General features: G+C 58.9%; 48 protein-coding genes and 1 pseudogene (1 of these 49 only partly in view). 8 read left to right on the top strand and 41 right to left on the bottom strand.

Annotated features, from left to right (window positions below):
* Positions 1-542: 542 nt before the first annotated feature.
* The 5 genes from AC3WL8_RS22370 to AC3WL8_RS22350 all read right to left on the bottom strand — a co-directional run bounded on the left by AC3WL8_RS22370 (position 543) and on the right by AC3WL8_RS22350 (position 6,258).
* On the bottom strand, positions 543-1,787 hold the full coding sequence (locus tag AC3WL8_RS22370) for a CaiB/BaiF CoA transferase family protein (protein WP_492378865.1): 1,245 nt from the start codon (positions 1,785-1,787) through the stop codon (positions 543-545).
* Positions 1,788-1,987: 200 nt separating this feature from the next.
* The gene (locus AC3WL8_RS22365) at positions 1,988-2,443 is read right to left on the bottom strand and encodes a MaoC family dehydratase (RefSeq protein WP_492378864.1); all 456 of its coding nucleotides are present in this window, start codon (positions 2,441-2,443) and stop codon (positions 1,988-1,990) included.
* A gap of 21 nt (positions 2,444-2,464) precedes the next feature.
* A complete protein-coding gene (locus AC3WL8_RS22360; protein WP_492378863.1) occupies positions 2,465-3,352 on the bottom strand; it encodes an HpcH/HpaI aldolase/citrate lyase family protein in 888 nt (295 codons plus the stop codon).
* A 111-nt stretch (positions 3,353-3,463) separates the two neighbouring features.
* Positions 3,464-4,252: an enoyl-CoA hydratase-related protein gene (locus tag AC3WL8_RS22355; RefSeq protein WP_492378862.1), complete on the bottom strand. Its 789-nt coding sequence runs from the start codon at positions 4,250-4,252 to the stop codon at positions 3,464-3,466.
* Positions 4,252-6,258 (bottom strand): AMP-binding protein, encoded by a 2,007-nt coding sequence (locus tag AC3WL8_RS22350; protein WP_492378861.1) that lies wholly within the window; start codon positions 6,256-6,258, stop codon positions 4,252-4,254. Before AC3WL8_RS22350 ends, AC3WL8_RS22355 begins: the two co-directional genes overlap by 1 nt.
* A gap of 127 nt (positions 6,259-6,385) precedes the next feature.
* On the opposite strand from AC3WL8_RS22350, the gene AC3WL8_RS22345 reads away from it, so the two are divergent.
* A protein-coding gene (locus AC3WL8_RS22345) for an IS5 family transposase (RefSeq protein WP_492378860.1) occupies positions 6,386-7,203 on the top strand; the annotation gives its coding sequence in 2 pieces (ribosomal slippage) (positions 6,386-6,734 and positions 6,734-7,203; 819 coding nt in all).
* An 82-nt stretch (positions 7,204-7,285) separates the two neighbouring features.
* On the opposite strand, the gene AC3WL8_RS22340 is transcribed toward AC3WL8_RS22345, so the two are convergent.
* Positions 7,286-8,701, bottom strand: a complete 1,416-nt coding sequence (locus AC3WL8_RS22340) for a CaiB/BaiF CoA transferase family protein (RefSeq protein ID WP_492378859.1) — start codon at positions 8,699-8,701, stop codon at positions 7,286-7,288.
* 1,060 nt (positions 8,702-9,761) lie between these two features.
* Here AC3WL8_RS22340 and AC3WL8_RS22335 point away from each other — a divergent pair.
* Complete coding sequence (locus AC3WL8_RS22335) at positions 9,762-10,691, top strand: LysR family transcriptional regulator (protein WP_492378858.1); 930 nt, start codon at positions 9,762-9,764, stop codon at positions 10,689-10,691.
* A gap of 181 nt (positions 10,692-10,872) precedes the next feature.
* Here the strand turns inward: AC3WL8_RS22335 and AC3WL8_RS22330 are convergent, their stop codons facing one another.
* The 13 genes from AC3WL8_RS22330 to AC3WL8_RS22270 form a co-directional block, all read right to left on the bottom strand.
* On the bottom strand, positions 10,873-11,661 hold the full coding sequence (locus AC3WL8_RS22330; RefSeq protein WP_492378857.1) for an enoyl-CoA hydratase: 789 nt from the start codon (positions 11,659-11,661) through the stop codon (positions 10,873-10,875).
* 46 nt (positions 11,662-11,707) lie between these two features.
* Positions 11,708-12,682 carry a Bug family tripartite tricarboxylate transporter substrate binding protein gene (locus AC3WL8_RS22325; protein WP_492378856.1) on the bottom strand — a complete coding sequence of 325 codons (975 nt, stop codon included), beginning with the start codon at positions 12,680-12,682 and terminating at the stop codon, positions 11,708-11,710.
* 307 nt (positions 12,683-12,989) lie between these two features.
* A complete protein-coding gene (locus AC3WL8_RS22320) occupies positions 12,990-13,682 on the bottom strand; it encodes an SDR family NAD(P)-dependent oxidoreductase (RefSeq protein ID WP_492378855.1) in 693 nt (230 codons plus the stop codon).
* A 36-nt stretch (positions 13,683-13,718) separates the two neighbouring features.
* On the bottom strand, positions 13,719-14,306 hold the full coding sequence (leuD, locus tag AC3WL8_RS22315) for a 3-isopropylmalate dehydratase small subunit (RefSeq protein ID WP_492378854.1): 588 nt from the start codon (positions 14,304-14,306) through the stop codon (positions 13,719-13,721).
* Between the two features lie 2 nt (positions 14,307-14,308).
* Positions 14,309-15,724, bottom strand: a complete 1,416-nt coding sequence (gene leuC, locus AC3WL8_RS22310; protein ID WP_492378874.1) for a 3-isopropylmalate dehydratase large subunit — start codon at positions 15,722-15,724, stop codon at positions 14,309-14,311.
* Positions 15,725-15,905: 181 nt separating this feature from the next.
* Positions 15,906-17,588 carry an N-acyl-D-amino-acid deacylase family protein gene (locus AC3WL8_RS22305; protein WP_492378853.1) on the bottom strand — a complete coding sequence of 561 codons (1,683 nt, stop codon included), beginning with the start codon at positions 17,586-17,588 and terminating at the stop codon, positions 15,906-15,908.
* 438 nt (positions 17,589-18,026) lie between these two features.
* Positions 18,027-19,541: an MFS transporter gene (locus AC3WL8_RS22300; protein ID WP_492378852.1), complete on the bottom strand. Its 1,515-nt coding sequence runs from the start codon at positions 19,539-19,541 to the stop codon at positions 18,027-18,029.
* Positions 19,542-19,983: 442 nt separating this feature from the next.
* Positions 19,984-20,919 (bottom strand): LysR substrate-binding domain-containing protein, encoded by a 936-nt coding sequence (locus AC3WL8_RS22295; protein WP_492378851.1) that lies wholly within the window; start codon positions 20,917-20,919, stop codon positions 19,984-19,986.
* Between the two features lie 106 nt (positions 20,920-21,025).
* Positions 21,026-22,132 (bottom strand): reverse transcriptase domain-containing protein, encoded by a 1,107-nt coding sequence (locus tag AC3WL8_RS22290; protein WP_492378850.1) that lies wholly within the window; start codon positions 22,130-22,132, stop codon positions 21,026-21,028.
* A 217-nt stretch (positions 22,133-22,349) separates the two neighbouring features.
* Positions 22,350-23,438 carry a porin gene (locus AC3WL8_RS22285; RefSeq protein WP_492378873.1) on the bottom strand — a complete coding sequence of 363 codons (1,089 nt, stop codon included), beginning with the start codon at positions 23,436-23,438 and terminating at the stop codon, positions 22,350-22,352.
* Between the two features lie 312 nt (positions 23,439-23,750).
* Positions 23,751-25,079, bottom strand: coding sequence for an MFS transporter (locus AC3WL8_RS22280; protein ID WP_492378849.1), 1,329 nt, complete (start codon positions 25,077-25,079; stop codon positions 23,751-23,753).
* A 465-nt stretch (positions 25,080-25,544) separates the two neighbouring features.
* The gene (locus AC3WL8_RS22275; RefSeq protein WP_492378848.1) at positions 25,545-26,294 is read right to left on the bottom strand and encodes a dienelactone hydrolase family protein; all 750 of its coding nucleotides are present in this window, start codon (positions 26,292-26,294) and stop codon (positions 25,545-25,547) included.
* A 375-nt stretch (positions 26,295-26,669) separates the two neighbouring features.
* Positions 26,670-27,698: an XdhC family protein gene (locus AC3WL8_RS22270; RefSeq protein ID WP_492378847.1), complete on the bottom strand. Its 1,029-nt coding sequence runs from the start codon at positions 27,696-27,698 to the stop codon at positions 26,670-26,672.
* A 311-nt stretch (positions 27,699-28,009) separates the two neighbouring features.
* Between AC3WL8_RS22270 and AC3WL8_RS22265 the strand changes: the two genes are divergently transcribed.
* From AC3WL8_RS22265 to AC3WL8_RS22250, 4 genes are read left to right on the top strand one after another with little or no spacing between them, the layout of a single operon-like run.
* Positions 28,010-30,442 carry a xanthine dehydrogenase family protein molybdopterin-binding subunit gene (locus AC3WL8_RS22265; RefSeq protein ID WP_492378846.1) on the top strand — a complete coding sequence of 811 codons (2,433 nt, stop codon included), beginning with the start codon at positions 28,010-28,012 and terminating at the stop codon, positions 30,440-30,442.
* Positions 30,439-30,936, top strand: coding sequence for a (2Fe-2S)-binding protein (locus tag AC3WL8_RS22260; protein ID WP_492378845.1), 498 nt, complete (start codon positions 30,439-30,441; stop codon positions 30,934-30,936). Before AC3WL8_RS22265 ends, AC3WL8_RS22260 begins: the two co-directional genes overlap by 4 nt.
* A gap of 23 nt (positions 30,937-30,959) precedes the next feature.
* Positions 30,960-31,769, top strand: a complete 810-nt coding sequence (locus tag AC3WL8_RS22255; RefSeq protein ID WP_492378844.1) for an FAD binding domain-containing protein — start codon at positions 30,960-30,962, stop codon at positions 31,767-31,769.
* Between the two features lie 59 nt (positions 31,770-31,828).
* Complete coding sequence (locus tag AC3WL8_RS22250) at positions 31,829-32,809, top strand: amidohydrolase family protein (protein WP_492378843.1); 981 nt, start codon at positions 31,829-31,831, stop codon at positions 32,807-32,809.
* 146 nt (positions 32,810-32,955) lie between these two features.
* Here AC3WL8_RS22250 and AC3WL8_RS22245 read toward each other — a convergent pair.
* Both AC3WL8_RS22245 and AC3WL8_RS22240 read right to left on the bottom strand, forming a co-directional pair.
* Positions 32,956-33,931 (bottom strand): IS5 family transposase gene (locus tag AC3WL8_RS22245; RefSeq protein ID WP_492378842.1). Its coding sequence is split into 2 segments (ribosomal slippage): positions 32,956-33,813 and positions 33,815-33,931, totalling 975 coding nucleotides; the frame shifts between segments, so codons are not numbered across the junction.
* A gap of 306 nt (positions 33,932-34,237) precedes the next feature.
* Positions 34,238-35,116, bottom strand: a complete 879-nt coding sequence (locus tag AC3WL8_RS22240) for an SDR family NAD(P)-dependent oxidoreductase (protein ID WP_492378841.1) — start codon at positions 35,114-35,116, stop codon at positions 34,238-34,240.
* A 189-nt stretch (positions 35,117-35,305) separates the two neighbouring features.
* Between AC3WL8_RS22240 and AC3WL8_RS22235 the strand changes: the two genes are divergently transcribed.
* Positions 35,306-36,262 (top strand): LysR family transcriptional regulator, encoded by a 957-nt coding sequence (locus AC3WL8_RS22235; RefSeq protein ID WP_492378840.1) that lies wholly within the window; start codon positions 35,306-35,308, stop codon positions 36,260-36,262.
* Positions 36,263-36,315: 53 nt separating this feature from the next.
* Here the strand turns inward: AC3WL8_RS22235 and AC3WL8_RS22230 are convergent.
* From AC3WL8_RS22230 to AC3WL8_RS22165, 14 genes and pseudogenes are all read right to left on the bottom strand, one after another.
* Positions 36,316-36,534: pseudogene (locus AC3WL8_RS22230) on the bottom strand (DUF1016 N-terminal domain-containing protein); the annotation flags it as partial.
* Positions 36,535-36,580: 46 nt separating this feature from the next.
* A complete protein-coding gene (locus AC3WL8_RS22225; RefSeq protein ID WP_492378839.1) occupies positions 36,581-38,974 on the bottom strand; it encodes a xanthine dehydrogenase family protein molybdopterin-binding subunit in 2,394 nt (797 codons plus the stop codon).
* Between the two features lie 4 nt (positions 38,975-38,978).
* Positions 38,979-39,467, bottom strand: coding sequence for a (2Fe-2S)-binding protein (locus AC3WL8_RS22220; protein ID WP_492378838.1), 489 nt, complete (start codon positions 39,465-39,467; stop codon positions 38,979-38,981).
* Entirely contained in the window at positions 39,464-40,330 is an 867-nt protein-coding gene (locus tag AC3WL8_RS22215) for an FAD binding domain-containing protein (RefSeq protein WP_492378837.1), read from the bottom strand. The genes AC3WL8_RS22220 and AC3WL8_RS22215 overlap by 4 nt, the downstream gene beginning before the upstream one ends.
* Positions 40,327-40,890, bottom strand: coding sequence for an SRPBCC family protein (locus AC3WL8_RS22210; protein ID WP_492378836.1), 564 nt, complete (start codon positions 40,888-40,890; stop codon positions 40,327-40,329). The genes AC3WL8_RS22215 and AC3WL8_RS22210 overlap by 4 nt, the downstream gene beginning before the upstream one ends.
* A gap of 982 nt (positions 40,891-41,872) precedes the next feature.
* Entirely contained in the window at positions 41,873-42,676 is an 804-nt protein-coding gene (locus AC3WL8_RS22205) for an IclR family transcriptional regulator (protein WP_492378835.1), read from the bottom strand.
* Complete coding sequence (locus AC3WL8_RS22200) at positions 42,673-43,422, bottom strand: IclR family transcriptional regulator (protein ID WP_492378834.1); 750 nt, start codon at positions 43,420-43,422, stop codon at positions 42,673-42,675. The genes AC3WL8_RS22205 and AC3WL8_RS22200 overlap by 4 nt, the downstream gene beginning before the upstream one ends.
* Positions 43,423-44,421: 999 nt before the next feature.
* Positions 44,422-45,180, bottom strand: a complete 759-nt coding sequence (locus tag AC3WL8_RS22195; protein ID WP_492378833.1) for an SDR family NAD(P)-dependent oxidoreductase — start codon at positions 45,178-45,180, stop codon at positions 44,422-44,424.
* A 112-nt stretch (positions 45,181-45,292) separates the two neighbouring features.
* Entirely contained in the window at positions 45,293-46,012 is a 720-nt protein-coding gene (locus tag AC3WL8_RS22190; RefSeq protein WP_492378832.1) for an ABC transporter ATP-binding protein, read from the bottom strand.
* Entirely contained in the window at positions 46,002-46,751 is a 750-nt protein-coding gene (locus tag AC3WL8_RS22185; RefSeq protein ID WP_492378831.1) for an ABC transporter ATP-binding protein, read from the bottom strand. Before AC3WL8_RS22185 ends, AC3WL8_RS22190 begins: the two co-directional genes overlap by 11 nt.
* Positions 46,752-46,753: 2 nt before the next feature.
* On the bottom strand, positions 46,754-47,668 hold the full coding sequence (locus AC3WL8_RS22180) for a branched-chain amino acid ABC transporter permease (protein WP_492378830.1): 915 nt from the start codon (positions 47,666-47,668) through the stop codon (positions 46,754-46,756).
* Positions 47,661-48,536: a branched-chain amino acid ABC transporter permease gene (locus tag AC3WL8_RS22175; protein WP_492378829.1), complete on the bottom strand. Its 876-nt coding sequence runs from the start codon at positions 48,534-48,536 to the stop codon at positions 47,661-47,663. Before AC3WL8_RS22175 ends, AC3WL8_RS22180 begins: the two co-directional genes overlap by 8 nt.
* 4 nt (positions 48,537-48,540) lie before the next feature.
* A complete protein-coding gene (locus AC3WL8_RS22170; RefSeq protein ID WP_492378828.1) occupies positions 48,541-49,710 on the bottom strand; it encodes an ABC transporter substrate-binding protein in 1,170 nt (389 codons plus the stop codon).
* Positions 49,711-50,936: 1,226 nt separating this feature from the next.
* Positions 50,937-51,116 (bottom strand): transposase, encoded by a 180-nt coding sequence (locus AC3WL8_RS22165; RefSeq protein ID WP_492378827.1) that lies wholly within the window; start codon positions 51,114-51,116, stop codon positions 50,937-50,939.
* On the opposite strand from AC3WL8_RS22165, the gene AC3WL8_RS22160 reads away from it, so the two are divergent.
* The gene (locus AC3WL8_RS22160; protein WP_492378826.1) at positions 51,058-52,146 is read left to right on the top strand and encodes a LysR substrate-binding domain-containing protein; all 1,089 of its coding nucleotides are present in this window, start codon (positions 51,058-51,060) and stop codon (positions 52,144-52,146) included. The two genes, AC3WL8_RS22165 and AC3WL8_RS22160, sit on opposite strands and share 59 nt — an antisense overlap.
* Before the next feature lie 27 nt (positions 52,147-52,173).
* Here the strand turns inward: AC3WL8_RS22160 and AC3WL8_RS22155 are convergent, their stop codons facing one another.
* The 6 genes from AC3WL8_RS22155 to tcpA form a co-directional block, all read right to left on the bottom strand.
* On the bottom strand, positions 52,174-52,398 hold the full coding sequence (locus AC3WL8_RS22155; protein WP_492378825.1) for a DUF2798 domain-containing protein: 225 nt from the start codon (positions 52,396-52,398) through the stop codon (positions 52,174-52,176).
* 68 nt (positions 52,399-52,466) lie between these two features.
* Positions 52,467-53,534, bottom strand: coding sequence for a maleylacetate reductase (locus tag AC3WL8_RS22150; RefSeq protein ID WP_492378824.1), 1,068 nt, complete (start codon positions 53,532-53,534; stop codon positions 52,467-52,469).
* Between the two features lie 39 nt (positions 53,535-53,573).
* Positions 53,574-54,554 carry a SphA family protein gene (locus tag AC3WL8_RS22145; RefSeq protein WP_492378823.1) on the bottom strand — a complete coding sequence of 327 codons (981 nt, stop codon included), beginning with the start codon at positions 54,552-54,554 and terminating at the stop codon, positions 53,574-53,576.
* A gap of 97 nt (positions 54,555-54,651) precedes the next feature.
* Positions 54,652-55,482, bottom strand: coding sequence for a 6-chlorohydroxyquinol 1,2-dioxygenase (gene tcpC, locus AC3WL8_RS22140; protein ID WP_492378822.1), 831 nt, complete (start codon positions 55,480-55,482; stop codon positions 54,652-54,654).
* Positions 55,483-55,499: 17 nt separating this feature from the next.
* On the bottom strand, positions 55,500-56,090 hold the full coding sequence (locus AC3WL8_RS22135; RefSeq protein WP_492378821.1) for a malonic semialdehyde reductase: 591 nt from the start codon (positions 56,088-56,090) through the stop codon (positions 55,500-55,502).
* 62 nt (positions 56,091-56,152) lie between these two features.
* On the bottom strand, positions 56,153-57,671 hold the 3' portion of the coding sequence (tcpA, locus tag AC3WL8_RS22130) for a 3,5,6-trichloro-2-pyridinol monooxygenase TcpA (protein ID WP_013958823.1). It continues 35 nt past the right edge of the window; only the last 1,519 of its 1,554 coding nucleotides appear in the window; its start codon lies beyond the right edge, outside the window; it ends in the stop codon at positions 56,153-56,155.

Genomic DNA, 57,671 nt, shown 5'->3' with positions numbered 1-57,671 from the left:
ATGAGACCAACTCCTAGCCTTTTGAAACAGGCTTCATCTAGCGTCATGACGCCGGGAAAAAGCTGGAGCGAATCATCAAGCTGGTAACCCGCAAGAATGCCCGGACGCCCTGCTTTCACCAGTGGTAGCGCGGTCGACGCACCGTAATACTCGATCTCGACCTGTCCCCTTGCACACCATCTGTGCCGGCGATTTGTACGAGACGTGGTACAAGAGGATGACCGCCATGCTGTTCATCAACACTAGGTTCTACCAGCATCGACAGCAATGCTACCTGGGCCCTCAAGCCAAGCAGAAGTTTGCCAAGGTGGCTGATCTGTCGAGCAAGATGGAGACCAGCTGTGAGACGTGGTGCCATTTCCGGGCGAACCATAGCTCACCCTCCCTGGCCGCTGCGTTGCGGCTGCAATTAAGCCTTGAACCGTCGTCGCCGCGGACTCTACGCATCGGAATGAGGTACACCGTGAAGCGGTCCCATAATTACTTCCCGTGACCTCATTCTGTTATCCTGGCCACTGCGACATTTAGCAAATGCACGCCAATCAGACGATCCCCATTTTCTGCAAGTCCTCAATTTGCCGCGGGCTGAGATTCAGTAGGCCGCCATAGATTTCCTCATTGGCACTGCCCAACGCCATCGCAGGTTGGTCGAACTGCGAGGGGGTCGCCGAGAACCGGATGGGCAGGCCCATACCGACCGCGTTGACGGGGCCAAGCGTCGGATGAACCAAGTCCATCAGCGCACCGCTGTCATGCAAACGTCGGTCGTGTAGCACCTCGGTTGGCTTTCGCACCGGGGCGCATGGCACGCCCCGCTGATCGAGAAGTTTACACACCACTTCGGCGGTGGTGTGCTGGCTGGTCCATGCCGCGATGATGGCGTTAAGCTCGCCGGCGTTGCGCATACGTGGACCCCGCGTGCTGAAACGCGGGTCGTCCTGTAACTCCGGCTGGCCTATGACCTCGAGCAGCCCACGCATCCAGTCTGGATGGAAGGCGACAATCGCCACGTGGCCGTCCCGGGTGGGGTACACCCCGAATGGCGCCAGCCTGTCATGGTAATTGCCCGTACGGCTCGGGTAACCTTCACGACCCATCACGTCGAAGTGCTCCTCGGCCACCCATGACGCCAGGCAGTCGAGCATTGACACTTGCACGTGCTGGCCCTCGCTGGTTCGACCGCGGTGGATCAGCGCGGCCAGAATACCGTTGACGGCATACATCGGTGCGAGCAGATCGGCGATCGGCAAGCCACAGCGCGTCGGCGGTCCGTCTGCGTAGCCAGTCACCTCCATCAGGCCGCTGAGTGCCTGGACAATGATGTCCATACCCTTGAGCCCCGGGAATGCACTCGGTTCGCCCATCGCCTTCACCGAAGCATAAACTATGCGCGGGTTACGTCGGCGCACCTTTTCGTAGTTCACACCGAGCTTTGCGGTGGTGCCTTCGCTAAAGTTCTCCAGCACAACGTCGGATTGCTCCGCCAGCTGCATGAACAGCTCACGGCCTTGCTCTGACTTCAGGTCCAGCGTGACGCTTTTTTTGTTTCGTCCACGGTTCAGGATCGTCAAAGAGACTTCTCCCTCCGCGCGCTCTCCGAAGTGAACCCCGTCGCTGCCGACGAACGGCGGATTGGTCCGAGCGATATCGCCGCCGCCGGGCGCCTCCACTCGGATTACTTCCGCGCCCATGCCGCCCAGCATTAGAGAACCGTACGGCCCTGCCAGCGCCACTGTCAGGTCCAGTACCCGGATTCCTTCCAGCGGTCGCGCTTGTTTCGCTGCCACTCCTACCTCCTTTGTATTGCCCCGGCGAACTGTGCCGTCATCCTCTACTCTTTGCTCGCCAGGCCTTTCAGCAAGCCTTCGGCAGTCCGAAGACCTTGCGTGTCGCGTCGCAGAGCTTAAAAAGTCCCGTTCGCGTTACTGCTGCGTTGCGTAAGAGGCGGAAGGATCTTCTGCCCACGCTATTTCTCCTTGATATGCCTTTACTGCTTCGGACGGAGCATCATCAGCCCGGTACGCACTGCCACGCAGACCTCCTCATCCCGCTGGTTCAGGCCAACGTGCCGGAAGGTCACGATTCCTGAATCGGTGCGGCTTTTTGACAGCCGGGCGCTCAGGATTTCCGTGCGCACGCGGATGGTGTCGCCATGGAAAGTCGGTTTAGGAAACTTGATTTCCTGGAAACCGAGGTTGCCCAGAGTGGTCCCGAGCGTGGTCTCGTAAACCGTTACGCCAGCCACCAGCGCCAGCAGGAACATACTGTTGACCAAGCGCTGTCCATAAATCGAGTCCTTGCAATACTCCGCATCGATATGCAGCGGCGCGCAGTTGTAGGTCAGCGCGGAAAACAGCACATTGTCAGTTTCCGTAACCGTGCGGCGGATCGCATGTTCCACCACCAAACCTTCACGGCAATCTTCGAAATAGAGTCCGGCCATTTTCTTGTCTCCTTAAAGCAGTCAGGCGTTGAATGATCTGGCGAGTTCGACGATCTCGCGTGCGGTCTTGACGTGAGCGATGTCGATGTGCTCGCCGTCATAGATGGTGGAAGCACGGCCGTTGGCCTGCGCCTGTTCCAGCGCGGCGATCATGCCTTCGTAGTAAGACACTTCTTCCGGCGACGGGCTGTAGACTTCGTTGACCGTTGCGACGTTCGATGGGTGAAGAACCAGTTCGCCAACCATGCCCAGACCACGATCTTGCAATGAAGACTTTCTCAGCCCATCAAGGTCATGCACTTGCTGCCACAGGCCGCCAATCGGCTGCTTACCCGCAGCGCGTGCCGCCATTACCGCGCGCGACTTCAAATAGAGGGTTTCACGGCCATCAGGCGTCCATACGTAGCCGAGTGCGCGCGCTACATCCGCGTTCTTTGCCGTAGCACCGACAATTGCAACGACACGCTCTCGCGTGGCAATCTCATAGGCGAGTTCGAGCGAACGCGCAGTTTCCAGCAGCGGGATTACACGCGTCGACCCTACCGCCGTGCCGTTGCGATACTCGGCTTCAGCCAGCATCATCGACACGCAATCGATATCCTCCGGCCCACCCGGCTTGGAGATCACAATGCCCTCCAAATGCGGCCCAACAACGGCCAGGATATCGTCCAAATCATAGAGGTGCGGGCTGCGGTTGATTCGTACGAAGACCCGTTGCTTCTGCTGTGCCAGCCAGGCCAGCTTTGAGCGCACGACGCCGCGCGCCTCGACTTTGAGATTTGCCGGGACGCTGTCTTCAAGGTCCAGGATTAACGCGTCGGCATTAGCCTTGATCGATTTTTCGATCCAGTCTGGCTTGTTGCCCGGCACGAACAGCATAGATCGAATTGGCTTCATGGGGTTACTCATGTTGGTCTCCGTGATAGATATAGATCTCAAGCCTTGTGCACCTGCTCGCCGCGCCGATTGCCGGACCCGGTTCCGCATTGCTGCCAGTCGGCTCGACAGGTCATCAATCCTTCATTTCATGTGCCGCCGGAAGTCAGGGGGACGCTTCTCAAGGAAAGCGCGCACGCCCTCGCGCGATTCTTCGGTGTCGTACAGATAGGACAACGTTTGCATGCCCATCCAACTGATCCCGCGGATGCTTTCTGTGTCCGCATTGAATGAGCGCTTGGCAATTGCTATCGCAGAGGGGCTGTGCTCCAGAATCCTTTTGCACCATTCCGCGACCTCGGTGTCCAACTCAGCGTCCGGTACCACGGCATTAACCAATCCCATCGCCATGGCTTCGCGCGCGCTATAACGCTTGCACAGGTACCAGATCTCACGCGCCTTTTTCTCGCCGACGATACGTGCGAGGTACGCCGTGCCAAAGCCGGGATCCACTGACCCGACGCGCGGCCCCACCTGACCGAAGGTGGAAGACTCGCTGGCAATCGTCAGATCGCAAAGGGTGGCCAGCACGTTGCCGCCTCCGATGGCGTAACCGTGAACGCGCGCAATAATGGGCTTCGGCACATCCCGAATCGCTGATTGCAACGCCTCGATCTGCATGCCGATGGAGCCACGGCCGCTATACTGTCCGTTATGCGCGCTCTGATCCCCACCGGTACAGAATGCCTTGTCGCCCGCGCCGGTCAGCACGATCACGCCGATGCTACGATCCCAGCCGGCAAGACTGATCGCATCGATCAGCTCGTCGACGGTCTGCGCACGCATGGCGTTCATTACCTTCGGCCGGTTAATGGAGATGGTGGCCACACCGCCGGAAATAGTAAAGAGAATGTCCTCGTAGCGCTGGTTCATTATTTCTCCACAACTCGGAAAAGGCCTCGAGTGCTGGCTGCATCTGCGATCAGGCCAAGCGTCTCGGGATTTGCCAGTGAAGTGAGATCGCCAGCGTCCAATCCAAGGCAGGCAGCACGCACGGCACGGCGCATGATCTTCATGTTTCGCGTCTTCGGCAGGTCCGCTACAAACAACACGGCCGTCGGACGGAAGGCGGTGCCCAGACCCGATACAACGGCAGCGGATAGCGCCTTCTCGGTGGCGGCATCGCCGGCCACACCTGGCATCAGTGTCGCGACAAGGCCGACCGTTTCGCCTTTGACTGGATCGGGCATGCCGATCGCCGCCACCTCCGCGACCTGGCCAGTGGCCATCACAAGCGTCTCGATTTCAGATGGCCCCGTGCGCTTTCCCGCGACTTTCAGCGTGTCATCGGAACGGCCCAGCACATACCAGAAGCCATCCTCATCAATGGCGGCGCGATCGCCGTGTACCCAGATGCCTGGGAGGCGGCTCCAATAGCTGCTCAGATAACGTTCGCGGTCATGCCACAGCCCGCGCGTAAGACCGATCGACGGCGCCCGCAGCACCAGTTCACCCACGCCACCAGGCCCAACCGACTTGCCGTTCTCGTCAACGACATCGGCTCCCATCCCTGGAATCGGACCCGCGAAAGCGCACGGCTTTAGCGGGTGGATCACGGTGCCGGTGACAATGCCGCCGCCCACCTCAGTGCCCCCTGAGTAATTGATAATCGGCTTGGCGCCGCCGCAGACGTGCTCGAACATCCATCGCCACGCATCCACAGTCCACGCCTCTCCGGTGGACAGCGCCAGGCGCAGCGAAGACAGGTCGTAGCGTTCAATGTCCGCGCCACCTACCGACATGAAACTGCGCACGATGGTAGGCGCAATACCAAGCACACTGACACGATGCTGCTCCATCAGGCGCCAGAAGCGGCCCTTGTCCGGAAAGTCATGCGCGCCTTCGGCCATGACGATGGTGCCGCCCAATAACGTCGAACCATAAATCAGCATCGGGCCTACCAGCCAGCCCATGTCACTCAGCCACATCATCCGATCGCCCGCGCGGTAGTCAGCGCATAAGCCCATATCGAGCGCGAGCTTCGCGATAAAGCCGCAGTGCGAATGCACCGTGCCTTTCGGCTTGCCAGTGGTGCCTGATGTGTACATCAGCATCATCGGTGCCTCGGCAGGCATCTCCGTGGTGGGCGCGTCATTGGACTGTCCATCTGTCAGCTCGTGCCACCAGTGGTCCACGCCTTCCTGCCACGCTACTTCAACGCCGCGATTGCGTAGCACCACGACGTGCTTCAGCGTCGGTACTTCCGTACGCGCCACATCGATAGTTTGCTTCATCGGGCTGGCTTTGCCACGCCGCGTACTAGCGTCCGCCGTCACCACTGCAATCGCACCAGCGTCGCGCAGGCGGCCGGCAACAGCTTGTGCCCCAAAGCCCGAGAACAGAGGCAGCACCACCCCCCCGATCTTGACAATGGCCAGCAGCGCCGCGGCAGCCTCAGGCACCATCGGCATATAGACGCCAATGACATCCCCCGGTTGGCATCCTATCTGGCGCAATCCAGCGGCAAGCCGGCTGGTCTGCGCGTCAAGCTCCGCGTAGGTCCAGCGACGCACGTTGCCATCCTCGCCTTCCCAAACGACCGCCTCTTGTGCGTCGCGCGCCGTGCCTCGATAGCGGTCCAGGCAATTTAGTACCGCGTTGGTGGTGCCGTCGGTGCACCACTTCGCCCACTCCACGCCCGCGCCGGTATTGACAACTGACTGGTACGGCCGATAGAAGCGCAGGTCCATGTGATGGATCAGCGCACTCCAAAACTCCTCCGGCCGCGCTGCCGCAAGGTCGAGCAGTTGCTGATAGCCAACTGGATCGGCTCGGTCGATGCCAAAACGTCGCATAAAGGCTGCCAGTGCGCTGGATTGTGCGGCCTCTGGGTCGGGACGCCATGCCACATCGTACGTCTGCCATGCTGCTTCCATCATGTCTCCGGGTTGTTTTGGTTTGTGCTGCTTCAATGCTAAGAGACCGTTTCAAAATGAGCCCCGGGGGGCTGTTAACCTTTTCGGCAAGCTGTTAACCTTGGCCATCTGAACAACTGGAACCGAGGGGATGAGCGCGCCGATCATTGATGACGAACTGTGGGCACTGATCGAACCTTTGCTGCCGCCACCGAAAACGCGACGCAAGAAATATCCAGGGCGGCTCCCGGTTTCGAACCGGGCTGCATTGAACGGCATCCTGTTCGTGTTCAATACCGGCATACGCTGGTGCGAGCTGTCGACCAAGTTGGGATTCGGGTCGGGGCCGACCTGCTGGAGGCGCTTGCGCGATTGGCAGAAGGCCGGCGTTTGGAAGCGATTGCACGAGCTACTGCTGGCGAAGTTACGCGAGGTCGGCGAGCTCGATTTCTCCCGAGCAGCCGTCGATTCATCGTCGGTGCGAGCCGTTGGGGCGGGCGAAAAACTGGCCCGAACCCCACGGATCGCTCGCGACCAGGTTCCAAGCATCACATCCTCGTCGATGCAAATGGCGTCCCCATCAGTGCAATCCTGACCGGGGCGAACCGCAACGACGTCACCCAATTGCTGCCGATCATCGACGCGATCCCGCCAATTCGCGGCGTGCGCGGTCGCCCGCTTCAAAAGCCCCAAGTCATCTACGCGGACCGTGGCTACGACTCCGAGCCGCATCGTCAGCGGCTTCACGAGCGCGGCATCAAACCGGTGCTCGCCAAGCGCCGGACAGAATACGGCAGTGGCTTGGGCAAATTCCGGTGGGTTGTCGAACGTACTCATGCGTGGCTTCACAACTTTCGTCGTCTTCGCATTCGCTTCGAACGTCGAGCCGACATTCACGAAGCGTTCCTTAAACTCGGCCGCTCTCTCGTCTGCTGGAACATCTTCAGGCGCGCTGAGCCGTCTTTTTGAAACAGTCTCTAAGTAAGCGAACCGCTAGGGTTGTTGCGATAGCTGAAAATTCCCTTTTGAATTGAGCGCCACTGCGGACGCTTCAGACTATTCGCGCGTTGCGCATAGCCTGAACCTGTGCGCGGTCGTAACCGACCTCGGCAAGCACTTCGTCGGTGTGCTCGCCAATAGTGGGCGGACGACGGGAAACTGCAGGTGGAGTCCGCGACAGAATGGCTGGCGGTGCAACAATGGGCACCGGCTCTCGCAATCCGGGATATTCGAGCCACACGTAGGCACCAGACTCCCGGATGGCGGGATCCTCTAGCGCTTCACGCGGGGAGTTGATCGGCCCGGCGGGGATCTTTGCCTTTTCCAATTCACCCAGCGCTTCCGCTCTCGTACGACCTTCGCACCACTTAGCCATCATTTCACTAAGCACCTGACCGTTTTCGCCGCGGCGCGTGTCATCCTCGAAGCGTGGATCATCGACGAGTTCGGGGGCACCGATCAACCGCGCCCAGCGCTTGAACAGCGGCTCACCAATCACCTGCGCAATAATCCAGCCGTCAGTAACCCGAAAGATGTCCGAGGGCCCATAAGACGGACTCCGGTTGCCTGTCGGCTGTCGATCAATAGCAAGCGCGGACTCCTCGATCAGCGTGCCGCTTGCAAGATTCAAGGCCGTCTGTAGCAACGATGCCTCAACGCACTGGCCGCGCCCACTGAACCGTCGCTCGTATAGCGCCATCATTGTTCCAAGCGCACAAGATAGTCCAGTCGAGAAGTCGACCACCGGTACCATCAACTTGGCAGGAGATGCCGGCATTCCTGACATATGAACCGCGCCGCAAATGGCTTGGCCCATACCGTCGAAGCCGACACGAGAACCTGCGCCTTCATGCGAGCCAAACGCCGTCGAGGCGGTAACGATGACCCTTGGGTTCAGCTTATTCAGGGTCGGGTAGTCTAGGCCGAGATTCTCTAAAGTCTTCGGGGGCATATTGGCAACCACCACATCGGCCGTCTTGACAAGGCGACGCACCACTTCACGCCCTTGCTCACTGTCAACATCCAAAGTGATGGAGCGCTTGTTGCGATTGACTTGGAGAAAAAGTGCCCCCTCGCCACCCTGGGTGACCGGCACGACGAACCGGTCTTCGCTACCCCCGACCCGGTCGATCCGAATCACGTCTGCGCCATAGTCGGCAAGCAACGCCGCACAGAACGGTCCGGCAATGAAACGCCCAAAATCAAGCACTCGAATACCTTCAAGCACCTTTGACCGCCCGCTTTCATCGGCATGGCGTCCAAGAATACCTTGGCTGAAATCAGCTATTGTCATTTCGACCGGCAAATATATTGGCGTTGTGAAAGTTTTGGAAAGTAGAACGTCACGACATTCCACTTTATCCTTGAAGGTCGTCCGACTCATCCGGAAGGAAGGCTTTTGATCGAGGCTTGCTAGTACGGGCAACAGACATATTGGAAGCTTAAGCATCAACAGGCGAAGGGCCAAGCTTTAATCCACGATCCGCCGGCTCGTGATCGGCGAGCCCCCCTTTTCAACAGGCGACGATCGATAGGCTACTTCCTGGTCAACCGCCTACGGTCACTTCCGGTCTTTTCATAACTAGCCGCAAGTAACGGAATTTCCTAACTAGCCTGAATTCCAGCTCACAAACTCCCGCGTCCGGTCTCATCGACTCGCGCGTCTCCAGTACTTTCGTATTCTGCCGAAATGGTGTCGGCCTCTCTTAGAGAGGGTACAAATCTGACGTGGTTATTCTCGCCGACGCAAAGCGTGGTACCCGGCGTCAGGCGTTCAATGCCGCGGCTCGGGCGATCGCCACGAGGCTAACAAGCACGGATTGCGGCAAGGTCATCAGGACGAGGGCCTGCGGGCCCATAGCCATCGATTCAAAACTGAAAGTGACGGCGCTTATAGCAGCAAAAGCTACTTCCAACCGGGGTGGGTAAAGGCGTCGCCAATCGCCGTCTCGTCGTCGGATCGGCCAAACGTAGCCTCGAGCATGACACTTTTCATCTGGCGGCGGACAACCGCTCTTCGGCCCAGCATTAGTGCATTGACTCGATGCTGCGCCACTTTGACGCAAGATTACTCAACGGGCAGTGAAACACCAAGCTCTGATCCGCGATCCTACCGTTCGCGTTCCGCGAGCGGGGCTACCCTGTCGGCTGGCGTTGGCGTTGGCGGCGGGATAGGTCCCAGCCGAGTTTAGGGCACCTAAAGTATCACTTCCAAAGATACGACTTCGCTTCTGATGCTATACCCGCGATCCTGTTCGACCGTCGATGACTGACCGCAGTCCGGCGATAGATGCCCGCGTTGAGACCCTCTCGCGTACCACGGCCAAGTACGCCGCGGATCTCAAACTTGCAAGTGCTTCTCTGCGCACCCAGAGAGCCACCACAGAAGATTAGGGTCGGACAGCCTTGCCCTGGTGCCATCCCCCTTACCATGTACCGCATGGCAAAATGAGCAAGGTCGCGGCGGCCGCGCACCGAAATTGGCACGCTCCGAGCGAGGGCGGAATTAAGAATGAGGAGACATAGCAATGGCCTTGAGCATGCACGCGCTGACGCGCAAGATGGATTTCTTTACCCTTCGCCTATTTCTTGCCGTAGCTGAGGAGGGCCAGATTCGACGCGCCGCAATGCGCGAAAATATCGCTTCGTCGGCGGCGACAAAACGCATCCACGACCTGGAAGACATGGCAGGCGTTGAATTGTTCCACCGGCAACCTGGCGGTATGGTGCCCAATGCCGCCGGCGAAGTTTTGGTGCGCCATTTGCGAGTACTTTTTGAGAATCTCGAAGAATTGCGTCGGGAATTGGGAGATTTTTCCGAAGGAGTGCGTGGGCATATAACGGTTGCTGCCCCCGGGTCACTCGTCATCCAATATGTTGCGAAGGAGATCGGCGAGTTCTCCAATAACTTTCCGTTGGTGGAGTTGGAATTGAGGCAGATCACCAACTCAGCCGTCGTCGCGGCGGTAGCGTCGGGTGAGGTCGACATGGGTGTGTATCTGGCTAGCGACGACTTGGCAATCGATGCGGTAGACAGCATTCCCTACCGTACGGATCGCTTGGTGGCGTTGGTACCCAGTGGCCATCCGCTCGGCGAGCAATCGTCCGTGAGTTTGACCGATTTGCTGCGGGAGCCCTTTATCGGTACCGGGGCCAGTACCTTAATGATGACAAGCATCCATAGGGCAGCGAAACAGCTTGGATTGATTCTGCAACCAAAATTCACGGTTGAAACAGTGGAGGTCGCGCGTAGTCTCGTAGAAGCAGGACTTGGCGTGACGATTCTTCCCGAATGTATGCATTTTCTCCACACCAGCTCACGAGTGCTAGCCGTGCAACTCGATGAACCTTGGGCGCTGCGCAAAGTTTGTGTTGGAACACGGCGGGGGAAGGCAATTACCATGGCAACCCGGGCACTGATTCAGCAATTTACGGAGCAGCCAGTATCGACTTCTTAGGTCAAATAATAGCGCTCAGCTGGAGCCCCGGACCCATGCCAATAGATGCCACGAGCCAATGCCATTCGCAGCCGACCGGGGCCCCGTCCTCTTCAGCCCGATTCGCCGACGCTATGGCTCTGTAACGGACTACGCGTCTTCGGCGACCTTGAGCCTCCGGCGCAGCCGGAAGCCAGACCGACTACTCCCCGTGGAACACTGGTGCACGCTTTTCAACAAAAGCCGTTGCTGCCTCCAGGTGATCCCTCGTTCCCTTGCAAAGCAAATGACGATAAATTTCGCCGTCGACCACCTCATCAAAATTATTCATAGAGGCGGAGTTAAGATTTGCCTTGATGTAGCCGTAGGCAACTGTGGGTCCATCGGCAAGTTGACGTATGAAGGCGTCAGATTCCTGCTCGAACGTCTCTTCGCTAAACACTCTGGAAACCAATCCAACTTTCAACGCTTCTTCCCCGCTTAGCACCGTCGACAATAAATACAGCTCCCTGGCCTTGGCTGACCCTACAATCCGCGACATGAAGTATGAACCACCATAGTCGCCGGACAAGCCAACTTTTGAAAAAGCTGTGGTCAGCTTTACTGTGGGAAGGCACACTCGGAAATCGCAGGCCAAAGCCAGAGACAGGCCTGCTCCGGCAGCAGAGCCTTGTATCACCGCGATGCTCGGTTTCGGCATTTCATGCAGCAGTTTGCTTGCCGCCATAAAACGCTTCATCTCTGTCGCCCGCTGGTTCGCACTTTTAGCTCCCGAGCTAGATGCCATAGCCTTGACATCACCTCCGGCGCAAAAGGCTGGTCCCCTTGCCGACAATACAACTGCCCTCACTTTAGAGTCGCCAGCGGCCTTCTCACATGCCGAATACAGTGCATTGCACAGACTATCGTTTAGCGCGTTGCGCGCATCCGGTCGATTCAAGACTAGGCGAAGAATTCCGTTAGAGAAGTCGCAAATAAGTTCGTCTGGCATGATCTTGGTTTCAGCGGGTGACTAAAATTGGCGCATAAATGCAGCGCTATTGGACTTCCATGCCGGAAAATTGAACCAGCTCTTTCCACTTAGCAGCTTCAGCGGCCTGGAATTTAGCAAGTTCTTCGCTACTGTTGGCGATTACGCGCCATCCGCGTGAACCAAAGAACTCGACGCTCTCGTTTTCTTTAAGAATACCGTTTACCAGCTTGTTAAGCCGCGTCACCTCCTGGGGCGGCGTCCCTTTCGGAGCGTACGCAGCAATCCAACCCGAGAGCTCATAGTCTCGAACGCCCTGCTCGGCGATTGTAGGAATGTCTTCAAAGCCCGGGATTCGTTGCTTGGAACTGACGCCTATAGCACGCAGTTTCCCGCTTTTTACCATGGACTGAACTGAGATCGGGTCTGTGAACATCATATCGATCTGCCCGCCAAGCAGATCAGAAATGGCGGAGGGAATCGACTTGTATGGAACATTTGTCATCTGGATACCGGTCAGTTTCTTGAATAGTTCACCGCCGGCTTGCGATGTGGAATTTCCACTTCCGAATGTCAATTTCCCGGGCTTTCCTTTGGCAAGCGCGATCAAATCTTGCACATTCTTCACGGGAAGCTGAGGGTTTGTAACAAGCAGAACGCCCCCGATCACGACCCCGGTGATTGGTATGAAGTCGGACTTTGGATCGTATGGCAACTTATGATACAAGCTCGGATTTGCCGCTTGCGTAGTGTTGCTAGTCAGCATAAGGCTGCTTCCATTTGCCGGCAATGATTTAGCGTATTGGACACCGATAATTCCGTTTGCGCCGGCTCGATTCTCTACGATTACAGGCCGCCCGGTCCGTTCGGTAATATGCTGGGCCAGAAAGCGCGCCGAAATATCAGTTGCACTGCCGGCTCCGAATGGAACCGCGATGGTCATGGTCGAGCTGGCTGCAGCCTTTGCGGCGATGGGAAAAATTGGCAGCAAAATGCATACCAAATGCATAATCGCATAAGATCTATTTTTAAATTTGATCATGAAATTGCCTCCTTTGATTCTGATCGAGCCGCGCAGTCAGCCGATTTACTACTATGAAAACGGTCACTTCGGTCTATTCTTTGGCCGATATTTCAGGCGGCGCGAATCCAGACCTCATAAGTACTTACTAGTGCACCCGACGGGTTCAGCGCTATGCCTAGGTTAGCTTCCATGCGGGGCACGGCCAAGCCTTGTTCTACGAGCCGGCGGCTCGCGATCGGCGACTCCATCACGTCAAGGGGGCCGCCCCGCTCCCAATGATCAACAGCGAGACGACAAACGGTACCTACAAGCTACAAGCCGTAGATCAGATGCGATTTGTCACGGGCAGGAGTGCACCGTGGATCGCGCGGGCTGCGCTTGACGCGAGAAATAGTACAACGTCAGCAAGCGCTTCAGGTGCCACCCAGGCACTAGGGTCGGCGTCTGGCATGGCCTTTCGATTCTCGGGAGTATCAATTATGCTTGGCAGCACGGCGTTTACATTAATGTTCGACTCACGAAGTTCTGCAGACATCGATTCGGTAACCCGCGCCACCATGTCCTTCGTCGCACAATAAGGTGCCATCAATGGAAGCCCCGTTCCCGCAGAGTTCGCGCCCACATTGACGATCTTCCCGCCCCCGCGTCGAAGCATATGCGGGACCACGACACGAGCCACATTAATTAAAGCCTTTATATTTAGCCCAAGAAGGTATTCCCAGTCGTGGTCTGTTGTCTCATGGACCGGCTTTCCCATCGCGAAGCCGCCTGCGACATTACAAACGATGTCGATGTGCTCAAAGCTAGCAAGGGCAACGTCAATTGTGCTTTTCACCTCTGCCTCATTTAGGAGATTCACCTGGCGGACCAGATGCCTCGAGCCATAGTCGCACAGCGCAGACACGTCGCGGTCCAGTAGCACCAGATTGCCACCTGCCGTGGAAAACGCAGCACTGAGCGCACGACCCAGGTTTCCGCTGGCGCCTGAGATTAATATCGTTTTGTTGGTAAAAATCATTTCTAACTGACGGTCCGTTTCAAAATGCCGAATGAATCACAAATGCCAGGGCGAGTGTGTCTGCACCTGCATCTCGAAGAGACGGATTCTATCTGCGTGCCGTAGGGTCAGAGCGATTTCATCCAGACCGTTAAGCATGCAATACTTTCGGAAAGGATCGATATCGAAGCTGACCTTACGCTCCGAACTGGTGAGCGTCTGCGAGTCCAGGTCAATCATAAGCCGGAGGCCCTCCAGCGATAGGGCCGCGAGGAACAGTTGGTCGACCTCCGCTTCGGGGAGCACTACGGGCAAAATCCCCGACTTGCAGCAATTGTTAAAGAAAATATCTCCAAAGGAAGGCGCGATGATGGCCTTAAAGCCTAGGTCGCGTAATGCCCATGGCGCATGCTCGCGCGATGAGCCACAACCGAAGTTACGGCGTGCAAGGAGAATCTTCGCGGTCGCATAGCGCGGCTGGTTCAACACGAAATCGGGTTCGAGGCGCCAGTCGGCAAAGCATCCCTCGGCGAAGCCAGTCCGCTTAATGGACCCGAGAAACCGCTTTGGGATGATTTGGTCGGTATCAACGTTGGCGCGGTCAAGCGGCGCAACATGTCCGCTCAGGACGGTGAACTTCTCCATGGTCAAGTCCAGTCCCTCACATCGACAAAATGACCCGCGATCGCAGCCGCCGCCGCCATGGCCGGGCTAACGAGATGTGTGCGTCCACCAGCCCCTTGCCGCCCTTCGAAATTTCGGTTCGATGTGGACGCACAGCGCTCGCCGCGATTCAACCGGTCCGGATTCATGCCGAGGCACATCGAGCATCCAGGCTCACGCCACTGAAAGCCTGCGGCGATGAAAATCTTATCCAGCCCTTCCTTCTCCGCCTGTTCCTTTACCAGGCCGGAGCCCGGCACTACCATGGCAAGCTTGACGTTGTAGGCCAACCGTCTCCCTCGGATCATCGATGCGGCAGAGCGCAAGTCCTCGATTCGAGAGTTGGTGCACGAGCCAATAAATACCGTGTCGATACTGACGTCGGTCATTCTCTGGCCCGGTGTAAGGTTCATATACTCAAGAGCACGTGTCATGGCCGCGCGCTTCGTGACGTCGCTTTCCTCGCCCGGATCGGGAACGACGTCATCCACGGCCACGACCATTTCAGGCGAGGTACCCCAGGTCACCTGTGGTTTGACCTCACACGCATCCAGGCTCACCTCCAGGTCGAATACCGCATCCACATCGCTATGCAAAGTGCGCCAATATTCGACCGCCCTCTCCCACAAAGCCTGCTTTGGCGCGAAAGGTCGGCCTTTGACGTATTCGATCGTCGTATCGTCTACTGCAATCATGCCGGCACGTGCACCTGCCTCAATTGCCATGTTACAGACCGTCATACGGCCTTCCATGGTCAGCATACGAATGGCGCTCCCGGAGAACTCGATAGCGTGGCCGGTACCGCCCGCCGTGCCAATGCGGCCAATGATGGCGAGTGCCAGGTCTTTTGCAGTCACGGCTGAGGCGAGCTGCCCGTCGACGTTGACGCGCATATTCTTCATCTTCCTGGTCACCAAGCACTGGGTGGCCAAGACATGCTCAACTTCTGATGTGCCAATGCCATGTGCGAGACAGCCAAGCGCGCCATGCGTACTAGTGTGAGAATCCCCACAGACAACGGTCATGCCAGGGAGGGTCGTACCTTGCTCCGGGCCTATCACGTGTACGATCCCTTGACTCTTGTCCATGTACGGAAAGTACGCCTTCGCGCCATACTCCTTTATGTTGCTGTCAAGAGTCTGAATCTGAAGCTTGGCAACGGGGTCGCGTACGCTCGCCATCCCTTCATTCCAGTCTTCGGTGGGAGTACTGTGGTCGGCGGTCGCTACAATCGAGTCGACACGCCAGGGCATTCGGTTCGCCAAGCGCAGGCCTTCGTAGGCCTGTGGGCTGGTGACTTCGTGGACGAGGTGGCGGTCGATATAGAGCAGCGCAGTGCCATCGTCTTCGACGTGAACCACGTGGCTGTCCCAGAGTTTGTCGTAGAGTGTCTTTGCCATCATGCAGTGGGCAGGTGAAAAGTAGGGAGAGCGATCTGTTTGCGACATCAGGCATTCGTCGATTCAGACTCGCCATATGACTAGCGATCAATTCGAGTGAGACGTGCCGGCTCACATCAGCATAACCCTGGGGGACGAACCAGACTCCATGGAATGGTCCACCCCAACCAGTGAGTCAGAGTCAGCTGTTGATAATCCTGCCCGGCAGGGCTCCCGTGTGCTTGCCATGCTCAAACAGCAATTCACCGTTGACCATAACGTACTCCATCCCGGTCGGCGGAGACGACAGCCGCTTGCCGCCTGCCGGCAGGTCGAACAAGATCCGCTCCGCCATTGCCGAAGAGTTCACCGTTTGCGGATTGAATACCATGATGTCAGCTGCCTTTCCGATTGCAATTCGGCCACGGTCCTGGAAGCCAAAGAAGTCCGCCGGCTCGGATGTAATTCGCTGAACTGCGCGCTCAATGCTGATCGCCCCTTTGTCGCGGACCCAGTGGCCCAGCATGTATGTAGGGAAATTCCCCATAAACATCATGTCCACATGCGCACCTGCGTCGTGCTGGCCGATGAGCACGCGAGAGTCCGAAATGTGTCGCCCGAGAAATTCCTCGTCCGTATTAAGGATTTCCGCCAGAATGAGCAAGCAAAGGTCATCATCCAATGCAAGGTCGATCATGGCGTCCAGCGGATCTTGATCGCGTTCGCGCGCGATGTCGGCGATGGTTCTGTTCAGCAGTGTGTGCAGCTTCGGATTCTTTGCATAATGCACCGTGCTTTCTGTCCACGACGCACTGAGCAACTTCCCACCAGCGGCCAATTCAGCCTTCGCCTCCGCCCGCCATGCGGGGTCGCGGTAAAGCGCGACCTGTTCTTCATGCGTGAGGTTAAGGACTTTTCGGAACGCTTGGACATCAGCAAACATCATCGGGCTGGTGAAGCCGATTTCCGTCGTGAAAGGCATCGTCGTCGTCTGAGGCCGCGCGCCCCCACGCCGCAGGGGTTCGACTTCGTTCAGCATGCGCTCTACAGCATTCGGATCGTCATTGCGATGCAGTGCGCCAGAGTAGGTAACCGGTCTGCCTCCGCTTTGTTCCAGAAGCAGTTCGATGATTCCCAGTTCCTCACGAGTGGGCTTTGCGACACTGTCGATCACATTGAATTGCATTGCCCCTTTGTCAAGCTCGCGAAGCACTTGCGCGTACTCCCGCATCTCGGCTGCATCCGTTAATTGGCTTGGCATCGGCTTGCCCTTGTAGCCGACCTGCCGCTTCAGCGTCGTGGCGCTGAAGCCAAGCGCGCCAGCTTCAACCGCCTTCTCGATCAAGACAGCGATTTCCTTCCGCTCCTCCGCAGTAGCGGCCCGTTCGACAGACGCGTCACCGATGACGTAGCGCCGCATTGGTGACAGCGGTACGAAGGCGGCAACGTTAATGCCCAGACCGCGCTCGCGCAAGAAATCAAGATACTCGGGAAAACTCTCGAATTTCCAGTCGATCCCTGCGGCAAGGGTGTTGTAGGAAACGCCTTCCAAGACGACCAGATCCTGGACAACGGCTTCCCGGTCCTCCGGGCGACAAGGGGCAATGCCTACTCCGCAGTTACCCTGAATGACAGTGGTCACACCGTGCTCTGCGGATGCGCCCAGAAGGCCGTTCCAGCAAACTTCGGCGTCGTAGTGCGTGTGGACGTCGATCGCGCCGGGGGCCACCGCGAGGCCGGTCGCGTCAATTGTCCGGTGCGCCGCCGTCGTCACCTCACCGATTTCCGCGATGCGGCCGTCTAGGAGTGCGACGTCTGCCCGGTACGGCGCGCCGCCGGTTCCATCGATTACGGTACCGCCCTTGATCACAATATCGTATTTCATGCTAAGCCTTCGAAGTGTGTTGTAGGTTCCAGTTAAATTCGGGCCTGCCAACGTGCGGTGCAACGCACAGGTCTATCCTGGTGGAGCGCTGACGAATTCCGAGCCCTACGGGGAAGCCCTCTCCCACAGCAGCCGGAACGTATCGCGTGTGCGGGGTGATGCAACATTTAATCTGCTATTCAAAGGCCCCTCGGACCGGCGGCCTTTCTTGTTGACCTTAGTTTCCGCTTCGCGCGGATCTTTCGACTCAGCGCGAATAAAGAATGGGCTATCTTTTTACGGTAGCGATTTTTCGACACCTTTGTTCCATAGTCCATTATCTTTTTTTTAAAAAACTTCGCTTTTTGAGAAACGGTTTGGCACTGACTTCCATCGGAAAATTCCAGCCTCTCTGCCTGCGCTTGCGCACTCCCGCAGCGACCTCCGTAATCCTTCAGTTCACTTCAGTGGGGGGATATTCTTCTCTTTCGCGATCCACTGGTCGCGCGCCAGACGCTCTTCATCAAGCAAACGCCGATACGGGCGAAAGGTGAAAGTAATTAGAGACGTGGCGACAACGGAGGCTATAAAGCAGACCGTGCCAACAGAATAGCCGACCATCCTGGGGTCACCAAAGATCCTGTCCGTTACCAACGCAATGAAAGTCGGACCCGCGCCATAGCCCATTAGCTGCGCAGAGAAGGTGTAGAGAGATGCCACAACGCCCCGTATTCTTCGCGGTGTCCCAATTTGCATTGCGGCAGCGAGAATCCCCTGCGGAAAGGCGCTAAAAAAGTATGCGCACGCAATCGCACCAAGTGCGCCCTGGGCGGTGGAAGCAAGCGGAATTGCCGCGCAGCAGAGGCACATAATCGCGAAGCTTCCGCCGGCTGCACGCAAAGGCGCGTCTGCATACCCACGTCGTTGAAGCAATTGCGTCACCCAGGGGCCGGCCAGGATGCCAGCCGTGCCGAATAGTACGACAATCAAACCATAGTTGTATCCCAAGCTTGCGGGCGACAGGCCATAGTGACGGATTAGAAACGAGGGCAACCATGCCGACATTCCCAGAACCACGATACCAAGCATGCCGACACAAAGGTACATGTTCCCATAGAAGGCACGCCGCTCCCACAGAAACGAAGCAACTTCACGAAGCGAAAAATGTCGATCAGTCGCGCTCACCCGATGAGCCGGGTCGCGCCCGGGGTCACGCATGGTAAAAAGCAACGCTGCAAGCAAGAATCCTGAAAGACCGACGAATATGAACGCAAGCTGCCAGGTTGGCACCGTTTCAAAAGCGGAAGCGTTCGTTCGAAGTTTGTCGGCAAAGGCAATTACCATGCTGCCAGCTACCAATGAGAATCCGCTTCCCAATGTCGGTCCGAGCATGAAGATGCTCAGGGCTCTCGGTGCCCTTCGCGCAGAGAAGTAGTCAGAAATTAGCGAGCAGCCGGCTGGGAAGACACAGGCCTCTGCCGCCCCCACTCCAAATCGCGCTATAAAGAGTTGGAAATAAGTCTCGGCGAACCCACAAAGTATGGTAAAGCTGGTCCACGCGCAAACGCCAAAGATCAGGATGTTACGACGATGTTTAGTATCGGTAAGCCGGCCGAAAAGCGGGACTGCGATAAGATAGGCAGATACGAAGGCTGCCCCTTGAATAAAGCTCAGTTGTGTATCAGAAATCAGGAGCGACCGTTTTATCGGATCGACGAGCAGATTGAGAAGTTGACGATCGATATAGGCTAGTGAATGAGAAAGCGTTAGCAGAATAACTACATACCAGGCATAGGGCGTATCGCGCAGTTCCGCAGCGGGCTTTTCGTCAGTGGAATGCACATTGACTTCATTAGATTTTTTACCTGCTGTTTGCGTAGTTTGAATCACTGTCTCCTCCGATCGTTTTACTATCCCCTGGGACTTTTTCCCACTGGTTTGATTCGTGTTGACCGATACTGTGGCTACTGGCAAGGCGCTATCTTTGATATGCGTTGGCGGTTTTCCTTATTTACGTGCTCTGGCACAGAGATATTTGGAGCCACATTGGACGCGATTGCGCCCAGCGAGCAACCACCGACGAACACGGTCTGGCTTTCTCTGAGCGAACCGACGACCGTAGCTTGCCCGCGTGTTCCTCGCTCGGGTGTCACGCGCGTACAGTAAAACGTGGACGATGCCTCCGACACGTCCGACTTTGTCGAACACCCGAAATGGGGGCTGCTGCGACCAGAGCCATGAGCGTTCGAGAAGATAAACGCGCCAGAGGTGTGGGGGCGTGTTGTTTCCGGCGTAGCGGCCCCAGGCTGCGTTGCCGGCCAGGCCTGCCCTATTCTCGACTTCGGCCACCGCATCGATAGCCGTAAGATCGCTGCCTCATGGAAAGTAGTTTGGGCCGGCCTGGCACCCTCGTCTATTACTGTTTTTGCGCGGGAAGCTTCGACTTTTGCGAACCTCGAACGATAAAATTCACCAGCGATGTAACTTCGGAATCACTCGTGCCGGATCGTGTAGCGATGAAGATTCGACGCACCGTCCAAGCATCCGTCAGGGGACGGCAGTGCAGGTTCATAACTCGCGCAATCGGTGCTGCCGCTCTCGGTAACATGGCGATCCCCATCCCCGCAGCCACGAGGTGGCAGACGGTGTCGAAGCTACGTGCCTGCATACGTAGCCGTAGTACCCGGCCTGCCGCATGAGCGGCTTGCTGCTGCTGCTGCAGTAAGGCGGTGCCTTCCGTGAAACTGATCCAATCCTCATCGAGGGTATCGGCAAAGGCCAAGGGGCCGCTGCCGACCAGTCGATGCTCCGGTGGAAGGACGAGTAGAAGTTCATCCTGTTCGAAGGCCTGGCAATCCAGACCTTGGGTTTCTACACCCTCAACAAAGATACCCACGTCGGCGCGTCCCTCGCGCAGCGATCTGACTACGCCTTCGGACACTTGTTCTTCAAGGTCGATGCGCACGCGTGGATATGCGTGCGCGTACTTCCGCAGCATTGGTGCCAGGAACTGGCTGATCGAGGCCGTACTCGCGCACAGCCGAACCTTTGTTACTACACCGAACTTCATGTTGCTGAGTTCGTCCCCTAACTGTTCCATGGTCTGCAGGAGCTCCACGCCGTGCCTATAGAACACCCGTCCGGCGCGCGTGGGATGCAATCGACGCCCCTGTCGCTCAAAGAGTGATTCGCCCACTGCTTGTTCGAGTTCTTTCATCCGCCGGCTGGCTGCTGGCAAAGCGAGATGCGCGAGTTCGGCGGCCGCGCTCAGGCTGCCATGCTGCACGCAATCGACGAGAAGCCGGATCGAAACCAGGTCGAAACGCAGTAGGTGCTGTGTTATCTTGTTCATGCTGGAGTTTCCGCTGAGCGTCCGCTATTGCGCCCCACGATGTCCCTTTCACGACTCACAGACAGACGGACATCCGCCTTTTCTTGTCGGCTAACGCGATATCTTCTTACGAATCCATTGTCAACGATACCCGAATTGCTGCCGGCCGTTCCGAAACTGCGGCCCGGGCATCAGCGCGTAATCGGCTCTTTTCCGCTATCTGGCGAGTTTGGGGTCGGCGCCAACCTTCGCGCCTGTGCGAATTCGTCGCGGCACGCCTTAAGACCGCCGTCGCTTGATGCGACACCCGGCCACTACACCTTGAATACGACCTTTTGAATGAGGCCAATGAATTGTTAAGAAGAGGGCTCGGCGTCGATCCTCGCTTCGGACCAACCAGGAAAAACGTTGCTGTGTTGATCCCTGGGACAAAGGTACGCGTTCTCAGAGCTCCTCCTGCCCGAACTGGGTCCGGTCCAAAGCTCGTACCTTCGATCACCGATGCACGGCTGGGGTCTCTGACACGTATGCTGTTGTGCGTCGCGCCATAGATCGTCTCCGGGCGCTTCCTGCCACGTTTTCCGGCATGTCGTTGCGCGAATCGACCAAATTCGACGAGCTTAGTCTTGGTCGGCTCCAAGGTCAGGCTGAACTTCGCCAGCCGCTTGCACAAGGCCCTCTGAACTCGAAGGGCATCTTCCCGATATTGGAAACACAGCACGAAGTCGTCGATATACCGCACCAGATGGGCTTCACCCCGCAGGCGGGGCTTGACCACGCGCTTAAACCACAGATCGAGCGTGTAGTGCAGATAGATATTGCTCAGCAAGACGCTGATCGAACCACCCTGTGGTGTTCCTTCCTCGTTTGGATGCACCTCTCCGTCTTCCAGAACGCCTGCTTTCAACCAGCGTCGGATCAGACTGATCAGACGCGGATCACCGACCCGATGCTCGACAAACCGGACCACCCACTGATGGTCCAGGCTCCCAAAGAAGTTCTTCAGGTCCGCCTCCGGCACCCAGCCCACCTTTGTGCCAGCAATGACCTCGTTGAGGGTTGCCAACGCATGATGAGCACCACGCCCGGGTCGGCCACCGAACGAACACGACAGGAAGTCCTGCTCGTAAATGGCCGACAGCACTTGCGCGGCACTGCGCTGAAGCGCCCGGTCAGTTACGCAGGGCACGCCCAGCGGGCGCTTCTCCTGCTTGCCGGGCTTTGGGATATACACCCGCCGGATATCCGGCGCGCGGTATCCCCGGCGGGGAGCCGATTGAAGGCCGGTCGTCCACTCAGACACGGTGCCGAGTATCGCTGCGGGTGACTCTCATGGAGCCGCGATGCGCGCTGGGCCGGTATCGGTAGACCTCAGCAGGCTTTTGTTCGAGTGGTCGAAGGCCCCAAAAGCAAAAGCTGCTGAGAGAAAGATATGTCCTACACGAACATTCCTAGAAAATATGCTTCACACCTATCAAAGCGCCAAGCTGCGAACCTCCTGGTACTGGGTTAGAACCGACCTTAGAGGAACTAACTGATATTGCCAATTGCCCTCCGTTGCTAATGTAACCGGCCGACGCATATACCGAAGTCCGCTTGCTAAAGCTGTAGGTAGCGCGAGCGCTATACAGCCAAGCCTTATTCGCACTGCTGTGATATTTTAGGTAATAGGCCTCGCCCGCCAGCGTAAGCGCAGGCGTAATGTCATACGCAGCGCCAGCAAACCACAAGTTACTAAGCGGCGTGACACTTGCCTCATTGTCGCGACGGATGAGGCCCATGCCAACCTTCCCCTTGTCAAAAAAAGCAAAGGCGCTGAGAAATAGGCGGTCGTCGGAAAGGCTGCTCCGTGTCAGACCACCAAAAGCGCCAGGCCCGCCACGCAATGAGTCGTAAGCGGCGGAAATGCCCCAGGTCTCCGTGCTGTACTGCAGCATGGCAGACCACTCTCGGCAGGCGGACGGATCCGCAGGATTCTCACCTGGACAATTGGCGCCAGCCAGACTGGGCCCCGCGTTAACCGTATCGCGACCAAAACTATAGGTCCCGCCGACCGTCAAGCCGCCGAACTTTCCCATGTAAGCGATTGCGTTATCCGTACGAGGGTTCCCCAGGTATCCATCCAGTGAGCCGGAGCCGAAAGCATTGGGACCAAGGATATCCGCATCACCATTCACCCAGAAGGTCATCGTATTCTGGCGGCCAAAAGAGACCTGGCCCCAAGGGCCCGATAAGCCCACAAGCGCCTGTCGCCCGAACAGGCGGCCACCTTGGTTGGACACCCCCGACCCCGGTGAGAAGCCAGATTCAAGCACAAAGACGCTCTTCAGCCCGCCTCCCAAGTCTTCTGAACCACGCAAACCCCAACGTGATGGGACAGTTGACGTCGCCCCCGTCATTCTGGTCACGCTGTTGTCAGCGGTACCGATTCTATTCACATACTCCATGCCCGTGTCGACTACGCCGTATACGGTAACTGATTGCGCCGACGCGGCGAACGATGAAATAACAAGAACAGACGTAGCGAATATGCGTCTCATTAAACTCTTTTCTTTTTGATCCCACATTAATGACATAGTTAGAATTTCCTCGCTTGATTTTCTGTAATCACGCCACTTCATTGGATAAACCCAGTGCAACGTAGCCGAAATTCTGGGAACGGGCGACGAGGAGGAGTCAGATCGACCCACGGGTAAATCTCCTCTCTTAGCCAAGCAGAACAGATCCCATCGCTCGTTGCAGTCAGGCGACCAGCCCGGAAATGGCTCTCCCGAGGCATCCCGGCAGCGCGGTGTCCTCATGCCAGAGCCACTCGGGCGAACTGAGTCCCCCTTAGGGTGTCTTAGTGGCGCCTACGCGGATCCGGCCTTGCCCCGAGAAACTACTGGCTCCATTTCGGGTTGCGCGCTGCCCAAGTACAGACGCATGCCACGCACCTTCAGAGCCAGGCAAGCCGTGACAAGAGCGGCCACTATTACCGGGTACAACGGTACGCCGGGGCCGAATTCGCGCACGAGCCATGCCAGCGTCAGTGGGGCCAACCCGGCAAATAGTGCCGAGCCAAGGTTGTAGGGCAAGGCATAGCCACTCTGCCGCACATTGGTCGGAAAAAGCGACGACAGCAGGCCGGGCGTCATCGCGGTGACGCTGGCCACAGCGATGCCGGGCAGTGCGAACAACAACCCCAGTGTCCCCTGCTCCGTCACTACGCCAGGAAGCAGATAGAAGAAGCACACATCCGCGGCCAGGATTGCAATAGCGCCAATGCAAAGCGTGCGGGACCACCCTAGCGTGTCACAGATACGTCCCCACACAGGCATGGACGCAGCATAGGCTAGTGTGCCCCACATATTGGCGTGAAGCGCGTCCTGCTTGGTAATGCCATACTCGGTAACTAGGAGCGTCGGTAGATACTGAAAGAAGACAGTGGCGCCACACGACATCACAAACGACAGGCCCAAGCCGAACAGACACGCGCCTGCGTGTTCCCTAACGACGACCTTGACCGGAATATCTTTTGCAAGGTGCCGCGATTGCTTGATTTCTGCATAGAGCGGCGACTCCTGCAGGTGACGGCGTAGGTAGGCGGCGGTCATGCCGAACATACCACCCAATACGAAAGGTAGGCGCCACGCGAGCGAAGCATGTCCGGTCTTTACCGCGATAAGGCCGGATAGTGCGGCCGCACCGGTGCCGAGCAAGAGGCCCACGCCCACAACGCCATGGAGGACGCCGCCCGAAACGCCCAACTTTGATTGGGAGGCATGCTCCGACACGAAAACCGCAGCGCTGGGATACTCTCCACCCACCGCGCAGCCCTGTAGCACACGCAGCACGACCAGAGCCACCGGCGCCAGTACTCCGACCTGCTCATAGGTTGGCAGCACGCCGATCAAAAAAGTAGGCACCGCCATCAGAAAGAGAAGAAATATGAACATCTTTTTGCGGCCGATCATGTCGCCGAAGTGAGACAGCACAATGCCGGCGATGGGGCGCACTAGATACCCAACTGCGAAGATGGCAAAGGTCTGAATTTGGCTTAACCAAGGTGAAATTCCCGGTGGGAAGAACGCCTCACTGATCGACGCGGCGACGAATAAGAAGATAACGAAGTCATAGAATTCAAACATTGCGCCTAGTGCGGTTAAGCCGACCGTACGCATTTCCTTTCGGTTCAACATCTAGTTCTCCTCCATTATTTTTGTGCAGCTTTGTGAAATGGCAGCGAGCTGGACAGTCAGGGTTGCCGCTGCCTTTTAATCTTGTGTCTCGCAGCCGTCTAGCGGTCTGATTCGAGTTTGCACTTGCCGCCGTAGAGCGACAAAAGTTTCGCTGCTTCATCTCTATCTTTTGTCAACTCTGAGCGCGACTGCCATTGTCGGCAACTCAAGAGACGATCCAGCATGTGCTACGGCGCTCCAGGATGCCCTTCCCATGGGCTCCGCCGCGAAAAAGACGCGTGGCAAGCAACCTTGATTCCCCGGAAAACAAAGGTGACTCGTCCCCCCGACGAAAATTGCACGAATAAGTCCGTTCAAGATTCGAACAGGCACGGGTGATCCACGAGCTAAGAGCACAAGCGCCGTGGAAGACCCCCTATGCGTAAACCGTCCCCCCGCGGACACCTCCATGCCGCTAATGCTCGCTTACACTCCAGTTTCGATGGGACGCCACTTCAGGAAGAAGTCCCGCATCAGTGCATATGACTTCAGACACGCGCGCTCGTCGTAGCGGGCGACCGGGCCTGGAATGAGGTTCGAGTCCGTGAATGCGTGTAGCGTGTTCGCGAACACCACTGTCTGCCAGTCAACGCGCTGCTCCATCAGTTCATCCTCCAAAGCGTCTATGTCGGCCTTGCTGGTGATCGGGTCATCCGCACCATGCATGATGAGACAGCGACTTCTCAGACGGCTATCTTCCTTTGGTTGAGCCGCAAGCGGGTAAGTAATGTGAAAGAGCGCGCTCGCCTCTATGGGCAAACCGGCGCGCAACTGATCTAGAAGAACGCCTGCCCCCAAGCAAAAACCCGCGCCATAGATGCCGGAGTCTTCATCCAGGACTCCCGCCGCGCGGGCCTCTTGCGTCAAAGCTTTGAAGGCAGTCTCTCCGCAGGCCAGTGTGACATCAAGTTCTTCGTGCATCTGTCTGGCACTCACAAACCTTTCGCTTTCTTCGATAGATTTTGTGCCATAGCCGACGCCGAACATATCCGCCAGCAGGACAACAAAGTCGGTTCCTGCAATGGTTCCTGCCTGTGCGATGTTGTCTTGTGTAATACCGCGCCAGTTCGGCTGAAGAAACAGGCCTGGCCGACGACGTTTGATCGTGCCGTCATAAATGAGCATCCCCTCGAAAGCCCGACCGGCGAATTCGTAGCCCACTGGTTTCTCGACCATATCAACTCCTCTATCAATTTGACACACGAACCTTGCCGCCTGCACGCATTGCAGGCAACCCCCGCTCGCACTTCGTTCCGTACCCTGGAGCATGGATTGGAGCCCTGACTGCGGCAGATGCCGACAGTACGGTCGGCAGCAGTGAAAAGCCCCCCACGGAAAAGACGAACCCGTGAAAACCCGTATTTCAACAGGGCGGGACGGCCTGAGTCTGGCTACTGAATGCGCCCTCCCCAGCATTGGGCTGCTGATCCCTTGCCACTATGATCGGGACGCTCGCCATCTACCTGTTGATGGCAGCCGATTCATTCACGCCTGCCTATAGGAACCCAGATACTCTGTTTGCATTGCAGCAGATCAACGCTGATCTCCCTATTAATCTATGACACCTGTCGCAAGCACATTGATGGCGTTCTTGGCTTCCGCCACGAGCATCGAGGTGGGAAGATCTACGCTATTCTTGCTGGCGAGGATATCCGCCATGATGCTAACGGCGATCTCTGGTGGCGTCTTACTGCCGATGTAGATGCCCACTGGACCTCGCAGCTTCGCGATCTCCCTCCGGCTCAGTTCAAAGTGCTCTGTAAGCCGTCGGCGTCGCGCCTCGTTGTTGCGCCGGCTGCCGATTGCGCCCACGTAGAAGGCGTCGGATCCGAGCGCTTCTAGCAACGCAAGATCATCGAGCTTTGGATCGTGCGTCAGCGCGACGACACATGTGCGGCAATCGGGCCGGAGGCTTACGACCACGTCGTCCGGCATGTCGCGGACCAGCACAGTACCCGGAACGTTCCAACTGCCGAGGTACTCTTCGCGTGGATCGCACACCGTCACGGCAAAGCCGCTGAAGACGCCCATCGTCGCAAGATACTCCGTGAGCTGACCAGCACCGATCAGCAGCATCCGATATCCTGGGCCGAAGATGTTCACAAACAAGCCATCTGCGAGCGTCAGTTCCCGCAGTACGGGAGCGCGCTCTACCACCACCTGGCCGTCGTCCAGGCGCACACTCCGCTGCATCAGCCAGCCCCGCTCTAGTCCGAGCACCAGATCGTCGAGCGCTGTCCTGCAAGGATCGAATTCCAGCACGAGTTCGAGCGTCCCGCCGCAGGGAAGCCCAAAGCGATGAGCCTCGTCAGCGGACACCCCATACTGCACAAGTACGGGAGCAGATGGTGTGATCGGGTGCTGGTCCGCTCTCCGCGCATACTGCGCAATGAGGTCGTCTTCGATACACCCGCCACTGACGGAGCCCACCACCGCACCGTTCTCGCACATCGCCATGATCGAGCCGACCGGGCGTGGCGACGATCCCCAAGTTCTCACGACCGTGACCAGCATCGCCTGCCGCCCGGCGTCCCGCCAGTTGCGCAGTGTGCGCAGTACTTTCAGATCCAGGTTCTCCATGTAATAGCTCGTTGACTTCTTATTGTCCTAACCGGATGCCAATCGATATGGTCATCGACGACCCTGTCAATCAATCAGTGGCATCTCGCCTGCATTGGCTTGTGTAGTGCGGCCTTGAGGTCGCACGCATTACGCATAGTCCAGATGACAGGTAGGCTTGTCCACGAGCCTTTGACAATTGTTCCGTGCATTGGCGGTGAAGAGAGTGAAGAGAGCAATATTTCCAATGTACGGAACAGGGGCCCAGATCAAATTGACTTTGCGCCCGGAGGGGGTCGACACTCATGCACACATCAAAGAAGGAGACGAACGTGAAGGTTCCTGTCCAGACCTCGGCGATCGGGGCAGACGTCCGACGCAATGAAGACAAGAGACTCATTACCGGCCAAGGCAAGTACACCGCCGATGTGAATCTTCCGGGCCAAGCCTTTGCAAAGATCGTGCGCTCGTCGCATTCTCATGCAGCAATAAGTCTCATCGACGCAACCGCCGCCATCGCTGTACCCGGCGTGTTGCAGGTCTTGACCGGTGCGGATCTGGTTTCCGACGGGCTCGGCAGCATGCTTCATGACTTTGGCCTGCTCGGTGCTGTTGAAGCACAGAGGGCGGGTCCGGACATCTACCTTGAGAACCGGAATGGCGCTCCGCTTGAGCTCCCCCCCCACCGGTTGTTGGCCATCGAGCGCACTCGCTATGTAGGTGAGGCGATCGCCATTGTTATTGCAGAAACGCTCGAGGCAGCGAAGGAGGCAGCGGATCTCATCGTCGTTGACTACGACCCCCTTCCATTCGTTGTGAGCGCAAGTGACGCCACTGAGGCTAACGCTCCCCTCGTCTGGGAGCACATTCCCGGCAACATCTCGATCGACGCGGTAGTTGGAGACAAGGACGCGACAGACGCCGCATTCGCATGCGCCGCCCACATCGTAAGGCTGGAGACCGTCATACAACGTATCAGTGGGGTCCCAATGGAGCCTCGGGCAGCCCTCGCGGAGTATGACGAGAAGAGCGGGCACTACACTGTCTACGCCGGTTGCAGCGGTGTCATGCGTTTTAAGATGGAACTAGCCGCCATCCTCCGGGTCCCGCCAGATAAAATCCGCGTCATCTCAGGCGATGTTGGTGGCAGCTTCGGCACGCGAAATGCCTTCTATGTGGAGTGTGGTCTGCTAGCGTGGGGCTCTTGCAAAGTTGGCCGCCCTATCAAGTGGGTCAGCGACCGGCTCGAATGCTTCATGTCTGACTACCAGGGCCGGGATCTGACCGTCGCAGCCGAGCTCGCCGTGGACGAAACTGGCCGCTTTCTCGCAGTAAGAGGGATCAGCACGAGCAATCTCGGCGCTTATGCAGCATCGCACATTCCTCTTCGAAAAGGGATCGGTCTGATGTCCGGGGTTTACGACATCCCCGCTGCTCATTTCGTCGGCCGCGGCGTATTCACCAATACGAAGCCAACCACCCCAGTGCGAAGCGCTGGAAGGCCAGAGGCAATTTTCGTCATCGAACGTCTCGTCGATCTCGCCGCAGGCAAGCTCAACATGGACCCGATTGCGATTCGCCGGATCAACCTTATCAAGTCAGTTGCGCTGCCGTACAAAAACGCATTGGGCCTCGTCTATGACAACGGCGAATACGAGGCCGCGATGGACACAGCGATGCGGCTCGCCGACTGGTACGGCTTCCCCCAGCGGCAAGAAGAAGCGCGCAAACGGGGCAAGCTGCTTGGGATTGGCATCGCGAACTATATCGAGATCACGACCGGCCCCCCCACGGAACGCGCGGAGTTGACTGTCCTGCCGGACGGCCATGTCGAGATAGTAATCGGGACCGTATCATCGGGACAGGGACATGAGACCAGTTTCGCTCAACTTGTCGCGGACTGGCTCGGCGTTCCTGTATCAGCCGTTCGCCTAGTCACCGGCGACACGGACCGGCTGACCGTCGGAGGCGGGTCGGTGTCGGGAAGATCAATGCGCTTTGCGGGGGTGGTGATTGGCAAGGCCGTGGAAGAGATCATTGCCCGCTGCCGAGAGATTGCAGCACACATGCTCCGAATACCCCGGGAAAACGTCCAGTTTGAAGGGGGGCGCTTCTTTCATGCGTCGTCGGACACCAGCTATACGGTAGTCGATTTGGCGCGACTGACACACGGGGGCGCAGGCTCGCTTCCTTCTCAGCTGCTCGGACCGGTGAAAGGTTCCGGCCAAGAGCACTTCAAGGCAGCGGGATTCCCCTATGGTACCCAGGTATGCGAGGTAGAGATTGATCCGGAGACGGGCCATGTCCGCATCCAGACTTTGGCTGCCGTAGACGATGTGGGGCGAGCCATCAATCCGCTCATCGTGCACGGACAGACACACGGGGGTGCGGCGATGGGTATCGGCCAGGCTTTGATGGAAAAAATCCACTACGACTTGGAGAGCGGCCAGCTCCTGACAGGTTCGTTCATGGACTATTCAATGCCTCGAGCAAAAGATCTCCCCTTTTTTCAGGTCGCATTAAGCGAAGTCCCGTCGCCCAGTAATCCGCTGGGAATCCGGGCGGGTGGCGAAGGAGGAACGACACCCGCCCTCGCGGTAGTCGTCAATGCAATTGTGAACGCCTTGAAAGAGTTTGGAGTCACCCACCTAGAAATGCCTGTCACTGCGCAAGCTGTCTGGAACGTCCTCCACAACAGAGAGCTTCCTCAAGCAGTCGCCGCAGCCGAAACATGCCGATCTGCAACATCTGGAACCCTACAATGAAAGTCTCAATGACAGTTAACGGCAAGGCAGTGACTGCTGATGTAGCGTCCTCCTTGCTGCTTGTAAACTTCCTGAGGGACAAGCTGCTGCTAACAGGCACCCACGTCGGATGCGACACCTCGCAGTGCGGTTGTTGTCTTGTCCACGTGAATGGAAGAGCGACTAAGTCGTGCACCCAGTTTGCCTGGCAGGCTGATGGGGCCGACATCCTCACCATCGAAGGGCTAGGTGATATGGAGAGGCTGCACCCCATGCAGAACGCCTTTCGCGAGAAGCACGCCCTTCAGTGCGGGTACTGCACCCCCGGCATGATCATGTGTGCGGTCGACATGGTAAATCGGCTCGGCCCCGCGCTCGCCTCCGACACCATCCGTGAGCAGTTGGACGGCAACATTTGCCGTTGCACTGGCTATCACAACATCGTGCTCGCAATTCAAGCCGGTGCAAAAGCTATGCACGGTGAGCAGCCGACCAATGCCGCCGACTCCGAGTAACCGGTCCCGTTCAACCGATAGCAATGGCTCCCTTCACAGTTTCCACACCAAAATCTGTCAGAGAGGCCGTTGCCCTCCTGGCCGCCAATCCAGATGCCAAGCTGCTCGCAGGCGGACATTCGCTGGTGCCAATAATGAAACAGGGCCTGGCCGCGCCTTCGGCCCTTGTTGACCTCAACTCGCTGACGGAATTGGCGGGAATTTCAGCGACCGCCGATGGGCTGCGAATCGGAGCGATGACAAGACACGAGGATGTTCACGGGTCGCGTGTCGTCGCTGAGGCCATACCGGCGCTTGCGCAACTCGCTGGCTGCATCGGCGATCCCCATGTGCGCCATCGCGGGACATTGGGCGGCTCGCTGGCAACCAACGACCCCGGTGCGGACTATCCCGCTGCTGCGGTGGCTCTCGACGCCATGATGATAACGACCAAGCGACGCATCAACAGCGCCGAGTTTTTCCATGGTCTCTACACGACGGCACTCGAGCAAGACGAGATCCTCCTTTCGGTTGAGTTGCGAAAGCCGCAGTGGGCAAGCTACACCTCTGTCCGCCAACAAGCATCCGGCCTTTGCGTCGCGGGCGTGTTCATCGCGAAGCATAGCGACGGCGTCCGAATTGCTGTCACTGGCGCAGGTGCGTCGGGTGTTTTCCGAGCAACCGCGTTCGAAACCGCGCTCAACTCCGAGTTCCTGCCCGCCAGCATCGATTCACTTATAGTCTATGAGCATGAAATGGCCTCGGACTTCCACGCCGGTCCCGCTTACCGAGCGGCTCTGGTGAAGACACTGATTCGCCGCTCATTAGCAACTTATCTGCCTCGGCCCCTTTAACTCCCGGTCTGGGGCATTCCAACTCGGATCTGCCCGTACCAATATTTGTGAGATCGACGATGAGATGCATCACGGTTGAAGAACACTTCGTTAGCCCCGGCTTCCTGGCCGGCCCGGGCCGCAGATTCCAGGAACAAGCACTTGCGGCGGTGGAATTCCTTGGGGGGCGACAGCTCCTGGAGAACCTGCGGGATATCGGGCGCGGCCGCATCGCTCAAATGGACGCTGCCGGAGTAGACGTTCAAGTGCTATCTCTCAACGCGCCAGGTGTAGAACAGTCGGACGCGGCTGAAGCAATTGCTGTCGCCCAAGAAGCCAACGACCATCTTCGCCAGGCTGTCGATGCCTACCCTAGCCGGTTCGCAGCGCTTGCTGCCCTGCCGATGAGTGCGCCGGAAGAGGCCGCCAAGGAACTCGAATTGCGTGTTGCAACGCAGTCATTTAAGGGCGCGATCATCAATGGACACGCTTGCGGACGCTACCTTGATGATCCGTTCTTCGCGCCTGTTCTGCAACGGGCTGAGGCGCTGGATGTACCACTGTACTTGCATCCGACGTTGCCCACAAAGCCTGTCTCGGAATCGCTCTACAGCGGCTTTTCACCAGCAGTGAACTTCCTGTTCGCAGGCCCGGCGTGGGGCTGGCACATCGAAACAGCTATTCACGTCCTGCGGATGATTCTGGGTGGTGTGTTTGACCGGTTTCCGAAGCTACAGGTGGTGATCGGGCACATGGGGGAAGGTTTGCCATTCATGCTGCCTCGGCTCAACGCATTTCTGCCGAAGGAGGCGACGAAGCTTGAGCGGCCAGTCGGCGACTATCTGCGTCAGAACTTGCATTACACTTTTGGCGCCTTCAATTATCCATCGACCTTCCTGAACCTCGCTCAGGAGATCGGGTTCGAGAGGATCCTCTTTTCGGTGGATTATCCTTATGGCTCAATGAGCGAGGCATGTGCGTTCCTGGATGGCCTGCCCTGCAGCCCCGCCGATAGGGAACGCATGGCACACTTGAACGCCACGGCTCTGTTCAAAGTTTAAGGCAACGCTGAACAAGCTGAGCAAATTGAGTTACGCAGGTTGATCAGGAGCCCGTTCGGCCGGAAAATTGCTGTGGCGACGAGAATTTTCCCTCGCGCGCCCCCAATTGGGGTGTGTTGGCGGGGTGCCCGCCCCGCATTCGCCCTTTACGGGCGGACTGCTCCCATCAGATGCCCTCGACTCAAGTAGAGATTGGCCAGCGCCAGCGCGGTGAAGGCACGGCCGGCGTTCTTCTTCAGGCCACGGTAGCGGACTTTCGCGAAACCCCACAGGCGCTTGACCACGGCGAAGACATGTTCGACCCGAGCCCGGATCTTCGATTTGTTACGGTTCTTTCCGCGTTGCACTTCGTCAATCTCCCCGTTCCCACGGATCCGCTGATTGGTGAAGCCCTTGGCGTACGGCGCCTTCGATGCGATCAACTCCTGCTGACTGGCGTATGCGCTGTCACCATAGACACGCCGCTCCTGACCATGCAGTAGCTGGGGCAGCGCATGCTTGTCGTGAACGTTGGCTGGTGTCACCACTGCGGAATGGGCCAACCCGCTCTGACTATCCACGCCAATGTGTAGTTTCATGCCAAAAAACCACTGCTGGCCTTTGCGGGTCTGATGCATCTCGGGGTGGCGCGACTTCTCTTCATTCTTCGTCGAGCTGGGCGCACCGATGATCGTGGCATCCAAAATGGTGCCGGTCTTCAGCTTCACGCCACTGGCCTGCAAGACCCGGCCTACCTCAGAAAACAGCCGCTCGGCAAGCTGGTGCTTCTCCAGCAAGCGGCGAAACTTCAGCAGCGTGGTGGCATCCGGCACCGGCTCACGGCCCAGGTCAACCCCTACAAAGCGGCGCAGACTGGCGCTGTCATACAGCGCTTCTTCGCAACCCAGATCTGCCAGGTTGAACCAGTGCTGCAAAAAGTGAATGCGCAGCATTCGCTCCAGACCAATGGGCGGCCGGCCATTGCCTGCCTTCGGATAGTACGGCTCGATCACGGCACACAACGCACGCCCATGGCACGATTGATTCCATCGTCGCCAGAAATGCCTCACGCCGCGTTGGCTTACGGTATTGCTCGAATCCGGCTCCTTGATCGGCACCGGCCGCCAACGTCATCTGCTTCATTGTTCATCTCTCTCTGCGCTCGTGATCCACTTTCCGCCGCCATTCAGGCCAAGGCGGCAGGTGCAGACGTGATTGTCATGGGGTCCAATCCCGAGCGCGCCCGCAAAGTCGCTGCCGACCATGGCTTTGAGGGCTGGCGCGCGGCTGATGTGAGTCGACCGGATGAGCTTAGGGTGAGCACTACTTCTCTGTTTCTCAATCAGCTCATAGGTAGCATGGTTCTGATTATCGGCGGCACATCTGGCATAGGACTAGATACGATGACCCGCCGGAGCGAAACGAACACCCCGGCAGGTGAGCAGCCCCTTATTTGCGAGCCTGGATGGCCTGGATAGCAGGCAGTTCGCTTATCTGGCGAATGAACCCATGAATAGCGAGGCCGCCATCGACGCAGAATTCAGCGCCGGTGATTGCGTCGGCGCAGGAGCTGGCGAGAAAGGCGGCCATATCGGCGATCTCACGCGGGCGCAGCAAACGGCCGAGGGGAAGGTCTGGCATGTAGTTAGCGATGAACCAGCGTCCGATCCCTTCCGCATCCGTGCCAAAACCCGCCTCTTTAGCACGCTCGCGATAGAGATTGAGGAATGTCTCGGTTCCAACCGCGCCAGGATTGATGGCATTCGAGGTCACACCCGTTCCTGTCAGTTCGACAGCAAGCGCGCTCGCAGCACGCAGTTGGGCCGCCTTCGCGCTCGCGTATTGGGGGAAGAAGTTTGCGGTGCCGCTCGCTACGGCCGCTGTACTGGCCAACTGGATTACTCGCCCCCAGCCGCGCCCGACCATTCCTGGCACCAGCAACTGGACCAAGCGAATACCCGAGACCACATCAAGGTGGTAGGTTTCCATCCAGGTCTCCGAAGTGGACTTCCACCACCCCGAGATGGGGTAACTGCCTGCGTTATTGATCAGAATATCAATGCCCCCAACGGCCGACGTCGCATCTCGTGCGATCTGCTCGACATCTTCAGCCTTCGTCAGATCACCAGAAATTGCGATCGCTTTGCCTCCAGCTTGCTTGATTTTGGTGGCAACCGCTTCGGCCTCTTCCTTGACCAAGCCATGCACGACGACGGACGCGCCCTCGTGAGCCAGCACACAAGCCGTCTCTGCACCGATACCTGCGCTACTACCCGTTACGAGAGCGCGTTTGTCGTTAAGTCCAAGACCATTGTTTCGCTCCTTCATTTAATTGCGTTGGATACCAGAAAGCGCACCAAACCCGGCGAGCAGTCGATCCTGGAAAGCAGGATCTTCAGCCTCTCGGGCTGACCACACCAAAACCTCACTTGAACATGGCCCGTTGCTGTGGTGATCAATATATCTGATCAACCTTGACTTGATAATTGAAGCGCTTTTCGTTTTAATAGTGCCTCTATGGAACAAATCGGACTGGAAAGGCTGACAGGCCTGATCGCTTTTGCGCGCGCCGCGTCGCTGGGGAGCTATACCGCAGCGGCGCGTACCCTTTCCATCTCGCCGTCGGCGGTTAGCAAGAGCGTGCAGCGGCTAGAGCAACAACTTGGCATTTCGCTGCTTACGCGCACCACGCGTTCGCTGACGCTGACCCCCGAGGGGCGAGATCTGCACGAACGTGCGCTGCGATTGTTGCGGGACGCCGAGAATATCGAACAGATGGCGATGGCCGCACGCGCCGCGCCGTCGGGCACGCTCAAGATATCGGCGCCGGTGACCATTGGTGTGCATTTGTTGTGCCCGGCGCTACCGCGTTTTCGTGAGCGCTATCCGCAGCTATCCATCGATCTGCGACTGAGCGACCAGATAGTTGACCTCATTGAAGAAGGGGTGGATGTGGCGATCCGGGTTGGTGATCCGGCCGACTCGCGCCTGATCTCGCGCAAGCTCGCCTCCAACCGCCTCTGTGTCTATGCCTCGCCGCAATACCTGGCGCGTAAAGGAACGCCAAAACATCCTAACGAATTGATTGCCCATGACTGCGTCAATTTGCGTTTTCAGAGTTCCGGTCAATTGCTGCGCTGGCGATTTCAACTGGAGGGGCGACAGGTGGAAATTACTCCGAAACCGATGATTACTTCGGATGCCGCCGATGGCGTGGCCGCAGCAGTAGTTGCCGGCGGTGGAATTGGCATGTCGCCATCATTCATTGCCGCGCCTTTTGTGGCGAGAGGGGAACTGGTCCCCATCCTTACCGCATTTGCGGTCGAGCGGAAAGCGCTATTCGCCTTGTGGTCGGAGAGCCGCCGAGTCAGTCCGAACGTCAAGGCCTTCCTCGCTTTCCTTGGAGAAGTGTTTCCCGCTCGACCACCCTGGGATGAACATCTCGCGGCAGGCTACGAGCGGGGGGCATCATAAGCACCAGCAGCAGCTGCTATTGCCTCCTCAGATGCCTGAAGTAAGAGACCGGCTTACGGCAGCTTTGGCCGAAAATTTGCCAATGAGCCGTTGCCTGGAGTGACTGCAGCACTCAGCATCGCGTCGATGCGCTCGCGCAGCGTCTGCACGCTCCAGCGTTCGGCGCTCGCAATCTGCCCGTAGTAGTGCCGCTGGAGCGGGTCCTTCAGCGGGATCAGCGCGATGAAGTACGTCCAGCTCAATTCTCGTATCAGTGATACGAGAATTTGCTCGCCTGGAAAGGTGCTTACCTACGCTTACTTCCGGTTCTGTGTTGTCTTAAGGAATCGCAGAAGCGGCGTCGTCCACGCCCATCAACTTCATGACGTTGCTCGGCGTAAGCGGCATAGTGGTGATCTGAGGCTTCCAAGCAGACAAGGCATCAGCAACAGCAAGGATAAGCGCCGGCACCACACCATGGGCTCCACTTTCGCCCGCCCCCTTCATTCCTCCCAGGGCGAAGGTAGAAGGCGTCTCGATGTGGTCCACAATAATTTCCGGGACGTCAAGCGTCGCGGGGATAGTGTAGTCCAACAGGGTCGTCGCCACAGGTTGCCCTTGTTCGCTGTAGCGGGCCCCCTCCATGAATACGGCACCTATACCTTGCACAATTGCACCGACCATCTGCCCATGAACGATCGCCGGATTCAGCACCCGGCCGCAATCGTGCACGGCGTAGTAGCGTTCCAAAGTCACGAGACCCGTAGCAGGGTCGACAGCAACTTGAGCAACATGGCAGGCCAAAGCGTAGCTGGACGACGGTGGGTCGTAAAACTCCAGAGCATCCAGCCCAACCGCTTCATTTGGTGGCATGTCCGCTACCGCGATCATGTAGGCCATTTTCACAATGGTCTCGATCGTTACTTGCAGCTCCGGGTTCCCTTTGACGAATGCCTTTCCTTCGCAGAGCAGGATATCGTCGGGGCTTGCCTTGAGCACGTGTCCTGCGATGCGCTTCATCTTCTCTGCGATGCGTGTGCATGCTTTGATCACTGCCCCGCCCCCGACTACCGCTCCCCGGCTCGCACCCGCACCGGTGCCGAACGGAACCGATGCGGTGTCAGAAGACTCCACAGCGACATCGTCGATATCGAGTCCCAGTATGTCCGCTGCAATCTGGGCGAACACCGTGGCATGCCCTTGACCCTGCGAAGCAATGCTGACTTGAACGCTAGCCTTTGCGTCTGGCTCTATCCTCACCAATGCACCGTCGTAACCGGGCCATCGCGATGCCTGCCCTCGCCTGCGGGTGATCGAGCTGCCCTGCCCGGTATGGTCCGCAACGCACGCGAGGCCTATGCCACGCAACTTGCCGTCTTCGCCGGGCTTCCCTGATTGCGTCTCGCGGAACTTGAAATAGTCCGAACGTTCGAGCGCGAGCTCCAGGCACTCGATGTTGCTAGCTGTGTCGTGGGTGACACCAACCGCATTCGAATACGGAAGGTCTTCCTTTCTGATGAGATTGCGTCTTCTTATTTCGACAGGGTCAATCCCTAGTTTCTCGGCAGCCCTATTAAGCAGGCTCTCTATGGCGAAAGTGCAAATTGGCCCAACGACCCCGCGATACGATGCGGTGGGTGCCGTATTGGTCACCACGGAGCGAACATGGCTCGAATAGTACGGAACCTTGTAGGGCCCCATCATGTGGTGGCTCGCCTGCTCGGCGTCAAGGCCGGCAGTTGTCACCCACAATGGATAAGCGCCGATATTGCACACGGGGGTGTGGCGAACTCCGATGATGCGCCCATTATCGTCAACGGCAAGTTCGACATGGAATCGAAAATCGCGCCCATGCATGATGGCAAGGTCTTCCTGCCGGTCCTGGATCCACTTGACGGATCGACCGAGGTACCGTGAGATTGCCGCCCCCGCAACAATTTCGGGACGGGTGACGGACTTTAGACCGAAGCTGCCCCCCACATCGGGCGAAATGATGCGCACATTCTTTTCGGGCAATCCCAAAGCCTGAGCGACTTCCCACCGCTCCTTGTGGGGAAATTGCGCGGTGGACCACAGCGTCAGCGCGTTCTTTCCTTTGTCGAAGCGGGCAACGAAGCCGCGCGTTTCCATTGCTACCCCGCACAGCCTAGTGCTCGAGAATGTGTCAGAAAAGACATGCGGCGCGCTTGAAAAGACGTCGTCGGTTCCTGGGATCGCATATTTGGCCTCATACACAACGTTGCTCGAAAGATCCGGATACAGCAGCGTGGATTCCCGATTCAGGGCGTCGTCATATGAAACCACGGGCGGCAGCGGGTCGTAGTCAACCTCGATGAGTTCCATCGCATCTTCTACTACGTATGGATCCGTACCGAGGACGGCGGCGACCGGCTCACCGACGTACCTGACTCTGTCGACGGCCATGTTGTAGCGCAGGAGCGTCTTCTCTTCAGGCACTGGTGTGACCATTGGCGATGTCCAGGCGGCAATGTCTGCGCCCGTGAAGACGTTCGTGATGCCCTTCAGTGCTCGCGCGGCGTCCACATTGATGGATCGGACAATTGCGTGAGAGTACGAACTCCGCACAAACCCGACGTGGAGCAGGTTGGCGGGCTCAGGGAGATCGTCAATGTATTGACCATGCCCCAGCAGCAATCGGTCGTCCTCACGCCGCGGGATAGGAGCGCCTACATAGCGACCGCCGGGAGTCCCTATTGTTTTGTTCTCGCTCATTTTCTCACCCCCGATCAGATTTGAGCCGCTGGGCTGTCGACTGGACTGCACGCACGATGTTGTTGTATCCAGTGCAACGGCAAAGATTTCCCGCCAGCGCCTTGCGGACCTCATGTTCGGTCGGCTGCGGGTTTTCCTGAAGAAGAGCGTGAGCGGAAATCAGCATCCCTGGAGTGCAGAACCCGCATTGAAGAGCATGGTGATTCCTGAACTCTTCCTGCAGAGGCGAGAGCGCACCCTCCGAAGCGAGGCCCTCTACCGTAGTCACATCTGCTCCCTGCGCCTGGATTGCAAACATTAGGCAGCTTCGCGCTGGCCGTCCATTAACAAGAACCGTGCAGGCTCCGCACGCACCGTGGGCGCAACCCACGTGCGTCCCCGTCAGCCCGAGGCGGTGACGAATGAAATCGACAAACAGCATCCGGGGCTCCGCATTGCCCCGCGTCAGGGTGCCATTGATCGACAACTCGATCGGAATCACTTCATTTCTCATCTGGCTTCCTTGCTGGCTGCGTTCTGCAATGCCCTCCTGAGCATCGCGCCGATCACATGCTTCCGATATGCGGCACTGGCATACAGATCGGACTGGGGGTCAATCTCGCTAGAAGCAATTCCGGCGACCGCTGCGATCTCGCGGGGGCCAAGCCCTCGAGCCATCAATTCGGCCTCAGCCCTATGCAGCCGCACGGGTGCCGCGTCGACGCCCATCGCCACGAGCGCCGCTCTCAGAACCTTTTCACCTTTCCTGACCAGGTACGCGGCGAAGCCGACGACGGCTACACCCTCCTGCCTGACGCTTACCTCGAGGAACATAGAAAATGAATCCGGGGGGCAAACGGGAAAGCGAGCTTCCCGCAGAAACTCTCCCGGCTCGATTACGGTGGCAAGGTCACCCAGGAAGAACTCGGAAGCAGCGACTTGTCGCTCGCCATTCACCCCGTCGATAACCATGACGGCATCAAGCGCGACCGCCACGGCCGGTAACTCGGCAACGCGATCAGCGTGCGCGAGCGTGCCCCCAACCGTAGCACGCGTTCGCACAGCAACGGGACCGGTCCACTCCAGTGCTTGTGAGACGAGCGGGCAATGCCTGCGCACCAGCGGCGCGTTCACGGCGTCGATCTGACGAGTCATTGGACCGATGGCCACGTAGCTTCCCCGGTGTTCGATGTAGTCGAGATCCGGACAGTGGTTCAGATCAATCAGAACGCCCGGCCGCATGATCCGCAAGTTCATTAGCGGCACGAGGCTTTGGCCGCCCGCGAGAACACGAGCGTCGGCGGCGTGCTCCGCGAGAAGCCCGACTACCTCTTCTACCGTTTTCGGAGCGAAGTAGCTGAACGGGGGCGGTTTCACGCGCGCTTCCCGAACAGTCCAGTCAGCCAGAGCACAACTTTAGCCCACAGGCCGGTATCACTGCTGCGTTCACTCGCTGCAGTTGCCAGCAGACCGGCAGGTGGGTGGCGCTTGCTCAGTTCCGACAGGAATTTTTCGAAGAAGTCGGCGGCCATCTTCTGCGCGGCCATGTCTATCAGACGCGAGCCGACCTGGGCAAGCTTGCCGCCGACGCTTGCTTTTGCGGTGTAGCGCAGCAGCGTCTTGTTAGGCCCCATGGGCGTGAGGACCACCGCGGCATCGCCACGGCCATAACCCACCGAACCGCCTTGACCGTCGAACTCCAGCGTGTAGGAGCTTGGTGCGATAGCGTCTTTGATGCGCATCTGGCCTTTGAATCGAGCCTTCACCGGGCCCACGGCCGCCTGAATGAGGAGCACATACTCGCCGCCTCCCCCATCTGCCTTTCGCTCGATCGACTCGCACCCTGGAATACAAGATTGCAGGAGCGCTATGTCGTTTAACGCCTGCCAGGCGACCTCCTGCGTCACCGGCAGCTCTTTCTCCTCGGTAATCTTCATGTTTGTCTCACGTGGTAGTACATAACTTTTCTGGAGCAACTAGGCACATCCCTGAAGAAGCCTAGAGTTCGTCTGCCATACACAAATTCTGTTGCGTCCAGCGATCCGCGGCAATCGGCACGGCACATCTGTTCCGTACTTCGCGGTGGATCTTCCGCGATTGCGGCTAACCCATCACCGTCCGCACCCGCGTTGAAGAGCATCGTGAATTGAGCGGCGGTCGAATTTCTTCCCGCCACGTGTTTGTATGTCATCGTCAGTGAATGCCATGGCGTCGGTGTGCTTACATCGCGAAGGACTTCGACAGGTGGACTAGCGACGGCTTGACGAAGTGGTCTTTGGAACTTCTCCTCCGCGACTTTTACAAGCAGGAGAATTGGAATCCAGCGGGGCCGTGGCCAATCTGCGACCCTCGTTGGATCGCGAACGACCTCACCAACGCACCCACACCTCCATGCTCATCAATGGATTTCACCGGTTGATTGCTACGATGAGCAGCATCAGAAAGGGCGCAACTTTCGCAGGACATAAGACGAGCAAGGCATCCGGCTGCTTTAGCACGAATGGCACCGGTCCGCAGCCATCGACGGCTCGCGCCGGGTTCGCGCCTGGCTCACATCCGTTTGCCTTCGATTCTTGCAATTCACAGCCTCCTTTCGCCGGCGACAAAGCGCCTAATTGCATCGGCATTGCGACTGTGTCAGTGCTCATTGTCCGGCAGGCACCAGATCACGCCCCCCTCACACTGCGTCCAGCCCGCAATTCGCCTTGGCCCTACGGGTGGGTGTGCCCATTCGCGCGCGCACTCGAACGCCCAACTACATATTGCAAAGCCCTGGCGCCGGCATAGCGTCGAGCGGCGACAAACTCCGCACTGTCGCATCTGGCGAGTTATGTTCCTGGGGAAATACAAGTTGTCCAGATTGCATGGGACGACGAAAAATACAGTCACCTGACGCGTTTGTTGGCATCTCGTCCCAAGTTATGGCTCCCCATCGATATCGGCCAAAAGTTGCTGGAATTCGGCTGCAGCCTGCCCCAGCACCGGTGCAATCCGCTTTCGCTCGGCTGCCAAGTCGGGCTGCAAAAGCGCCCTCCCACATGTCAGGCCCATCAGAACTTGCTGGCGGCCAACGTGAACCGGCAATGCGATGCCATAGGTACCACGCATACCGCGCAGGCGACTAAGCACGCCACAGAGCCCCGTTCTATCCAGTTCTTCGAAGCTGTTCCGGATACTCTGCTCCAACTCGGATGTGGAACTGGCCACTTCCCGCCGAAGTAGCGAAATCAATTGCGTCTGTTCTGCGACCGGCGATGCCCACAGGAACGCATGGCCGACTGCGGACTCTCCCATCGGAAGGACGGAGCCGACACCCAGTCGCAACGTGACAACACGGCGACTTGAACTGTAGCAAATGAACAGCATGTCCAAATCACGACGGACGGCCAGCCCTATAGTGACGTTGAGCCTGTCAGCCAGTTGCTGGAGAAACGGGTTCGCAATCTGCAACAGCTGGCTGCCTGTGACATACGCATGCCCGAATCCCGAGGTGGCTGTGGTAAGCTCAAAACCCCGTTCACCGGGAACCTGCTTGAGAAATCCCAGTTGGATAAGCGTGCTAGTCAGCCGGGAGACGACCGCCTTCGATAGGCCGGTACGGCGCACCAGTTCGGCGTTGGTCAGCACCGCGCGATCGGATCTAAACGCCCTCAGCACGTCCATTCCTCGCGCCACGGTAAGGACGGTAGGCGCTTTTTGTACTGACTCCAGATGCGCTGTCATCCCGAAATCCCCTCCTGTTGAAGAGTCCTTGTCATCGCCAACAATTGGGGCCCCAATTCGCGCGCCACACGTGGTCGTGCAATTTGATCGGTGGGGCCCGCACACGTCAAAACCAGAGGCGCACCGTCTGCAACGACCACTGGAGCAGCAACGATAGCGAAATCAGGATCCAACTCCCCCACTGAGGTGCAATACCCGCTACCGTAAATCTGAGCCATGGCTTCGCTGGAACGCCGCCGAAGCAGCGGCCATTCGCGCGGCATTCTGCGCCTGACCTTTTCCAGCAAGTAGTACCGTTCCGGATCCGGCAGCGCTGCAAGCAACGCCCATCCCATCGCCGACGCGCCAATGCCGATACGAGTCCCAACGCAGAGATTCAACGACGCAGCAGACAGGGAACGGCTGCAACTCTCAAGTATGACGAGATCCATCCGATGACGGGAACTCAGACTCACGTGAACTTCGTGCTGCTCGGCGAATGCTTGCATGTGGCCTCGCATGAGGCGCCGGCTATCCGGATTGGCGACCGCGCCAAAACCCAGCGAGAGCACGGGAGCGGCAAGACGGTATTTGCGTTCATTCGGAGCGTAGCGCATATATCCAAGGCACGTCAGAGAGTCTGCTATTCGGACTACCGTCGAGGGAGGCAGCCCACTACGCACTGCCAATTCGCGAATCCCAAGCCACCTATCCTCGGAAGTGAAGACGGAAAGCAATGCCAGTGCGCGTGCAAAGGGCGTTACCATAAATTCCTCGCAGTTGGACTTTCTCTGCCTTCACAGAATCTCCCTGAGCGGATTCGTCGAGAAATTCCGCGAGCCCGAAACCCATCACTCGCATCAGCCATGCGGGCCGTTGGTTAAGTCAAAGTTGAAAAGGGCGCCAACGAGCTATCGCGATTCTGCTTCCGCCATGCGGATGACTTTGCTGATGCGCCGCGAACGCTATGGGACGTTCAGGTTTCCCTGGCATTGGGCAATTAAGGCTCAGCTGCCTGCTGTGCGCTTCCGGTTCGACGAAATGGGCTACACATCGTATTACCTGTTATCTGAAACCCTGTCTTAACAATGGCTCTAGCATACGAAACGATCGCGCGAAAGGAGACTATCAATTTGCGAGCCAGTGAGTCGCAGTTTGCGATTCTGCGCTTGCCGAATAGTTGGTCGTTTTCAGCGACTCCGGCAACCAGCGCAAGAATCACCGCGTCCCATTCTCTGTTCCAAACCCACATAGCGCAATACATCGTGAATGAACATCGGCAAGTGAGCCCGGTGATTGCATGCTGGCCCAGGCTCCTGCACAACAACGTGTGATGGTGGCTAAATCATCGCGGCGGGAATGCCCGTTACTGGGCGCGCGGCAAAGCTCCCGGCGTGCCCAATTCGGGCACCGGGCTCCAATCTTGGGTGCTTGAGGTCAAAGCGCCGGTCAGGCCATGAATAAAGAACTGAGATATCTGGCCCTTGCGCAAGATCAAGAAGGATTAAAGATGCACACCTAGCGTCAGCGGTCAGGTGGAGTTTCTTGCAACTGGATGTCCGCCCCCGTTGCATTCGCCTGCACTGGAGATAACAGTGCACAGATGCTGGCCTGGAAGCCTTGCGAGACGACAGACCGCACCACCATGGTGATAGACGAGCGATGTCGGTTGGAATTGCCAGCGGCCTACTTGAAGCCAGCACTCAACAGACAACGCTTCTGTGCGGCCGACTTTCTTCCGCTGGTCGACGCCGACTACTGATTAGCTATAGACGTTTCATGGTCGACGTCAGGAACGGCGGTGCAGCTTGGTACGAGTACCAGCCACCATCCAATGGCAGGCACACGCCCGTGACGTAGGAGTGACTTAAGAAGAAGTCGACGCACCGCACATAGTCATCGGGCCGCGCGATGCGCTTCATCGGAATCTGACTCTTGAAGCTGTCGCGCCACTCCTTGTAGTTGTCGTCCACCTCTGAAAGCCCTAGAACGATGGCATTGACGCGCGTGCGGGGTCCGAGCTCCCTGGCCATGTTCTCCGTGAAGCGGTGGATTCCTCCTTTGGACGCATCAAAGCAGGCATCGGTAGGATACCACCCGGCGTGAAAGCCGGTCAGCGCCGACGTATTGATGATCACGCTGTCTTCGCTCATCACCGGTAGAAGCTTGTGCGCAATGATCATTGGCGACGTAAGGTTGATCGTTACCGTGTCGATGATGTCTTGAGGCCTGATGGTGCGCGAGCCGTAAGCGGAACTCCCCCCGGCGACGTTAATGATTGTGCTAAGTTCCGTGCCGGACGCCAGGATCTGGTCGCACATGCGAACCACCTCGTCCGTGTTGGCGAGATCGGCGAAGACCGGTTGATGCTCGATGCCCGCTTTATCAAAGGCCTGCACGGTTTTCCGGAAGCGATCGTCTTGGCGCCTCCAGTGCCCGAACACCTTATATCCCTTCGAAGCAAGGTACATGCTCGTTTCGCGACCGATATCGCAGCCAGCACCTGTCACAAGTGCAGTTTTCATCGTTTCCCCCTCATCAGATACACGTACTGCAACACTTTGCTCAGTACATCGTTGGCTGCGATCGTGCCGGCTAGGCTGCTTCCATCGGACAGGCCAAAGGTTGGCCGGACACTCACAGCCCGAGGTACGCCTTCTTGATGTCCGGGTCGTGCAGGAATACGTCGGATGGCCCTTGCTTGACCACAGCCCCCGACTCCAGCACGTATGTGTAGTCGCTCACGTGCAGCGCGACCTCTGCGTTCTGCTCCACCAGCAGCACAGTGACGCCCTGCCGGTTCACGTCGCGTACCACCGAGCGGATGACGTTGACGTATGCTGGCGCAAGGCCGATCGTGGGCTCGTCGAGCAGCAGCACGCTGGGCGCACTCATGAGCGCGCGCGCCACTGCCACCATCTGCTGCTGGCCGCCACTGAGTGAATTAGCGGGGCTCTGCAGCTTGGCCTTGAGGTCAGGGAAGTAGCGCAGACAGGTGTCGAACAGTTCGGCCCGCCGGACCCCGTCGCGGATGCGGTAGGCACCTAATTTCAAGTTCTCCAGCACCGTCATGCTGCCGAACAGGCGCCGCCCCTCGGGCACCAGGGCGATGCCGTAGTCCAGGATGGCATTGGGGGCGCGGTCGGTTAGCGGATGCCCGCCGTAATGCACCTCGCCCGAACGCGCCTTCACAAGCCCCGTGATGGCCTTGATCACTGTGGACTTGCCCGCGCCGTTGGCGCCGATGAGAGCGGCGATGGTGCCGCCCCTCACTTCCAGGTTGACTCCAGTGACCGCGGGCACAGCACCGTAGTGCACTGAAAGATCGCGCACGGCCAGGGATTTTTCAGATCTCATGCGCTTCCCCCAGGTACGCCTTGAGTACCGCCTCGCTGGCCTTCACCTCGTCTGGCGTGCCGGTGAAGATGATCTCGCCGTGGTGCAACACGTAGATGCGGTCGCAGATGTTCATCACGGCGCGCATGTTGTGCTCGACCAGCAGGATCGACATGCCGTACTCCGACTTGAGCCTGCGGTAGACCTTGAGCGTCTCGGCCACCTCGGTCTGGTTCAGACCGGTAAGCGGCTCGTCGTAGCAGATCAGCGAGGGGCGCGCCGCGAACGCGATGGCCATGCTCAGCAGGCGCTGCAAGCCGTGCGGCAGGTGCCTGGCAAAGATGCGCCGGTGATCGGCCAAACGGAACAGGGCGATGGCCTCGTCGATCACCTTGTCCTGGTCAGCGTGGCTAACGCGGCCATTGCGCATGCCGCCCAGGCAGCCGATACGCACGTTGTCGCGCACTGCCATCGACGGCAGGTAGCTGCTGTGCTGGAAGGTGCGCACCAGGCCCTGCTGGCTGATGCGCTCGGGCGTGGCGCCGGTCATGTCGACGCCGCCGATCAGGAGTTCGCCCGTAGTGGGCGCGAGGAAGCCGCTAAGCAGGTTGAACGTGGTGCTCTTGCCCGCGCCGTTGGGACCGATCAGGCCGACAATCTCGCCCTGGCGAATGTCGATGTCCACACCCGACACCGCCAGCAGCCCCTTGAACTGCTTGGACAGGTTGCGACCCGACAGAAGAACGTTGTTGTCCGGCATGTTCAGCGCCCTCCCCCGCGCTGGAACCAGCTGGTCAGTCCCATCAGCCCCTTGGGCATGAAAAGCACCGACAGCACGATCGCCAAGCCATACAGGATGTGCTCGTTTCCGCCCAAGCTCTGCACGTAGCTGGCGATGCCGACCAGCAGCACCGCGCCCACGACCGGCCCGAGAGGGCTGTCCTCGCCACCCACCTTGACGTAGGCGAGCGCGAAGGTCGAGAGCATGAAGCCGAAGTCCAGCGGGCTGATGACGTTGTTGGCGAAGGCGTGCAGCGACCCCGCCAGGCCCGCCACCGACGAGGCGATGGCAAAGCACACCACCTTGGTGTAGTACACGCGGTTTCCTACGCTGCGCACCACGTTCTCGTTGTCTCGGATGGCGACGAAGATCCGGCCCATGTTGGATCGCTCGATTGCCAGCAGCCCCAGGATGAGCGCAAAGCACAGCACTGTGACGAAGTATTGGTAGTGCGCGTCGAGCCACGCGGGCGGAAAGATGTTCACCAGGCCCGAGTTGCCGCCCAGCACCTCCATGCGGGTGTAGAGAATGCGCAGTGCCTCGGTGAAGGCGAATCCGATTAGCAGGAAGTACGGCCCCTTCACCTTGAGGGTGATGCAGCCGAACGCAATGCTCACGGCCAGCGCCAGCACACTGCTCAGCACAAGCGTGGCCGCAAAGGGCAACTCCATCGAGTTGACGATATAGCCCGTGCAGTATGCGCCGATGCCGAAGAACGCCGCGGAGGCAAAGTTCAGTTCACCGATCAATAGCACGAAGCGCAGGCTGCAGGCCATTACCGCCGCGATGCTAATCCAGACCACCAGGCTGCCCACATAGCCGCCCCCCAAGGCCAAGCCGCCCAGCAGCACGCAAGCGACGGCCGCAATACCGGCCCAGTCCTTGTGCTTAGTCATTTCCAAAGAACCCTTTCGGCTTGACCAGGAGCATGACCATCACAATCACGAAGATCGCCAGGTTGGCCATCGAGGGGTCGAAGTAGAAGCCGACGAACGATTCCAGCAACGCGATTAACAAGCTGCCAACGATCGCGCCGCCGATGCTCCCCATGCCCCCCACCACGACGGCAATGAAGCCCTTGACGAGGTACGAGTCGCCCAGCGTGGGCGTCACCGCCGCCACCGGCGCGATCAGCATGCCAGCCACAGCCGCCACGGCGGAGGCCATTAGAAAGCCGTGCAGCGCTATCTGCCGGTAGGCAATGCCCTGCAGCATGGCGGCCTCGTGGTCGATGGAAACGGCGCGCAGCGCGTTGCCGAACCTCGTGTATTTAAGCACCGTGATGATAGCCGCCGTCAGCAGCGCGGCGAAGACCAGCAGCACCAGCCGCTGGCTCGACACGTTCAGGCCCAGAACCTGCACGTTGCCCTCTAGCAGCGCTGGTACGGGCCGAACGGCGCCACCGAAGACTTCGAGCATGACCCCCTCGAACAGCAGCACCAGCCCCGCGGAGAGGATGAACGAGCCAATCATGTCACGCTCCAGCCGCTTGAAACCGAACTGGTAGATCGCGACCCCTGCCACCATGCACGCCGCCAGCCCGGCCAGACCGGCCACCAGATAGCCCATCCAGCCATGGCCCAAGGTGGGCACCATCGCGTTCAGCGCCAGTGAAAGTATCAGCGCGCCGAAGGTGAAAAACTGCCCATGCGCGAAGTTGACCGTCTTCAGCACGCCAAAGATGATGGTCAGCCCCAGCGAGAAGAGGATATACACGGAGCTGATCTGCAGTGCCGTGACCAACAGTTGGAAAACGACCTGCATGGTGTTATTTCTGCACCCGGCCTACTTCTTTGAGGCTGCTTCCCACCAGCTTGGTGATGATCACGGGTAGGCGCATCTGTTGGTCGCTGCCATAGATGTTCTTGCCGCCGAAGCCCGTTTCGCCGTAGAAAGACTTGAACTTGACCGTCGGCATGGCTTTGGCGACTTCCGCCGGCTCAATACTCTGCGCCTGCTCCATCGCGGCCTTAATTGCCCAGACGGCGTCGTAGAAGCCGATCTGGATGGCGTTGACGCTCTCTCCCGTGGCCTTCCTCACGCCGTCGTCCAAGGCCTTCTGGTGCGCGGTCATACTGCCCACACTGACGGCGGCGCCGAGGTAGGCGCCCTCGACTGCGTCCTTGCCGGTAGCCAGTAGACCGTCGGCGCCCGTGCCCACTTCCACCACCTTCACGCCGTTCCATCCCAAGGCCTTGAGTTCCCTGAAGATCAGGCCTGCGTCGGCCGGTGGCGTTGAAGCCAGGTCCACCAGATCAGGCTTAGCGGCGTTGAGCTTGGCGGCTACAGGCTGGAACTCGCTCGTGCCTCGTTCGTACCAGTCGCTGACCAGCACCTTCACGCCGTTCTTCTCCCACGCGGCCTTGGCGACCTTCTCCGTCTCCTGGCCCGTCGCGTCGTTGGGGTTGAGGATGACCACTGTCTTCACGTCGGGGTGCAGCTTCTTGACCAGTGTAATGAGCGGTTCCGAAATCTCGTTGGGCGAGTTCATCTGCGAGAACGTGAGGGGGAACTTTGGCCCCTTCATGCTGTTACCCCACGCCGCGGTGAACAGCAGCACGTTCCTGCGCTCGCTGAGTGACTGCAGTGCGCGCGCGGGCGCCACTCCGATGCTGCCGGCGACGAACTTCACTCCGTCGCGAGCGACGAGCGCTTGCGCCACTTTGGCGCCTTCGGCCGCGTTGTACTTGTTGTCGTAGCCAACGCACTCCAACTGGTATGTCTTGCCGTTGACCTTGACTCCCCCCTGGGCATTGACCTCCTGCGCGGCTTTGGCGCACATCCATTCGGACCCTTTCCCCCAATTCGCGCCAGAGCCCGAGAGAGGAACGGATAGCCCCAGCTTGATGGATTCAGCCGCGCACAGATTCACTGCGGCGATGGTTGAAGCCACGCAGGCGGCCTTCAGTAATGTCAGAAGATTGAACTTTCTTCGCATGGTGTCTCTTTCGGAACCGGGCTTGCCTGATTGGCACCGCCGTCGCTCTTGCCTTAACGCATTAAACGTACTGCAGCACGGACAGATCAACGCGCGAGCTTCTTTTGTTCAGTACAACGGCACTACCTTTTCTGATGGAGGAGGCAGCGCCTCGTCGAACGTCATACAAGCCGCTGGGGCACTGCGATTCCGGGCTTCCCAACCGTCCACCATAGCGGCCGCAAGTAACGGAAATACTTCCCCGTGATGAAATCGGCGCTCTCGCTTGCAAAATGCCACAACATCGGACCAAGAACCGCCGGTTGACTCACTCGCTTAACACGGGAAGACACGTTGGACGAAGGATGACGAGCGCCATGTAACCTTATGCCTCCAGCAATGAGAGGCCAAGTCTTAATCCACGATCCTCCGGCTCGCAATTGACGAGTCCCTACAGCCGTGACGGAGAACGCACAAGAATTCGGGAGGCCGATTGCCTCGCCAGACCGACATCGGAAAACGAACAGAATTAACCGTTTACGACCCAAGACGGTAATTGCTCACCGTCTCCAAAGAATACACGCTGCCGGACATCCCGCGAGAAGGCTTGACGCCGAAAGAACTTGAGTTGTTGGCATGGGGGTCGATATCGCCAACGGCTTGCAGCTGGAGCCAGAGCAGCTGGATACAGAGCGACTGGAGCAAGCGCTCGCAGAACTGATAGAAACGGCAAAGCAGCGCGCGTAGCGTGACAGTAGCCCACAAGAAGCTGCGTGTAGCGCCGTTCATTGCCGAGGCAGAGCGCACACCGGCAGTGCTAACGGTGCTGGAGTGGGCCGAAAGTCTGGCGTGAAGTGTAGTAATCGCGCTCCCTTTGCGAAGTAATGTTGATCCGCGCGCTTAATCACGCAGAAAGCATCATCTCTACTTCCGCAGTTCGAGAAATCGTGTCCCCTGCTCGACTGCTCTCAGTCTACGGCAAGGCCACCTCGCATTCGGTTCTCGGCTGTGCTTGTAGCCTTATTTAGGGGCATGTTTCGGGGTCTTCCGCAATTTGTGTGACGACGGCGAACTCGCGTGGAGGATCTTGTCGCGTGGAACGGCCGTCGTCTCCATCGCCCCCACAACCATTCTTCTGCTTATTCGCGAACCTGGGCGAGCCCCGTCGGCCTCGCCCTGGCCCCACGAGCTCATTCCTCTGCGATGGCGAACGGGCTAGCGGGTCCAGTAGAACAAGGCGGGCCGTTTCAGCTTGGCTTCAATACCCGCAGCCGCAGAAGCTCGATGTTCGCGCGGCCATACATCTGGCGCTTGAGGAACTTGAGCCGGTTGACGTGACCCTCGGTCTGGCCATTGCTCCATGGCAGCTTGAAGGCCGCACGCACAGCCGGTAAGTCGGCGCGCAGGCTTTGCGCGAACCTGCGCATTTCCGCAGCGTCGCAGCGCGACAGGACGCTTCAACCATCGATCGAACTGCCGCGGACTTCGCCGGTGCATGAGCCCGAGAAACTCCCGCGCGAGGCTGCGGACCTCGCCCACCACGGGTTCGATCTTGCACAGCGCCTGCACGAAGCGCTCGTGGTCCGCGTTCCTGGGCTCCGCGACCGCGAGCTTCCTCCATCCTATAAGCCATCCGAACACGCGTCGGGCCGACGAGCACGGCATCGTGCGCACGGATGCCTGGAAAAGAGGGCTTTTTGCCCTGCGGAAAAAGGAGGCGAATCACGCAATTCCGAACGGCGGCGCGACTTCACGGTCGGGCGCACATTCGTCCATAAGGCCCGCAATGTCGTCAATGACCTGGAGGAAGCAATGCTTGGCATCCGCGAGGTCGCGGAAAGGCTGGCCGGCGAAGTGACATTGGCCTGCGTACCCTCGGCGGTCGGCTATTTCCTGCCGTCGGTGATGCAGGCCTATCACCAGCGCTACCCCGGAATTCGCTTGCGCGTGATCGATGAATCTTCAGCTGACGTGCTACTTGCGGTAACCCGGGGGGACGCAGATTTCGGACTCACTTACATTGGCACGCAAGAAGCGGACATTGACTTCGTGCCGCTCATTGAAGAGCCATTTGTTGTGGCCTGCCAGGCCGCACATCCACTGGCCGGACGTGCGCACGTGAAGTGGGAAGAACTGGGCGAGTATGACTACATCACGCTCGCCCAAGGAAGTGGCAACCGGTTTTTGATCGACCAGGCGCTGGCGCGCCTGGCCTCGCGGCCTCGCTGGTACTGCGAAGTCCATCACGTCCCTGCACTGGTAAGCCTTGTGCAAGCCGGCTTGGGCATTGGCGTAGTGCCACGCATGGCGTTACCCCCGGACAATCGAGGCGGACTGGCCGCAGTTCCGCTTGACGCACCGGCCATCACCCGCACCCTCGGACTGATATCACGGCGCGGACGCCCGCTGGCGCCAGCGGCTCAGCTGCTCTATGACATGGTCACCGCAAGGACATAGTCACAATCGGTCCTGAACCGATCACGTTCAACGCGTGATCCGGTTTGCAAGCCAGTGAATGACCGGCGCCGCCACGATGACGACCGGCAACATTGCAACCCAGGAAAAGAAATACGCACGCAGCCAGTGCGAAACGAACGTCCCCTCGGCGACAAACTGCATGCTTGCGATGGCCGATGCCACCGCACACGTTACGCCGACCTGTATCCCGCCGAACGCAAAATGGCTGTATTGCCTTGGAATCTTCCACATCTTGTGCCTTCCTATTTGTATGGCGATGGGCGCGGCCTGAACCCGCGCCAGCAGGAATCCCAACCGCCTCAGGCGGGCCGGCGGCCCTCCCAGGCGTTCTGCAGCAGTTCGCGAATCGCCCCGGCTTCGAGTGGGCGCGGATTCGGGTACTGGTTCTGCAGCGCGATCTCGCACGCCTTGTCGAGCGCGTCCTCGCGCATGCCGATCTGGTGCAACCCCAGCGGCGCACCGGTCGTACGCGCCAGGTCGAAAGCCCCTTGCGCTGCATTGGCTGCGCCCAGGGCCTGCGCGATGGCGGCCATGGCGCCCGGCGCGGCCTTGGCGTTGTAGGCCAGCGCGTGCGGCAGGATGATGGTGTGCGTTTCGGCATGCGGCAGGTTGAAGCTGCCCCCAAGCGTGTGGCACAGCTTGTGATGCAACGCCACGCCCACGCTGCCGAGCACGGCACCGCATAACCACGCTCCGTACAGCGCTTGCGCGCGCGCCTCGTACAACGCAGCCGTATCCCTTTCGCTGACCAGCGCCGGCAGCGCCGCCGCGATGGCCCGTATTCCCTCCCCTGCCATCAGGTCCGAAATCGGGCTGCGGTCATGGGCGTACAGGCCCTCGGCGGCGTGCGCCAACGCGTTGATGCCGCTGGTCACGCTGATCGCAACCGGTAGCGAATAGGTCAGTTCCGGGTCGTAGATGACGGTGCGCGGCAGCACTCTCACGTCCGTACCCGTGCGCTTGAGGCCCGCATCGGTGAGACCGTAGATCGTGGTCATCTCCGAGCCGGCATAGGTGGTGGGAATCGCCAGCACGGGCAGGCTCATCTCAAGGACAATGGCCTTGGCGAGCCCCGTCGTCGAGCCGCCGCCGATCGCCACCACGCTGTCGGCGCCCAGTTCGAATGCCATCGCACAGGCTGCGCGCGCGGTCTCGACCGGCACATGCATCACGGCACGGTCGAAGATGCCGATCGCGCGGGCGCCGAGCAGGTCCGACACCTGTTCGGCCAGCCGGCGCTGCTCGGGAGTACTGAGCACCAGGACGCTGGATGCGCCTAGCGCATCGATTTCCTTGCCAACCTGCCGGATCGTGCCGGCGCCGAAGACGATGCGCTGGGCACGGGCGGCGTACTGGAATGCTTTCATCGTAGGGTCTCCAATGCGGCTCGGGACAGGTCCGAGCCGTCAGAACGATATGCGGCCCATGGCCCAAATCCGGTTGCCTTCGGGGCGATTGCGGGCGCCGAACTCGAATTGCCCCTTGAGCGAGAAACTGACCTTGTCGTTGAGCTGGAAGCAGATATCCGGACCCAGCGCCGTGACGCGGCCGCGGTTGCCATTGCCGTTGACGCGCACGCCGTTCTGCGTGTCGTCCGTTGTCTGCACGTAGTAGTAGCCGTTCAGGCCCAGCGTCAGCCTCGGCGTGACGTGGTAGCCGGCACTGAACTCGATGGTGGCTTCATCACCCGACTGATACTGGGTGGCTTCGTTACGTGTGTTGAAGCCGTACCGGAACTTGACGCTGATATCGACATTGCGTGTCGGGAACCACGTGAAGGCGTAGCTGGGCGCAATCTGGTAGTAGTTGCGGCCGATATTGACCGGGTCATGGACATCGTAGGCACCGGTCTTGAGATGGAACTCGACCCCCGCCATCTGGTGGAAACTGCCGCTGTGCCAGCCGAGGATCACCGGCGCGAACGTCATGTCGGCCAGGCCGGTCTTGTTGCCGCCCTTGTCGAGCGGCGGCAGCGGTGCCGGCCTGGCAACCGACATGTCGAGGTTCGCCGACACGATCGGCACCACGATGCGCGTTTCCAGGTTGGCGCCGAACACCCTGACGCCGGGCCAGACATACGACAGCCGCGGCGCCAGCGCGTCGAGGCGCAGGTGGAAACTGGCCAGTTTGGGATTGTCGTGCCCCGTATTGTCCTTGGAGCTGCCCGCATCGTAGTGCTGGTAGAACAGGAGCCAGTTGGCGCCCTCGGGCAGCATTAGGCCGGAATATAGGTTATCGACCCCGATGGGGTAGGAATTGCCGCCACCCTCGGTGGCGCGTGCCGGCATGCTGCCAGCCGCGCATGCGGCGGCGAGCGCCAGCCGCCCGAACCGGACCGGCAGCGATGCACGCGCCCGCCGGACCTTCATGCCATCTATCGAACCCATTTTCCACTCCGAAAGACCGCGTGGAACACCGGGCCGGCTGGCGCGGTGCGTGGTTGCCGCCGCGCCGCCCGCAAGGGCCGCGCGGCGCTTTCCAGCGCTAGCGGGTTGGATTGAGCACGAAGTCGAAGTCGAGCCGGTAGGTACCGTCCGTCTGGCGCACCCAGTCACCGATCAGGGACTTGCGCACGCCGAATACGGCGTCGGAGTCGAGATACTTGTCACCGCGCCGGAACACGTGCGTGACCAGCGTCTCGTAGCCAGGCGCCTTGATCATGAAGTGCAGGTGCGCAGGCCGCCATGGATGGCGGCCGGTGGCGCGAAGCAACTCTCCAACCGGGCCATCGTCAGGAATCGGATAGGCCTGGGCGACGATGGTGCGGAAATGGAAGCGGCCATCATCGCCCGATTTCAGCACGCCGCGCCCCTGCGCCACTTCAAGCCTTTCGTACTGCACGTCATAGTGGCCATCAGCGTCCGCCTGCCAGGTTTCCACCACGGCACCGGCAATGGGCCGGCCGTCCACGCCTTTGACCCGTCCATAGACCATGCAGGGCTCGCCTTTGGCGCCGTTCGCCACGTCCGCGCCATGCTCGTAGTGCGGCGCGCCTTCGACATGGAAAGGACCGAACACGGTCGCCTCGGTGCAGCCTTCCGGCTTCTCCTGGTTCATTGCCACGGTCAGCATCGACAGCCCGAGCACATCACTGAGCAGGATGAACTCCTGGCGCTTGTCGTCGCACATCTGGCCCGTGGCGGTTAGGTAGTCGATGCCCTGCTTCCATTCGGCCTCGGTCAGCCTGACCTCACGCGCGAAGTCGTGCAGGTGCCGCACCAGGCTCGTCATGATCTGCTTCGTGCGCGCGTTGGGCGTATTGGCCAGGCGCGCAATGACGGCCTTGGTCAGGTTATGCTGGTCATATTCTTGCATCGCTGGACTCCCGGCCGCTAGGCGAGTTGGCAGGCCTGCTCGAACGACAGGCGCGGACTGCGGGCGAACACTTTTTCCGGGTCGCCATGGCCAAGGCCGCAGATAAAGTTCGAGCGGATGCTGGTGCCGGCGAAGAAGGCCTGATCGACGGCCTGGTTGTTGAAGCCGGACATGGGGCCGCAATCGAGACCCAGCGCGCGCGACGCGGCGATGAGATAGCCGCCTTGCAGCGTGCCGTTGCGAAACGCCGTGGTGTTGGCGAAATCCACCTTCTCGTCGCCCTCGAACCATGCCTTGACTGCCGGGTTGTGCGGAAACAGCGCCGGCAGCTGCTCGTAGAAGCGGGTGTCGTAGCCGACGATCGCGACGACCGGTGCGGCCATGGTCTTCTCGACGTTGCCCGGGGCCAGTGCCGGACGCAATTTGGCCCTGCCCTCTTCCGTGCGCACGAACACCAGGCGGGCCGGCGAACAGTTGACCGAGGTCGGTCCAAACTTCATCAAGTCATACAGTTCCCGCAGCTTGCTGTCGGGTACCGGCGTGGGCAACCAGCCATTCTGGCTGCGCGCGCCGCGGAAAATCTTATCGAGCAGTTCATTGGATTGCATCGTTCACTCCTTGCATGTTTCGGGTGTCCCGGCCAGACGACGCCGGCCGGAGGGTCAGGCGGTCACACAGTCATCGTGCCGCTCAGGGCAAGCTTTTCCTGGTGACGCGCCGAATCCAGAGCCTGGGCGTAGCCGGCGGTGGCCTTGTATTCGCTCTCGTGGCCTTCGCTGAGTTCGATGCCGCAGACCTTCCGCGCCAGGGTGCCGTATGGCCCGGCAGCGGAGAACTCGGCACGCTGCATGGTCAGCATGCGGATGGCCTGCAGCGGGGTGCCGTTGAAGTTCTCGAAGACGAACAGGCGGTTGCCCCAGTCGGTCAGGAACAGGTCGCGGATCACGCGGCCGATCTTCACGCGGTCGTGTGGCTGACCCACGGGACCGTTGTTCATGCGTTCGAACCAGCCGTTGAGCGCCTCGTCGTTCCACTGGTCCTCACTCGCGAAGATCAGCGCGCTGCGCCCGGAGAGATCGACCAGCTCATAGATCATCTGCGAGAAGTTCTCGAGGTACAGCGCCCGGCCGAAGTCGTAGATCAGGATGTTCGGCTTGTAGGCACCCCCCGGCGTATGGAAGCCCAGCTCTTCGCTCGCGACGATGTGCGCGAGCATGGCCTGGTGGAACCCGATCAGCTTTGCCACGCGCGTCTGCACCGCGGGGATCTTGTTGGTACCGATATGCTCGGTGATCAGGATCGCCAGGCCAGCCATCAGCTCGGCGCGCACGGACTGGCGGATCAGCGCGTGATAGTGCAGCCAGTCGAACACGCGCTGCGGGTAGAGCTTCGCGTGCTCGGGGTTGCCCAGGTGGAACACGTGCGACCATGGGATGAAGACGTTGTCGAATACCGTCATGCCGTCCAGCTCATCGCCCTGCGAGGCCAACGGGTGTTCGATGGGATCCTCCTTGACCACGCTCTCACGGCAGACGATGGTCACGCCCGGGGTGTTGACCGGCGTGGCAGCGAAGATGATCTGGTCGCCCGGGATGCCGGGGCGGAAGAACACCCCGATATGGATCCAGTCGGCAAAGGCGACGCCGGTGCCGATGGCCTTGACCCCTGACACGATGATGCCCTTGTCGTTCTTCTCGATCACGCGCAGCCCCGGCGAACGCTGCTGGGCATCGGGGTTGGAGCGATCCATCTGCGGATCGACGAACTGCGGCGCGCAGTTCAGGTCGTGCTTCTTGGCGAAGTTGACGAAGTCGACGATGTTCTTCGCCTTGACCTTGCCTTCAGCGCCGATGGTCTGCGTTTCCCACGGCGACGGATCGTCGATATAGGTCTGCAGCACGTAGTTGTTGACGTCCGGCGTGCGCGGGAACGACGCGCCGGCCATCTCGCGCATGATCGTCTCGTGGTACTTGCGCTTGCGGCGCAGCTGTTCCTTGTCGAAGTGGCCGAACCACTGCATGGTGCGGCGCTCGCCATCCTTGTCGACGAAAGTCATCACGTCCTGCAGGTCGGGACGATGGTGCAGGTCGTAGAAGTCGGCGTGCCGCTGCGCGTAGTCCCGCGTCTTGGGGTGCGTCGCGACGTTGTCGATCTTCTCGTTGCCGACCCATACGTTGCGGCCGTCGTTG

This window comes from Cupriavidus sp. FW305-F7, assembly GCF_058782875.1.
Note: the sequence above shows the minus strand (reverse complement) of the source record. Positions and strands in the feature narration are given on the sequence as shown.

Excerpts from the sequence above, each read along its gene's own strand:
- leuC (WP_492378874.1), bottom strand. The coding sequence starts at position 15,724 with ATGGCAAAGACACTCTACGACAAACTCTGGGACAGCCACGTGGTTCAC.
- AC3WL8_RS22350 (WP_492378861.1), bottom strand. The coding sequence starts at position 6,258 with ATGATGGAAGCAGCATGGCAGACGTACGATGTGGCATGGCGTCCCGAC.
- AC3WL8_RS22260 (WP_492378845.1), top strand. The coding sequence starts at position 30,439 with ATGAAAGTCTCAATGACAGTTAACGGCAAGGCAGTGACTGCTGATGTA.
- AC3WL8_RS22205 (WP_492378835.1), bottom strand. The coding sequence starts at position 42,676 with ATGACAGCGCATCTGGAGTCAGTACAAAAAGCGCCTACCGTCCTTACC.
- AC3WL8_RS22185 (WP_492378831.1), bottom strand. The coding sequence starts at position 46,751 with ATGCCGGACAACAACGTTCTTCTGTCGGGTCGCAACCTGTCCAAGCAG.
- AC3WL8_RS22360 (WP_492378863.1), bottom strand. The coding sequence starts at position 3,352 with ATGAGTAACCCCATGAAGCCAATTCGATCTATGCTGTTCGTGCCGGGC.
- AC3WL8_RS22305 (WP_492378853.1), bottom strand. The coding sequence starts at position 17,588 with ATGAAATACGATATTGTGATCAAGGGCGGTACCGTAATCGATGGAACC.
- leuD (WP_492378854.1), bottom strand. The coding sequence starts at position 14,306 with ATGGAGAAGTTCACCGTCCTGAGCGGACATGTTGCGCCGCTTGACCGC.
- AC3WL8_RS22320 (WP_492378855.1), bottom strand. The coding sequence starts at position 13,682 with ATGATTTTTACCAACAAAACGATATTAATCTCAGGCGCCAGCGGAAAC.
- AC3WL8_RS22250 (WP_492378843.1), top strand. The coding sequence starts at position 31,829 with ATGAGATGCATCACGGTTGAAGAACACTTCGTTAGCCCCGGCTTCCTG.
- AC3WL8_RS22280 (WP_492378849.1), bottom strand. The coding sequence starts at position 25,079 with ATGTTGAACCGAAAGGAAATGCGTACGGTCGGCTTAACCGCACTAGGC.
- AC3WL8_RS22275 (WP_492378848.1), bottom strand. The coding sequence starts at position 26,294 with ATGGTCGAGAAACCAGTGGGCTACGAATTCGCCGGTCGGGCTTTCGAG.
- AC3WL8_RS22150 (WP_492378824.1), bottom strand. The coding sequence starts at position 53,534 with ATGAAAGCATTCCAGTACGCCGCCCGTGCCCAGCGCATCGTCTTCGGC.
- AC3WL8_RS22225 (WP_492378839.1), bottom strand. The coding sequence starts at position 38,974 with ATGAGCGAGAACAAAACAATAGGGACTCCCGGCGGTCGCTATGTAGGC.
- AC3WL8_RS22365 (WP_492378864.1), bottom strand. The coding sequence starts at position 2,443 with ATGGCCGGACTCTATTTCGAAGATTGCCGTGAAGGTTTGGTGGTGGAA.
- AC3WL8_RS22240 (WP_492378841.1), bottom strand. The coding sequence starts at position 35,116 with ATGAAGGAGCGAAACAATGGTCTTGGACTTAACGACAAACGCGCTCTC.
- AC3WL8_RS22165 (WP_492378827.1), bottom strand. The coding sequence starts at position 51,116 with ATGCGCAGGTTCGCGCAAAGCCTGCGCGCCGACTTACCGGCTGTGCGT.
- AC3WL8_RS22210 (WP_492378836.1), bottom strand. The coding sequence starts at position 40,890 with ATGAAGATTACCGAGGAGAAAGAGCTGCCGGTGACGCAGGAGGTCGCC.
- AC3WL8_RS22170 (WP_492378828.1), bottom strand. The coding sequence starts at position 49,710 with ATGCGAAGAAAGTTCAATCTTCTGACATTACTGAAGGCCGCCTGCGTG.
- AC3WL8_RS22355 (WP_492378862.1), bottom strand. The coding sequence starts at position 4,252 with ATGAACCAGCGCTACGAGGACATTCTCTTTACTATTTCCGGCGGTGTG.
- AC3WL8_RS22145 (WP_492378823.1), bottom strand. The coding sequence starts at position 54,554 with ATGGGTTCGATAGATGGCATGAAGGTCCGGCGGGCGCGTGCATCGCTG.
- AC3WL8_RS22190 (WP_492378832.1), bottom strand. The coding sequence starts at position 46,012 with ATGAGATCTGAAAAATCCCTGGCCGTGCGCGATCTTTCAGTGCACTAC.
- AC3WL8_RS22285 (WP_492378873.1), bottom strand. The coding sequence starts at position 23,438 with ATGAGACGCATATTCGCTACGTCTGTTCTTGTTATTTCATCGTTCGCC.
- AC3WL8_RS22330 (WP_492378857.1), bottom strand. The coding sequence starts at position 11,661 with ATGCCAGACGAACTTATTTGCGACTTCTCTAACGGAATTCTTCGCCTA.
- AC3WL8_RS22270 (WP_492378847.1), bottom strand. The coding sequence starts at position 27,698 with ATGGAGAACCTGGATCTGAAAGTACTGCGCACACTGCGCAACTGGCGG.
- AC3WL8_RS22200 (WP_492378834.1), bottom strand. The coding sequence starts at position 43,422 with ATGGTAACGCCCTTTGCACGCGCACTGGCATTGCTTTCCGTCTTCACT.
- AC3WL8_RS22255 (WP_492378844.1), top strand. The coding sequence starts at position 30,960 with ATGGCTCCCTTCACAGTTTCCACACCAAAATCTGTCAGAGAGGCCGTT.
- AC3WL8_RS22220 (WP_492378838.1), bottom strand. The coding sequence starts at position 39,467 with ATGAGAAATGAAGTGATTCCGATCGAGTTGTCGATCAATGGCACCCTG.
- AC3WL8_RS22235 (WP_492378840.1), top strand. The coding sequence starts at position 35,306 with ATGGAACAAATCGGACTGGAAAGGCTGACAGGCCTGATCGCTTTTGCG.
- AC3WL8_RS22325 (WP_492378856.1), bottom strand. The coding sequence starts at position 12,682 with ATGATCAAATTTAAAAATAGATCTTATGCGATTATGCATTTGGTATGC.
- tcpC (WP_492378822.1), bottom strand. The coding sequence starts at position 55,482 with ATGCAAGAATATGACCAGCATAACCTGACCAAGGCCGTCATTGCGCGC.
- AC3WL8_RS22195 (WP_492378833.1), bottom strand. The coding sequence starts at position 45,180 with ATGAAAACTGCACTTGTGACAGGTGCTGGCTGCGATATCGGTCGCGAA.
- AC3WL8_RS22175 (WP_492378829.1), bottom strand. The coding sequence starts at position 48,536 with ATGCAGGTCGTTTTCCAACTGTTGGTCACGGCACTGCAGATCAGCTCC.
- AC3WL8_RS22335 (WP_492378858.1), top strand. The coding sequence starts at position 9,762 with ATGGCCTTGAGCATGCACGCGCTGACGCGCAAGATGGATTTCTTTACC.
- AC3WL8_RS22155 (WP_492378825.1), bottom strand. The coding sequence starts at position 52,398 with ATGTGGAAGATTCCAAGGCAATACAGCCATTTTGCGTTCGGCGGGATA.
- AC3WL8_RS22180 (WP_492378830.1), bottom strand. The coding sequence starts at position 47,668 with ATGACTAAGCACAAGGACTGGGCCGGTATTGCGGCCGTCGCTTGCGTG.
- AC3WL8_RS22135 (WP_492378821.1), bottom strand. The coding sequence starts at position 56,090 with ATGCAATCCAATGAACTGCTCGATAAGATTTTCCGCGGCGCGCGCAGC.
- AC3WL8_RS22295 (WP_492378851.1), bottom strand. The coding sequence starts at position 20,919 with ATGAACAAGATAACACAGCACCTACTGCGTTTCGACCTGGTTTCGATC.